The sequence below is a fragment of the Mesorhizobium sp. B264B1B genome, assembly GCF_020165765.1.
Classification (GTDB): Bacteria; Pseudomonadota; Alphaproteobacteria; order Rhizobiales; family Rhizobiaceae; genus Mesorhizobium.
Window position 1 is genome coordinate 169,065 of the sequence record NZ_JAIUIS010000012.1, and the last position, 48,694, is coordinate 217,758.

At 60.9% G+C, this 48,694-nt stretch carries 53 protein-coding genes and 4 pseudogenes (1 of these 57 running past the window's edge); 33 read left to right on the top strand and 24 right to left on the bottom strand.

Annotation, left to right across the window (positions count from 1 at the left end; translation table 11 throughout):
• Positions 1–803, bottom strand: the 5' portion of a protein-coding gene (gene chrA, locus LB547_RS23540; RefSeq protein WP_140555420.1) for a chromate efflux transporter. Its footprint begins 424 nt before the window's first position; 803 of the gene's 1,227 nt are visible here — the first part of the coding sequence; it begins with the start codon at positions 801–803; its stop codon lies beyond the left edge, outside the window.
• A gap of 52 nt (positions 804–855) precedes the next feature.
• Between chrA and LB547_RS23545 the strand changes: the two are divergent.
• Positions 856–1,232 (top strand): annotated as a pseudogene (locus LB547_RS23545) (VOC family protein).
• Positions 1,233–1,802: 570 nt separating this feature from the next.
• On the opposite strand, the gene LB547_RS32395 reads toward LB547_RS23545, so the two are convergent.
• The gene (locus LB547_RS32395; protein ID WP_246672802.1) at positions 1,803–2,123 is read right to left on the bottom strand and encodes a hypothetical protein; all 321 of its coding nucleotides are present in this window, start codon (positions 2,121–2,123) and stop codon (positions 1,803–1,805) included.
• Here LB547_RS32395 and LB547_RS32700 point away from each other — a divergent pair.
• Positions 2,034–2,444 carry a class I SAM-dependent methyltransferase gene (locus tag LB547_RS32700; protein ID WP_411908946.1) on the top strand — a complete coding sequence of 137 codons (411 nt, stop codon included), beginning with the start codon at positions 2,034–2,036 and terminating at the stop codon, positions 2,442–2,444. The genes LB547_RS32395 and LB547_RS32700 overlap by 90 nt on opposite strands.
• Positions 2,445–3,149: 705 nt before the next feature.
• Here the strand turns inward: LB547_RS32700 and LB547_RS23555 are convergent.
• From LB547_RS23555 to LB547_RS23580, 6 genes are all read right to left on the bottom strand, one after another.
• On the bottom strand, positions 3,150–4,325 hold the full coding sequence (locus LB547_RS23555; RefSeq protein WP_140565810.1) for a CynX/NimT family MFS transporter: 1,176 nt from the start codon (positions 4,323–4,325) through the stop codon (positions 3,150–3,152).
• Between the two features lie 68 nt (positions 4,326–4,393).
• Positions 4,394–5,008, bottom strand: coding sequence for a 2-hydroxychromene-2-carboxylate isomerase (locus LB547_RS23560; RefSeq protein WP_140523034.1), 615 nt, complete (start codon positions 5,006–5,008; stop codon positions 4,394–4,396).
• 60 nt (positions 5,009–5,068) lie between these two features.
• A complete protein-coding gene (locus tag LB547_RS23565) occupies positions 5,069–5,434 on the bottom strand; it encodes a YybH family protein (protein ID WP_140523036.1) in 366 nt (121 codons plus the stop codon).
• Between the two features lie 288 nt (positions 5,435–5,722).
• Positions 5,723–6,223: a DUF2285 domain-containing protein gene (locus tag LB547_RS23570; protein ID WP_140523038.1), complete on the bottom strand. Its 501-nt coding sequence runs from the start codon at positions 6,221–6,223 to the stop codon at positions 5,723–5,725.
• A gap of 55 nt (positions 6,224–6,278) precedes the next feature.
• Positions 6,279–6,473 carry a transcriptional regulator domain-containing protein gene (locus LB547_RS23575; protein WP_140523040.1) on the bottom strand — a complete coding sequence of 65 codons (195 nt, stop codon included), beginning with the start codon at positions 6,471–6,473 and terminating at the stop codon, positions 6,279–6,281.
• Positions 6,474–6,600: 127 nt separating this feature from the next.
• On the bottom strand, positions 6,601–7,281 hold the full coding sequence (locus LB547_RS23580) for a hypothetical protein (protein ID WP_224656331.1): 681 nt from the start codon (positions 7,279–7,281) through the stop codon (positions 6,601–6,603).
• Positions 7,282–7,376: 95 nt separating this feature from the next.
• On the opposite strand from LB547_RS23580, the gene LB547_RS23585 reads away from it, so the two are divergent.
• Positions 7,377–7,637 carry a helix-turn-helix transcriptional regulator gene (locus LB547_RS23585; protein WP_224656332.1) on the top strand — a complete coding sequence of 87 codons (261 nt, stop codon included), beginning with the start codon at positions 7,377–7,379 and terminating at the stop codon, positions 7,635–7,637.
• Between the two features lie 69 nt (positions 7,638–7,706).
• On the opposite strand, the gene LB547_RS23590 is transcribed toward LB547_RS23585, so the two are convergent.
• Positions 7,707–8,033 carry a DUF736 domain-containing protein gene (locus LB547_RS23590; RefSeq protein WP_042643545.1) on the bottom strand — a complete coding sequence of 109 codons (327 nt, stop codon included), beginning with the start codon at positions 8,031–8,033 and terminating at the stop codon, positions 7,707–7,709.
• A gap of 617 nt (positions 8,034–8,650) precedes the next feature.
• Here LB547_RS23590 and LB547_RS23595 point away from each other — a divergent pair.
• The 3 genes from LB547_RS23595 to LB547_RS23605 all read left to right on the top strand — a co-directional run bounded on the left by LB547_RS23595 (position 8,651) and on the right by LB547_RS23605 (position 12,601).
• Positions 8,651–8,836, top strand: coding sequence for a DUF3606 domain-containing protein (locus tag LB547_RS23595; protein WP_140523042.1), 186 nt, complete (start codon positions 8,651–8,653; stop codon positions 8,834–8,836).
• A 53-nt stretch (positions 8,837–8,889) separates the two neighbouring features.
• On the top strand, positions 8,890–10,791 hold the full coding sequence (gene ligD, locus LB547_RS23600; protein ID WP_224680367.1) for a DNA ligase D: 1,902 nt from the start codon (positions 8,890–8,892) through the stop codon (positions 10,789–10,791).
• A 103-nt stretch (positions 10,792–10,894) separates the two neighbouring features.
• Positions 10,895–12,601, top strand: a complete 1,707-nt coding sequence (locus tag LB547_RS23605; RefSeq protein ID WP_140523044.1) for a DNA polymerase/3'-5' exonuclease PolX — start codon at positions 10,895–10,897, stop codon at positions 12,599–12,601.
• Between the two features lie 29 nt (positions 12,602–12,630).
• Here the strand turns inward: LB547_RS23605 and LB547_RS23610 are convergent.
• Positions 12,631–12,817: pseudogene (locus tag LB547_RS23610) on the bottom strand (hypothetical protein); the annotation flags it as partial.
• Between the two features lie 48 nt (positions 12,818–12,865).
• Between LB547_RS23610 and dinB the strand changes: the two are divergent.
• Entirely contained in the window at positions 12,866–13,966 is a 1,101-nt protein-coding gene (dinB, locus tag LB547_RS23615; protein ID WP_140523046.1) for a DNA polymerase IV, read from the top strand.
• 549 nt (positions 13,967–14,515) lie between these two features.
• On the opposite strand, the gene LB547_RS23620 is transcribed toward dinB, so the two are convergent.
• From LB547_RS23620 to LB547_RS23635, 4 genes are all read right to left on the bottom strand, one after another.
• On the bottom strand, positions 14,516–15,445 hold the full coding sequence (locus LB547_RS23620) for a DUF2493 domain-containing protein (protein WP_140523050.1): 930 nt from the start codon (positions 15,443–15,445) through the stop codon (positions 14,516–14,518).
• 357 nt (positions 15,446–15,802) lie between these two features.
• Positions 15,803–16,858, bottom strand: coding sequence for a toprim domain-containing protein (locus LB547_RS23625; protein WP_140523052.1), 1,056 nt, complete (start codon positions 16,856–16,858; stop codon positions 15,803–15,805).
• A complete protein-coding gene (locus LB547_RS23630) occupies positions 16,858–17,115 on the bottom strand; it encodes a hypothetical protein (RefSeq protein WP_140523055.1) in 258 nt (85 codons plus the stop codon). Before LB547_RS23630 ends, LB547_RS23625 begins: the two co-directional genes overlap by 1 nt.
• A 254-nt stretch (positions 17,116–17,369) precedes the next feature.
• Positions 17,370–18,329 (bottom strand): ArdC family protein, encoded by a 960-nt coding sequence (locus tag LB547_RS23635; RefSeq protein ID WP_140555422.1) that lies wholly within the window; start codon positions 18,327–18,329, stop codon positions 17,370–17,372.
• Between the two features lie 561 nt (positions 18,330–18,890).
• Between LB547_RS23635 and LB547_RS23640 the strand changes: the two are divergent.
• The 3 genes and pseudogenes from LB547_RS23640 to LB547_RS23650 all read left to right on the top strand — a co-directional run.
• A pseudogene (locus LB547_RS23640) lies at positions 18,891–19,106 on the top strand (hypothetical protein); the annotation flags it as partial.
• A gap of 274 nt (positions 19,107–19,380) precedes the next feature.
• Positions 19,381–19,914, top strand: a complete 534-nt coding sequence (locus tag LB547_RS23645; RefSeq protein WP_140523057.1) for a MucR family transcriptional regulator — start codon at positions 19,381–19,383, stop codon at positions 19,912–19,914.
• A gap of 438 nt (positions 19,915–20,352) precedes the next feature.
• The gene (locus LB547_RS23650) at positions 20,353–20,844 is read left to right on the top strand and encodes a thermonuclease family protein (RefSeq protein WP_140523060.1); all 492 of its coding nucleotides are present in this window, start codon (positions 20,353–20,355) and stop codon (positions 20,842–20,844) included.
• A 28-nt stretch (positions 20,845–20,872) separates the two neighbouring features.
• Here the strand turns inward: LB547_RS23650 and LB547_RS23655 are convergent, their stop codons facing one another.
• Positions 20,873–21,334, bottom strand: a complete 462-nt coding sequence (locus LB547_RS23655) for a hypothetical protein (protein WP_140499776.1) — start codon at positions 21,332–21,334, stop codon at positions 20,873–20,875.
• Positions 21,331–21,543 carry a hypothetical protein gene (locus tag LB547_RS23660; RefSeq protein ID WP_140499774.1) on the bottom strand — a complete coding sequence of 71 codons (213 nt, stop codon included), beginning with the start codon at positions 21,541–21,543 and terminating at the stop codon, positions 21,331–21,333. The genes LB547_RS23655 and LB547_RS23660 overlap by 4 nt, the downstream gene beginning before the upstream one ends.
• 121 nt (positions 21,544–21,664) lie before the next feature.
• Here LB547_RS23660 and LB547_RS23665 point away from each other — a divergent pair, with 121 nt between their 5' ends.
• Both LB547_RS23665 and LB547_RS23670 read left to right on the top strand, forming a co-directional pair.
• Entirely contained in the window at positions 21,665–22,252 is a 588-nt protein-coding gene (locus LB547_RS23665; RefSeq protein WP_140499772.1) for a hypothetical protein, read from the top strand.
• Positions 22,253–22,267: 15 nt separating this feature from the next.
• Complete coding sequence (locus LB547_RS23670; protein WP_140523062.1) at positions 22,268–22,531, top strand: hypothetical protein; 264 nt, start codon at positions 22,268–22,270, stop codon at positions 22,529–22,531.
• A gap of 20 nt (positions 22,532–22,551) precedes the next feature.
• Here the strand turns inward: LB547_RS23670 and LB547_RS23675 are convergent, their stop codons facing one another.
• Positions 22,552–23,145: an SOS response-associated peptidase gene (locus LB547_RS23675; protein ID WP_140523065.1), complete on the bottom strand. Its 594-nt coding sequence runs from the start codon at positions 23,143–23,145 to the stop codon at positions 22,552–22,554.
• A 70-nt stretch (positions 23,146–23,215) separates the two neighbouring features.
• Complete coding sequence (locus LB547_RS32535) at positions 23,216–23,596, bottom strand: DUF982 domain-containing protein (protein WP_224656320.1); 381 nt, start codon at positions 23,594–23,596, stop codon at positions 23,216–23,218.
• Between the two features lie 271 nt (positions 23,597–23,867).
• Between LB547_RS32535 and LB547_RS23685 the strand changes: the two genes are divergently transcribed.
• Together LB547_RS23685 and LB547_RS23690 are read left to right on the top strand one after the other, a co-directional pair.
• A complete protein-coding gene (locus LB547_RS23685; protein ID WP_140523067.1) occupies positions 23,868–24,569 on the top strand; it encodes a response regulator transcription factor in 702 nt (233 codons plus the stop codon).
• A gap of 225 nt (positions 24,570–24,794) precedes the next feature.
• Positions 24,795–25,676 carry a GHMP kinase gene (locus LB547_RS23690; protein WP_140523070.1) on the top strand — a complete coding sequence of 294 codons (882 nt, stop codon included), beginning with the start codon at positions 24,795–24,797 and terminating at the stop codon, positions 25,674–25,676.
• Positions 25,677–25,846: 170 nt separating this feature from the next.
• Here the strand turns inward: LB547_RS23690 and LB547_RS23695 are convergent, their stop codons facing one another.
• Positions 25,847–26,113 carry a hypothetical protein gene (locus tag LB547_RS23695; protein ID WP_181166228.1) on the bottom strand — a complete coding sequence of 89 codons (267 nt, stop codon included), beginning with the start codon at positions 26,111–26,113 and terminating at the stop codon, positions 25,847–25,849.
• 262 nt (positions 26,114–26,375) lie between these two features.
• On the opposite strand from LB547_RS23695, the gene LB547_RS23700 reads away from it, so the two are divergent.
• The 4 genes and pseudogenes from LB547_RS23700 (at position 26,376) to LB547_RS23715 (ending at position 28,368) form a co-directional block, all read left to right on the top strand.
• Positions 26,376–26,597 (top strand): hypothetical protein, encoded by a 222-nt coding sequence (locus LB547_RS23700; protein WP_140499723.1) that lies wholly within the window; start codon positions 26,376–26,378, stop codon positions 26,595–26,597.
• Between the two features lie 633 nt (positions 26,598–27,230).
• Positions 27,231–27,677, top strand: a pseudogene (locus LB547_RS23705) (MucR family transcriptional regulator).
• Positions 27,678–27,738: 61 nt separating this feature from the next.
• Positions 27,739–28,029, top strand: coding sequence for a hypothetical protein (locus tag LB547_RS23710; RefSeq protein WP_140499721.1), 291 nt, complete (start codon positions 27,739–27,741; stop codon positions 28,027–28,029).
• Positions 28,030–28,164: 135 nt separating this feature from the next.
• Positions 28,165–28,368 carry a CsbD family protein gene (locus LB547_RS23715; RefSeq protein ID WP_140499719.1) on the top strand — a complete coding sequence of 68 codons (204 nt, stop codon included), beginning with the start codon at positions 28,165–28,167 and terminating at the stop codon, positions 28,366–28,368.
• Between the two features lie 463 nt (positions 28,369–28,831).
• On the opposite strand, the gene LB547_RS23720 is transcribed toward LB547_RS23715, so the two are convergent.
• From LB547_RS23720 to LB547_RS23730, 3 genes are all read right to left on the bottom strand, one after another.
• A complete protein-coding gene (locus tag LB547_RS23720) occupies positions 28,832–29,083 on the bottom strand; it encodes a helix-turn-helix domain-containing protein (protein ID WP_224646664.1) in 252 nt (83 codons plus the stop codon).
• 593 nt (positions 29,084–29,676) lie between these two features.
• Positions 29,677–31,077, bottom strand: coding sequence for a mercuric reductase (locus LB547_RS23725; RefSeq protein WP_140523077.1), 1,401 nt, complete (start codon positions 31,075–31,077; stop codon positions 29,677–29,679).
• Positions 31,078–31,165: 88 nt separating this feature from the next.
• Entirely contained in the window at positions 31,166–31,912 is a 747-nt protein-coding gene (locus tag LB547_RS23730) for an SDR family NAD(P)-dependent oxidoreductase (RefSeq protein WP_140499716.1), read from the bottom strand.
• A gap of 117 nt (positions 31,913–32,029) precedes the next feature.
• Between LB547_RS23730 and LB547_RS23735 the strand changes: the two genes are divergently transcribed.
• Positions 32,030–32,911: a LysR family transcriptional regulator gene (locus tag LB547_RS23735; RefSeq protein WP_140499714.1), complete on the top strand. Its 882-nt coding sequence runs from the start codon at positions 32,030–32,032 to the stop codon at positions 32,909–32,911.
• A gap of 490 nt (positions 32,912–33,401) precedes the next feature.
• On the opposite strand, the gene LB547_RS23740 is transcribed toward LB547_RS23735, so the two are convergent.
• Positions 33,402–34,031 (bottom strand): HipA domain-containing protein, encoded by a 630-nt coding sequence (locus LB547_RS23740; protein WP_210239470.1) that lies wholly within the window; start codon positions 34,029–34,031, stop codon positions 33,402–33,404.
• Positions 34,032–34,982: 951 nt separating this feature from the next.
• Between LB547_RS23740 and repA the strand changes: the two genes are divergently transcribed.
• The 5 genes from repA to LB547_RS23765 all read left to right on the top strand — a co-directional run bounded on the left by repA (position 34,983) and on the right by LB547_RS23765 (position 39,907).
• Entirely contained in the window at positions 34,983–36,185 is a 1,203-nt protein-coding gene (repA, locus tag LB547_RS23745) for a plasmid partitioning protein RepA (RefSeq protein WP_140499712.1), read from the top strand.
• 77 nt (positions 36,186–36,262) lie between these two features.
• Positions 36,263–37,228 carry a plasmid partitioning protein RepB gene (repB, locus tag LB547_RS23750; RefSeq protein WP_140499711.1) on the top strand — a complete coding sequence of 322 codons (966 nt, stop codon included), beginning with the start codon at positions 36,263–36,265 and terminating at the stop codon, positions 37,226–37,228.
• A gap of 155 nt (positions 37,229–37,383) precedes the next feature.
• On the top strand, positions 37,384–38,589 hold the full coding sequence (gene repC, locus LB547_RS23755; RefSeq protein ID WP_140523080.1) for a plasmid replication protein RepC: 1,206 nt from the start codon (positions 37,384–37,386) through the stop codon (positions 38,587–38,589).
• A 413-nt stretch (positions 38,590–39,002) separates the two neighbouring features.
• On the top strand, positions 39,003–39,392 hold the full coding sequence (locus LB547_RS23760) for an MbcA/ParS/Xre antitoxin family protein (protein ID WP_140523083.1): 390 nt from the start codon (positions 39,003–39,005) through the stop codon (positions 39,390–39,392).
• Positions 39,389–39,907 (top strand): RES family NAD+ phosphorylase, encoded by a 519-nt coding sequence (locus LB547_RS23765; protein ID WP_140523085.1) that lies wholly within the window; start codon positions 39,389–39,391, stop codon positions 39,905–39,907. The genes LB547_RS23760 and LB547_RS23765 overlap by 4 nt, the downstream gene beginning before the upstream one ends.
• A gap of 44 nt (positions 39,908–39,951) precedes the next feature.
• Here LB547_RS23765 and LB547_RS23770 read toward each other — a convergent pair whose 3' ends face one another.
• A complete protein-coding gene (locus LB547_RS23770) occupies positions 39,952–41,079 on the bottom strand; it encodes a site-specific integrase (protein WP_140523089.1) in 1,128 nt (375 codons plus the stop codon).
• Positions 41,080–41,325: 246 nt separating this feature from the next.
• Between LB547_RS23770 and LB547_RS23775 the strand changes: the two genes are divergently transcribed.
• The 9 genes from LB547_RS23775 (at position 41,326) to tnpC (ending at position 48,611) form a co-directional block, all read left to right on the top strand.
• Positions 41,326–41,622, top strand: coding sequence for a hypothetical protein (locus tag LB547_RS23775; protein ID WP_140523092.1), 297 nt, complete (start codon positions 41,326–41,328; stop codon positions 41,620–41,622).
• The gene (locus tag LB547_RS23780) at positions 41,612–42,205 is read left to right on the top strand and encodes a type II toxin-antitoxin system VapC family toxin (protein WP_140523095.1); all 594 of its coding nucleotides are present in this window, start codon (positions 41,612–41,614) and stop codon (positions 42,203–42,205) included. The genes LB547_RS23775 and LB547_RS23780 overlap by 11 nt, the downstream gene beginning before the upstream one ends.
• Before the next feature lie 246 nt (positions 42,206–42,451).
• Positions 42,452–43,471, top strand: a complete 1,020-nt coding sequence (locus tag LB547_RS23785) for a DUF1403 family protein (protein WP_140523097.1) — start codon at positions 42,452–42,454, stop codon at positions 43,469–43,471.
• A 5-nt stretch (positions 43,472–43,476) separates the two neighbouring features.
• Positions 43,477–44,181, top strand: coding sequence for an SMC-Scp complex subunit ScpB (gene scpB / locus LB547_RS23790; protein ID WP_181165401.1), 705 nt, complete (start codon positions 43,477–43,479; stop codon positions 44,179–44,181).
• 116 nt (positions 44,182–44,297) lie between these two features.
• Positions 44,298–45,074 (top strand): hypothetical protein, encoded by a 777-nt coding sequence (locus LB547_RS23795; RefSeq protein WP_140523100.1) that lies wholly within the window; start codon positions 44,298–44,300, stop codon positions 45,072–45,074.
• A gap of 479 nt (positions 45,075–45,553) precedes the next feature.
• Positions 45,554–46,177: a hypothetical protein gene (locus LB547_RS23800; protein ID WP_140763771.1), complete on the top strand. Its 624-nt coding sequence runs from the start codon at positions 45,554–45,556 to the stop codon at positions 46,175–46,177.
• A gap of 35 nt (positions 46,178–46,212) precedes the next feature.
• Positions 46,213–46,656, top strand: coding sequence for an IS66-like element accessory protein TnpA (tnpA, locus tag LB547_RS23805; protein WP_064993414.1), 444 nt, complete (start codon positions 46,213–46,215; stop codon positions 46,654–46,656).
• Positions 46,653–47,009 carry an IS66 family insertion sequence element accessory protein TnpB gene (gene tnpB, locus LB547_RS23810; protein WP_064993413.1) on the top strand — a complete coding sequence of 119 codons (357 nt, stop codon included), beginning with the start codon at positions 46,653–46,655 and terminating at the stop codon, positions 47,007–47,009. The genes tnpA and tnpB overlap by 4 nt, the downstream gene beginning before the upstream one ends.
• Positions 47,010–47,078: 69 nt before the next feature.
• Positions 47,079–48,611, top strand: a complete 1,533-nt coding sequence (gene tnpC / locus LB547_RS23815; protein ID WP_064993412.1) for an IS66 family transposase — start codon at positions 47,079–47,081, stop codon at positions 48,609–48,611.
• The last annotated feature ends 83 nt before the right edge of the window (positions 48,612–48,694 follow it).

A 48,694-nucleotide genomic window follows, 5' to 3' on the forward strand; every position in this document is an offset into this window, starting at 1 on the left:
ACCCAGCCCGTGTTGACGACCTCCGTTTGCAGCAGCGGCAGCACCACATGGCCTCCGCCGAATACCAAGGCCCCAGAGCGGTAGAAGGCGTCAAAGAATGCGATAGCGTGACTACCCGTGGCCCGTTCCGTCAGCGACGGAACGACAAGGAGGACAGCAAAGAGTGCTAGCGAAACAGCGCCGCCGCGAGCCGAAACGGGAAAACTCAAATGTCCAGGCACCTTGGTTTCCTCGCCAGGGCAAAGCCATAGCCCGGCGAGGGTTCCAAGGACGATCGAAGCTATTTGCGCGAACGACCCGCCGACGACGACGACAACCGCAATCGCGAGTATCGCAATGGCGGCGCGCTGCTTGTCGGGCGTTAGCGTTCGCGCCATGCCCCAGATTGCTTGTGCTACCACGGCAACAGCCACGAGCTTGAGCCCGTGAAATACGCCGTCCGCGACTGGGCCATGAAGCCCTGCCGCACCAAAAGCGAAGGCCACAATGATCAGTGCCGATGGCAGGGTGAAGGCGAGCCATGCTGTAAGGCCACCTGCCAGGCCACCACCTCTGAATACGCCGAGGGCGAAGGCCACCTGGCTGGACGCCGGACCAGGAAGAAACTGGCAAAGGGCGACGAGATCGCCATACGCTTGCTCATCGAGCCATTTGCGACGCAACACCAGTTCGTTGCGATAGTAACCGAGATGCGCGATGGGTCCGCCAAACGATGTGAGGCCAAGCCTCAGGAATACACGAAAGACTTCGCCTGCGGACCCGCGTATCGGCGCGCCTAGCTGTTGGTCCATTGCGTTGCCCATACGAAATCGCTTCTAATAAACTTGCCGGGGGTCGTTTGAAAGGTGATCCATAATGACGCCAGCCAGTGTTCGGTACATTGTCAACGATGTCGCAATCTCCGTCGCCTTCCACACGCAGCACCTTGGGTTCACCATCGAGCAGGACGCACGGCCAGCGTTTGCGTCGGTGACCCGTGGTCCCTTGCGGCTGATGTTGAGTGGCGCTGCAAGCTCCGGCGCACGGCCGATGCCGGACGGTCGCCGTCCAGTGCCCGGCGGGTGGAACCGCATCCTGCTGCTTGTCGAAGATCTGAAAGAGGAAGTCGAACGGCTGAAAGGCGCCGGGTTGCCATTTCGCAATGAGGTCATCAGTGGAGTCGGTGGCTCGCAAATCCTGCTCGAAGACCGTCGGGGAACGTGATCGAACTGTTCCAGCCCGCCGCTCACTGACAGGTTCTCAACCTTGCTTTTGGAACTGACCGAGGTTTGAAGCTCGTCGGAACGGCCGAATCGGTGCAAGCGGCCGTAGACATGGTCGGAGTTCTGACGGCGTGTATAGGCGCCGTCTTCCGACACGAGGCTTTCAGGGCCAGGCGGCGGGCCTAAATGCCGCCCATTCCTCAGGCTAACAGAATACGGCACCATCAAGCTGCGCATGGGGTTGAACGCGCATCGTCGGAAACTTGGAACCCCCGCTTAGTCACTCGGAGCCGCGTGCGCCGTGGCGGAAGAGCTGTACTTCTAACTCGCCTCCCTATTGACAGACGGGCTGCATGCCGGGCCGCTCCGGCGGGAGCGCAATGTAGCCTTACTCGGCGACGGCAATAAAACAAAGCAGGTGTGCGACATCCAAACATTTGGATTCAACGTCCGGCATAATATGGCTTGAACGAAGTGCAAATGCTATGACCGTCGGATCGACAGAGTTCGGAGACCCATTCGCGGACGCAAGCGGTCCGTAGGCGGAGATGATCCGGAGGCTGCACCAAAGGGGCGATGATGATGGAAGCAGCGCCGCATTCACAGATTGCTGACCACTACGCGCGAGGCAGCCTGGTCGCAGGTATTCGCGATGGTCTTGCCGCCATGGGGAAGACCGAAAGCACGGTCACCGCCGAGGACCTCTCGCCCGTAGACGAGTTTCACATTGGCGGCCGCGCCGCCACGGGAGAGTTGGCAGGGCAACTTGCGCTCACCGCTGCGGATCGAGTGCTCGACATCGGCTGCGGCCTCGGTGGACCAGCGCGACAGATCGCAGCGAAGTATGGCTGCCACCTCACCGGCATCGATCTCACTCGCGACTACGTCGAAGCCGGCAATGTCCTTTCCGGCTGGCTCCATCTAGGGGAGCGCGTCTCGTTGCAGCAGGGCGATGCTTTGCGGCTGCCCTTCCCAGATGGATCGTTTACTGCCGCATACATGTTGCATGTCGGAATGAATATCGCCGACAAGAGCGCACTATTTTTCGGACATTGCGCGGGTCCTATGCCCCGGGGCGCGTTTCGGTGTCTTCGACGTCATGCGCACTGGACCCGGCGAACTGTCTTATCCGCTGCCATGGGCGAGTACGGCAGATACGAACGCGATCGCCGCTCCAGAGCAGTACCGCGACACACTTTCCGCGGCAGGGTTCGAGATCTTGTCGGAACGCCAGCGGCGTGATGCTGCGCTCGAGTACTTCGCACGGCAGCGCGCCCAAGTGGCCATGGGGCGGGCAGTACTGGGCGTGCAAACTCTCATGGGAGCGCGGCGGCCCCAGATGGTCCGAAACATGAGCGAAAGTATTTCAGCCGGCCTGATTGGGCCGGTCGAGATTATTGCCCGAAGGCGGTAATATCTGTTGTCGATTTCAACTGATTCTGGCGGGAAACGCAATGTCTGCTTCGGGTCAGGAATTGAACTAACGCGCCCGCCCCGTGCAAGTCCGCTTTGGTGAGCAGCAGCGCTAACTTCAACGGCCGGAATTGGGCGCATTGCTGCCCATCATTTCGGCTGAAAGCGAAGAGACATGGTCGTCGCGCTGCATCGTGTCACGCGGGTTCTCGAATCGGACCCGAGGTCCGCATCCCGACTACCTTCTGGAATCACCTCTCCGAGACTCTCCGGCGCAAGCGGGGAATGCTTGTGGGGTTGGGACGGGTGACCCGCGGTCGCCTCATTCCAGCCGTATCGCCGAGGAGCGATCTGAGCCCAGGTCGAGTGTGGCCGACCGGACAACGTCCCGACGCTCGTCGAATGGCCCTCACTGACGAGAGAAGCAGCAGGACGATTGGCTTCGACACCCACGCCTAGAATAAAGCGTTGATGACTACCGTGCCACGCAACGACACCATGTCCCGGGGTATCACCAAGGTTTGCTTGCGCGTTCTACGTCGAGGGAAGCGCCAGCCGCTTCTGGCCAGCAACGATACGGCGGAAGAACCACAGAATGGCTGGGCAAACCAGGAGCACGACGGCCCCGAAGTCCAGCGCGGCGCTGGCGGAGCCGATCGAGGTGGAAAGCTTTCCGCCGATCGCCGCTCCAACCGGGCTCCCGGCATAGAAAGCCGTATAGAATATTCCCATTCCGATCGCCCGCGTTTTCCGCTCGAGCACACGTGCTGGAAGGCTCATGATCGCACCGGCGGGGAGGCCGCAGACGGCACCGACGGCAATGACGATGGGAAGCACGTGGCCGCTTCGCGACAGGAGAACCGTTAGCAGGGCAAAGGCGATGCTGCCTGCGACAATGATGGCTTCGCCGCGTTTGGTCTGATCAGCGAGGAAGCCACCAAAGGGAACCGAAATCGCCGCGAGCCAGAGGACGATGCTGATCGTCGATCCAGCCGCAGCCATGGACCATCCTCGCTCAACCAGCATCGATGGCCCGAAACTGAAGATCATCGACAAACCGAGATTGTAGAGACACCAGATTGAGCTAGCGGCAACGACTGCATAGACCGTTTCCGAGGTCAGACTGCCTCGTTCGCCTTCAAGAGAGACCGCCGCCTCCGGCGCGCGGTAGACGAAAGCCATGAGGCCGAAGCCGATCAGAATCCACCCCGCGACGGCAAGGTTGACGAGATGAAGCCCGAACCTCGCTCCGATCCATGGCAGGAGCATGAGCGAGATTGCGATGCCCACCGGCCACGAGTTGACGAAAATGGCCATCGCGGTTGCGATTTCGCGACCAGTGAACCAGTCGGCCACCATCTTGGTCATCAGGACGCTCAAGAGAATGCCGCCAGTGCCCGCAATCAGTCGGCCCGCGATCTGCACGCTCCATAATGCCGACGTAGTCATAAGCAATTCGCCGGCCAGCATCGCCAGGAGCCCCCCGAGGACGGTCGCCTTGTCGCCATAGCGGCGTCCGATCGTGCCACCGGGCAGAGCAAGCAGGACGCCGGGCGCAAAGTAAACTCCTATAAGGATACCGATGTCGGCCAGGCTCGCATCGACGCTTTGGCTAAGCTGTGGTGCGACGGCCCCTACGCTCCCGAACTGAAATGCGAAGGCGGTGCGAGCGACAAACAAGACAGCAAGAATGGTCCAGCGGCTTGGCACTTGAGTCCTCCCGTGGGACTGACAATCCGCGCATGGTTTTCACCAAATGCCTGGCGCACTCAGTCCTATCAATGATGTCTCAGCGCTTGCAGATCATGTCGGCCAGCGGCCCAGGCAAGCGCCTCTTCGAGCCTGTCGTCACCCCAAAACGTCTCGCCATCCACGACGAACGCTGGAGAGCCGAAAATGCCGTAGTTGCGGGCCGCGTCGGTTTCAGCCTTGAGACGCTCATGGGCACCGGGCTCATCGGCCCTTGCAATCGCACGACCGACATCTTGACCGAGGGGGGCTAGCACATGCTCCAGATGGGCACGGCTACCCAGATCCATGCCTTCTAGGTACCACGCCCTGAAGCTTGCGACGGTATAAGCCTCGCACCAGCCCTCTTCGGCCGCCACCATGGCGACTCGGTTGGCCACAAGGTCCGGATCGGTCGGCCAGATGGGTGGCCTGACATAAGGCACCCCGTGCGTCGCCGCGCGTCGCTCCACATCGCGCCACATGTACTTCACCTTTGCCGCCTGGGTGCGGAGGGCGATGTTGTTCTCGGCCATGACGGTGCGGACATTGAAGGGCCGCCATCGAACGGCAACACCCGACCGTTTTGACACCGCATCAACGCGCATCACGGACAGATACGAGTAGCCGCTTCCGAAGAAATAGAAGAAGTCGAGTTGCTGCATTCCCGTCGCCTCCCATCCATGGATGCCGACACTCAGCCAACTCGGCAACAAACCTATGCCTCAGTCGGTGCTGTTAAGGCTGCACATCCGTATCAGCCATGATCCGCCGGCCTGCTGCTCGAAGACGTTGACAGACGTACCGCTGCCAACCTCCAGGCCCTCGGTATACGTCGCCAGACACCAAGCCAGGTCACCAGATCTGCCCGCGTGTATCACTGTCATCTTCTTTTCAGGCGCCTCGTCGTGGCCGTGCGTCCAGGCTGTATGGAGAGCTTCGATAGCATCCCGGCCCCGAGCAGGAGGCGCGTAGGGCGAAAGTAATTCGGCATCGGCCGTAAACATGGCGCCGCATGTTTTGGCGTCGCCAGCACGATAGGCAGCCACATAGGAATTCCAGAAAACCTGCAGTTCCTCGTGAATCGACATCGGACGGCCCTCCGGAAGCCAGTTTGCTATATTAGCGGTTTCTTAGATGTACGACAATTCTCCAATGCTGGTCCGCCGCTGGCCATCTTCCCACCTAGCCGTTATCGCGGTGACCCCGGGGGGTCGGTCTCCGCTTCAGGTAGTATGCGATCTCACACCGCGCGCACGGGTGCGCTTATGGGATATCGCAAAGGCGGGCTCTACGTCGGAGTTGAAGGCGAAGAGCAGCCGTTCACTCCAGAATCTGCCGACAGCGCATAAGTGGACCAGGCGCCGGACGGACCCCCTTCAGGAGAGGCGCCTTCGTGCGCGCAGCAATTGGCGGTAGCCGCGCTCGACCATCTTCAGGCCGTCGCGCACGAGGCGATACGTCTGGTAGCGGAAAGGCGAGTCCTGCCAGTCAGTGGCACTGACCAACTTCCGACCAAACAAGGCCGTCGCGACTTCGAAATGAGATGCCTGCTCCTCACGGCCGTCAAGGCACTGCAGCATATGGCCAAGACGCCGCCGCTGGGCCGAGGTCAAGCGGGCATCGGGAAGGTGTTGCCTGTGGATCGAGCGGACGAATCTCTCGATCGCCTGTAGCCTGTCATGCGCCATGTCATCGAGTGGAATTATGGCAGCCAGCGGCTCGCCTGGTCGCGCGCCGCCGAGAAGCGCCAACTGCACGCCGGCCGGCGAAGATCGCACGTGAAGGCCGACTTCGTCACGCTTTCCCGCGGCCAACCGAACATCGCGGGCGCTGTCTTCCCGCGCGAGCATATCCGCCGGAACCTCGACCAGGTTCACGACCCCAGGGTCGATCTGAGGCGCCCAATAGACCGGCTGCTCGACCGCGGACTGATCAGGCCTGGCGGCGAAACTGCAAGCCCCAGCGCTTGCGCAGCGCACGCATCGCTTTAGCCGAGCGGGAGGCCGCGAAGTCCCGCTGATACTGGGGATTTCGTCGCAGGAACTCCCAGGCAATCTCATCGGCCGCGGCGCCTTTAACGAACGCGTATGCCTGTGGGTCACACCACTGCGATGTATCGGGCTTCATCCGTATCCTTCCCTTCTCATGGATTTGATACGGAGACGCAGCGTTGAGCGAAATCCTTGGATTCCGTCATTGACGAATGAACGAGAGAGATCTCGGCGCCGAGCATCAGGCCGAGACTTTGCGATGCCTACTGGCTGGCCCCTTCCAGTGTCTTGAATGTGTCCGTCCAGGCGCGATAGGCCTCCTCATCGCCCTGGCTCCACGCGCTGAAGGCGCGCCAGGCGGCGAAAGAGGATGCAGACTGCTCGAACAGCGCGCCGATCGACTGGTCGCCTGCAGGCCAGCCGGCAGGCTCGCTGTTTATCGCTTCAGGCGTGAGGCGCCGCAGATCGGCCAGGGCCGAGCGGATGTGGGGCAACGGAAATTCGCACAGGTCTGTGTTGTCAGCCGCTTCTCGAACGATGACTGCAAGCTTGGCGATAACGCCCGCCAGCGATTGGGCAGACGTCACTGCAATCTTATCCAACAAGGCATCGGCCTTTTCAGCCTCGCTCTGCTCCGCCGTCCGGGCATCGAGATAGCGGTCGGCGTCAGCGCCCTCCCCGCGCCCAGGGACTTCGCCGACGGAGAAGAGCGCGCCGCGCTCCAAGAGCCCCTCCTCGGCCTGCTGCTGCCTGACACAGGAGGCTAGCATTCCAACATGAGCGTCGATCCAGGCAAGGGACAGGACGAGTGCTGGATCGGCCGACGGCGGGTCTACGACCGCATGGTCGGCCGAACGCTTAGGGTGTTCTTTGGTGCATGGCGATTGCCTCTCCCGTCCCAGCGTGACGGGAGGCAAAGTCGTGGTATTGTCGGAATCAGCCATGATCCGAGCTCCACACAGCTTGGCTTTGGTCAGGTCGAAAAGGGTGTTCGCGCACCCTCTTCGACCGCAAGTTCGAGACAGGGGTAATATACAAATTGATTGAGGTCAATCATAATATTGGAGACAAGGCGGCGAATTTCAGCGCCGAGCAGTGCCGCGGCGCACGTGCAATGTTGGGTTGGAGCCAAGATGATCTGGCCCGCGCGGCCACCGTCGCACGGCAGACAATCGCTGATTTCGAACGCGGCGCGCGGACTCCGATTGCAAATAATATATTAGCGATCGTGAATGCGCTTGAAAGAGCAGGCATTGAAGTACTTCCCAACAATGGGATCCTCTTGCGTAAGAGCAGCTGATCGCGATTTCTGGACCACCGTCGAATGCGAAAGCCCGTCCGACCGGGGTCGAACGGGCTCGATTGAGAGTTACTCGCCGTTGCGGCGGTTGGGGCGGGACCAGATGAGGCTGTGGCCCTCGCCTTCCTCGTCGGCGAAGAGGTTGGCGTAGATCGGGGCGGTGAAGCTCGGATCGTCGAGCTTGAGCCCGAGATAGTCGCGGCCCTCGTTGGAGCGCTTGGACCAGGCGGCGCCGATTTCGGCCTTGCCGACCACCACGCGGTGGCTTGGAGCGTTCTCGCCGTTGGCCCGGGTGTCGGGGACGATGCGCACGCCCTTGGCCTGGACGCTGAGGGTGACGATCTCGCCGGTGAACTCGTTCGCATTGGTCTTCTTGAAAGTGCCGATGGTAGCCATTTTCAGTCTCCGTTTCTTCGTTTCCGAGCCCGCACCATGCGGCCTCGATGGCGATCGCGGGGCCGGAGGCGACCGCCGCCGCATCGCTTGCGACCGCAGCAAAAGCGGAGGATGGCGGAGGCGCGCGTTTCTTGGTTCCGCGAGGAATGGGCTTTGCCCAGGGGAAGAAACGCGCAACGCGCCCTTGCGGCATAGGCGGTCGAGGCTTCAGCCGTCCTTCGGCCAGATCAGCCGGCTCGAGAGGTCGTTGGTGCACTCTGTGAAATGAAGAGGGAGGAAATGGCGGCACATGCGATTAGAAGACCAAGCCACCGGGTCTCCAAGATGTCTCTCGATCGGCTTGGCATGGGCTGTATCAAGCCCTTATCACGTCGGCATGAGGCGACCGCCACCTCGTCCGCAGTGGCGGCTCGGGACCCGATCCGCGCGAACTGCCGCCCAAGGAACTGCGCAAGCCGCGACATCTACATCCCGGGTCTGCATATTGACAACATTAAGGTCAAGACGGCGGGAGTTCAGGTGAATCGAATTTCTTGCCCGGCTCAGGATCGCAAGACGACCCGAGGCGTTACACGTCGACACCGTGACTCCGCGCCCTGGCAAGAAGGAAGACGATAATGGCAGACAACAAGTCGAAGCGAGGCGCCGCCGACCGTCGGCAAGTCTCCGGCGGTGAAGGCTACGAGGTCAATTACTTTGCCCGCAAGCACGGCATCAGCAAAGAGCAGGCCGAGGCGCTGATAAAGCGGGTCGGCAACGACCGCGACAAGCTCAATGCCGCCGCGCAGAAACTAAAGAAATAGGCCGCGCGCCGGAATGGCGCGTCGGACAATTCGGTTTGGTGAGAGTAAATTCTGTGAGCAAGTCAGCGTCGCGTCGCCTCACAATCAGAGGATCTTCAACTCCCCCTACGAAGCCAGCCTCGCGACGCGCGGCCAAACTCGCGCCACCTGCCTTCCGGCCGGTCCAGCTCGCAAAACTGGTGGACACAGTTCCCCCCGGCGATCGCTGGATTCACGAGATGAAATACGATGGCTACCGCATCCTCGTCGCTGTGGGTGGCGGAGAGGCGCGCGCCTATACGCGCTCCGGTCTGGACTGGTCCGACCGTTTTCCCTCGATCCTGTCCGAGGCACGCAAGCTCAAGATTCGCTCGGCGCTCATCGATGGAGAGGCCGTCGTCACCGACACCGAGGGACGATCCAGTTTCCAGGCGCTTCAGAACGCATTGAAGGGTGCTCCGGCGAGCATTGACTATTTCGCCTTCGACCTGCTGCAGCTCGATGGCGAAGACCTGACCAGGCTTCCGCTCCTGGAGCGCAAGAAGAAACTGGAGGCAATTCTGCCGGCCAGGAACCCCATCTTTCGCTACTCCGATCATATCCAGGGCCGTGGAGAGGAATTGCTGAACCGCTTCTGCGACGCCGGCCTGGAAGGGGTAATCTCGAAGCTCGCGGATTCCGACTATGTCGGCGCCCGGGACGGCAGCTGGCTGAAGATCAAGTGCATCAAACGTCAGGAATTCGTGCTCGTCGGCTGGACGCCGTCAGACAAGGATCGCGCGTTTCGATCGCTGATTCTTGTTTTCAATGATGGCGGAAAGCTGCGCTATGCCGGCAAGGTCGGGACCGGTTTCGATACCGCCGAGATGGCCCGGCTGATGAAGATCATGGCGCCGCTCGAGCAGAAAGCCGCCACGGTCGAGGCGCCGCGCGCGGAGGTTCGCGGCGCCCACTGGCTGCGTCCCAAACTTGTAGCCGAGATCGCCTTTACCGAGATGACCAACGAAGGAACGCTGCGTCATCCAAGCTATCTTGGCCTGCGCGAGGACAAGAAGCCGGAGGCCGTCGTGCTCGAGACGGAACACCGCACAGCAACCCTGCCGTCACCGGCAATCAGCACGATTGCGATCAGCAATCGCGGCCGCGTCATCTACCCGGAATCCAACATCACCAAGGGACAGCTAGCCGATCATTACGCCGAGGTCGCCGACATCATGCTTCCGTGGGTCGGCAACAGGCCGATCAGTCTGGTCCGCTGCCCGCAGGGCCGCGCGAAGAAGTGCTTTTTCCAAAAACACGACGCCGGCAGCTTTGGCGACAAGGTCCATCACGTCGGGATCACCGAGAAGGACGGACACGAGGAGCCTTACCTCTATGTGGACGATGCCGACGGGCTGATGACCTGCGTCCAGATGGGAACGATTGAGCTGCATGGATGGGGAGCCCGCATCGAGGACGTCGAAAAGGCCGACCGGTTGGTGTTCGATCTGGACCCGGACGAGGGCTTGGATTTTGAAGCCGTCCGCGCGGCTGCCTTTCAATTCCGCGACATCCTCAAATCGTTGGGACTGACGACTTTCCCGATGCTGACGGGCGGCAAGGGGGTGCATGTGATCGCTCCGCTGACCCCACAGGCAGAATGGCCGGAGGTAAAGGATTTCGCGTCCCGCCTGGCTCAGGCGGTCGCCCAGAGCGATCCGGCCCATTTTACCGCCGCGTTGTCGAAGGCCCGCCGCAAGGGTCGCATATTCGTAGACTATCTGCGCAACCAGCGCGGAGCGACCGCGATCATGCCGTACAGCGCGAGAACCCGGCCGAGTGCTCCGGTGGCGGCGCCGATCACCTGGGCGGAGATGAAGACCATCAATGCACCCTCGCATTTCCATGTCGGCGACGCTCCCGAATTGAAGAAACGAGCGGCTTCCAAGGCTCTGGCGGGCTGGGGGCGCGCTGATCAATCCCTGCCACATCTGTAGCGCCAGCGGGCAGAGGAGAAGCCACGCCGTTTTTCCAACCCGGCGCCATGGCCCGCCAGGATTCTTTGGAACCTGCCAAGACCGGCCTCGTTTGCCTGAAGCCATGGCAAAAACCGACACGAGGACCATCGCCAATCTTCTGAGGGAATACGCGCATAGGACATCCCTGCGCGGCGGTAATCCCTATCGCGCAAAGGCGTATCTACGTGCCGCTGACAGCCTGGCGGCACTCTCCCAACCACTTGATCGCATCATCGCCGCCGGCGCCCTCACCAGTATCCCGGGGATCGGGGACGCCATCGCGGACATCGTGACGAAGCTCCATCAGACCGGCACGCACCCAAGCCTCGACAAACTGCGGGAAGAGGTGCCGGCAGGCGTGATGGAGCTGTTTGCAATCCCTGGTCTTCGGCCCGACAAGATATTGAAGCTTCACCAGGCGCTCGGCGTGAGTTCGCTGGCGGAGCTCAAAACCGCGGCGAAGGAAGATCGCATCAGGCCGGTCAAGGGGCTTGGTGCCGCGCTTCAGACGAAGATCCTGGAGAACCTGGCTATCGCGCGAAGCGGTCAGATGCAGCTTCATCTCCACAAGGCTGCTGCTCTCCTGGAGCATGCAATGGCATCGTTGCAGCAAGAACATCCGGAGTTCTCCCGCGTCGAGATCGCCGGTGACTTCCGGCGCGGGTGCGAGCTCGTTTCCGCTTTCGCGCTGGTAGCGCAAGGCACGGAGCAGGCCGAGCTCGCGGATGCGACCCTGCGGGTTGTCATCACCGACAAGAAGCACTTTGGCGCCAGGCTCCTCGACGCGACCGGTTCGGCAGATCACCTCAAGCAGCTGAAGACGCTCGCGGCCGTCAAGGGATTTGTCCTGAAGGGTGACGGGCTCTATCGCGGCCGAAAGCTGGTCGCCTCAGCGACAGAAGAGGATATCTACGAGACCATAGGCCTGCAGTTCGTCGAGCCCGAACTGCGCGAAGGCAGGGATGAGATCAGACGGGCGGCCAGCCACGAGCTGCCCGCACTTGTTCGAGACCAAGATCTGTGTGGCATCCTGCACTCCCATACGACAGCGTCCGACGGCACCGAGACGCTCGAGACGATGGCCGAAGCCACGCGCAAGCGCGGGTTCGAATATTATGGTGTCGCCGATCATTCGCAGTCCGCTCACTATGCGGGTGGCCTTTCGCTGCAGGAGATAACTGAACAGCATCGCGAGGCCGACCGGTTGAACCGGCGGTATGGTGGGAGATTCCGTATCCTGAAAGGCATTGAGGCTGACATTCTGGCGGACGGCTCGCTCGACTATCCGGATCATGTCCTGGAGCAGTTCGACTTCGTCGTCGCCAGCGTGCACAGCCGCTTCAAACTGCCCAGGAAGGAGCAGACTGAGCGCATCATCGAGGCGATCGGCAACCCCCGGACGACGATCATCGGCCACATGACAGGCCGCCAGCTGTTGCGGCGCCCGGGCTACGATCTCGACATCGCCAAAGTTCTTCGGGCCTGCGCCAAATTTGGCGTCGCCGTCGAAGTCAACGCACATCCATGGCGTCTCGATCTCGACTGGCGCTGGCATCAGGAGGCACTCGAATACGGCTGCATCTTCAGTGTCAATCCGGATGCTCATTCAATTCGCGAGCTCGATCACATGCACTGGGGCGTTGAGATGTCGCGCAAGGGCGGCGTCCCTGCGCAGCGAGTCCTCAATGCGATGCGCCTGCCGGCTCTGCTTTCCTATCTGGAAAAGCGCAAGCGCGCATCCAAGAGGATCGGTCGACCACGCCTGATGGCGAGGGACGCTATGCTGTAATTCAATTGGCTGGTCTGGTGCGGCCTCCTTCAACAGGTGCACGCTGCGTATATGATATTGGAATCGAGCCAACGGTCCAGCTGACCGAGCTGTTCGACCGACAATGTCCCTGCCGGCAACGGTCTGGTCAATGATTTGGCGGAGACCGACGGATCGAGCCACGCGGCCCAATCCTTGAATGACGATTTGACGGTCATGATAAGGGGCGATGTCCGGAACTGAAGATTGTAGGATCCGGCAGCACGAAGCTTATATCCTGGCGGAATGACATTGCAGGCAAATGGCCCCTGCCGCGGCGCTGACCCGCGCAAGATAATCCATGTCGACATGGATGCGTTCTACGCGTCGGTCGAACAGCGCGACAATCCAGAACTCCGCGGCAAGCCGCTTGCCGTCGGTGGAGCGGCCGCCCGCGGCGTGGTGGCTGCCGCAAGCTACGAGGCCCGCGCCTTCGGCGTTCGCTCCGCCATGCCTTCGGTCACGGCAAAGCGCAAATGCCCCCAACTCATCTTTGTGCCGCCTCGTTTTGACGTCTACCGGGCAGTCTCGGCTCAGATCCGCGAGGTGTTCGCCGAACATACCGATCTCATCGAACCGCTCTCGCTCGACGAGGCTTATCTCGACGTGACGCAGAACCGGCTCAATATTTCGTCGGCCACGACGATCGCCGAGACGATCAGGACAAAGATCCTGATGGTGACCGGTCTCACCGCTTCCGCCGGAATCTCGTACAACAAATTTCTCGCCAAGATGGCGTCCGACCAGAACAAACCGAACGGCCAGTTCGTCATCACGCCACGCCATGGGCCGGCGTTTGTCGAGGGTTTGCCGGTCAAGAAATTTCATGGTGTCGGTCCTGCGACCGCCGCGAAGATGGAGGCGCTCGGAATTGAGACCGGCGCCGATCTCAAGGGCAAGTCGCTCCCTTTCCTGCAGCAGCATTTCGGAAAGGCGGGGCTCTGGTACTATCAAATCGCGCGCGCCATCGACGAACGCAAGGTCGAACCAGATCGGCCGCGCAAATCAATCGGCGCCGAGGACACGTTCGCAGTCGACATATTCGACCTCAATGCATCAATCGCCGAACTCAAGCCGCTGGTCGCCAAGGTCCGGGGCTACTGTGAGGGCAAAGGCGTTCGGGGCCGGACCGTCACGCTGAAGATCAAGTTCGCCGACTTCCAGCAGATCACGCGCAGCCGCACGGTGGCGGTGCCGATCGAACTTCCGGATTTCGAACATCTCGCAGCCGATCTCCTTCAATCGGTGTTTCCGGTGCGGAAGGGAATCCGCCTGTTGGGCGTCACGCTTTCCTCCCTAGGCGATGTGTTGCCGCCGGATCAACGTCAACTGCGCTTCGAGCTTTAGCACTGCCCTGGGGCCAGGACGGAAAGGACGTCCGGCCGCATCTTGTCCGGATCATCGCTCGGGTGGATCGATCGTCGCGGACGATCTGGGAAACCTCTCCTTCATATTCGTCGGCCGCACGACCGTGAGTGTACCGTCGCCGGCGCCTGGTGGCGAGGCTGAAGGCGAAGGCGTTGGCTTCGACGAGGGACATTTTCCCGGCTCCTGTTCTGGAAGCGGGGAGCGATCCCCGCGTGACAGACGCCCGATGTATCCGGCCGAGGGCCGCAATCACCGTGAAGGCAAAGCCGAAACGGCGGCACGCTTTGCGTAGTCCGACCCTTTATGGATTGATGGCATCAGGCCCTCGGACCGGACCAAGGAATTGCGCCGACAAACGCGGGGATAGGGTCCCTGTTCTCCATTCCAGGACGGGATGGGATGTGAACCTCATGGTTCGCCACTTCGCATTCACCGCCGCCAAATCGGCAGGAGCGATCGTTCGATCAACGCGCCGGGAGCGACGAAAAACAAAGCGAATGACTGGAGGCGACTGGCCTTGTGGCGCCGTCATGTGGCGCCGAACCTCATCACCGGAATGCCGAGCCTGCGGGCCTTGTCGGCGAGGTTGTCCTGAATGCCTGAGCCGGGGAAATGAATGACGCCAATCGGCAAGGTGTCGAGCATGGCGTCGTTGCGCTTGAAGGGCGCGGCCTTGCCATGTTTGGTCCAGTCCGGCTTGAAGGCAATCTGTGGCACCTTGCGGCTGTGAGCCCATTTGGCCGCGATCAACTCGGCACCTTTGGGTGACCCGCCGTGCAGCAGGACCATGTCCGGATGCTTGCCATGGACCTGGTCGAGCTTGGCCCAGATCAGCCAATGATCGTTGAAATCGAGCCCGCCGGTGAAGGCGACTTTCGGGCCCGGAGGCAACAGCACCTGACTGTCTGTATGCTTCCTCGCGGCAACGAAGTCCCGGCTGTCGATCAGAGCCGCGGTCAGGTTGCGATGGTTGACGACAGAGCCCGAACGCGGGCGCCAGATCGAGTGTGTGTGGCGCTCGTAATGCTCGGCGGCCTGATCGCGCATCAATTCGAAGGCGTTGCGGCGTTCGAGCAGCGTCTGACCTTGGGCGATGAGGCGCTCGAGCTCGACCGACTTGACCTCGGATCCGTCTTGTTCGCGCTGTAGCCGTTGCTGGCCAAGCTCGTTTTCATCGAGCTCGCGTTCGATCCGCTTGGTCGCGCGATGGAACAGATTGACCGTCCCCCACAGCAACTCCTCGAGGTCGGGCTCAAGGCGTGTGTCGGCCATCGCCACCAGGAGAGCGTCGAAGATGTCGGCGATGCTGGCGGCTATGACCCGGCCTTCGGGAAGCGGGCGCGGATCGGGTTCATCGTCGAAGGGACGGTAGCCGTAGAGCTGAAGCTCGTGCAGGATGTGGTCGATGGATGATGATGCGGGTTGCGGCTCGAAGTCGGTATCGTGCTCGGTGCTCATGGCGGCTTGCCTTCGTGGGACCGGCCGCGCCCATCGCGGCCTTCATGGCGACGAAGGCGATGGACGATCCGGACTTGCACCCGAAGCGCCAGCGCAGGGCCGGAACGGGAGTGAAGGATGGCGAAGCCCGGCTATTTTGGTTCGCGATGGAAAGGCCCGAAGACGAGGTCCCGGGCGGCTCGCCGCACGGGGTGGCAAGGGCCGCCGGAAAATAACGGGGCGCAGCCATTGCCTGTCCGGACCGGCTGGTGCCCGATCGCCCTCTGGAAGGCCGGTGGGCCGGCCCTCGCCTCAGCGAAGGCCCCCCTGCGCACCGAGGTACGCCTAGCAAATGCCACCCCTCCCTTCCCCTTCCGGTCAGGCCGCCAGCTTCACGAAGCGCTCGACATCCTGTGGCGCGATCTGAACCCGCAGGATCCCCCTCAGCGCATTGACGCCGAGTAGACGCAGATCCTCGTTGAGGTCGCCAAGTTTCGGCGTCAGAACCATGGCCTCGATACCGGCCGCGCTGGTGCGTTCAATCAGGGTTGCCACTGCTGCGTCGCCTGCCGGATCATTGTCACGGGCGATGTAGAGGCGCCGCAATGTGTCAGGAAACAGGATTGCGGACAGATGCGCCGCCGACAAGGCTGCGAGTGCCGGCATGGCGGGCAGGACAGTGCGTTGCGACAGCATGGTCTCGATGCCCTCACCGGCGGCCATGACATCGCAGCAGCAGCCGAAGCGGACAGCGTGTCCGAGCAGTTCGCCCATGGCCCGTCTCGGTGTCTCGAGCGGAGCGCGGCCGAGATGGGCTTCGCTAAATCCGCCCGGATCGAGCCAGGTGCGGTGGGCCCCGGTAAGCTTGCCTTTGAGGTCGGTGACCGCCGCGACCATTGCCGGCCAGGTTTCAGTCCGGCCGCGGTCTGAACGGTAGTAGCAGCGAGGATGAAACCGTAGGCTCCCAGTCTCATGCACGGCTGTAATCGCGCGTGCGCGCAAATACGTCTCCACAAGAGTTCCCCGTATCGGCTGCGACATGGAGACCAGCCGCCGCGCCGCTTCAGGGGAACCGCCGGCAGCGGGAACGGCTTGCTCCCACTGGCCCTTTGGTTCGTTCGTGGGCGGCATGGACAGAAAGCTGCGCGCCTCGCCGGACACATCCTTGAAGTCCGTCAGGCCAAGCGATTCACGGATGACGTCCAGAAGGTCGCCGTGCTCGCCGGTGGCGGCGTCGGTCCATTTCCCGGCGGCACCCTTGCCGCAATCCGGTCCCTTGAGACGCACAAACATCGAGCGCCCCGGCGCATTGCGGGCGTCGCCAACCAGCCAGTAGCGGCCCTCACGGCGACCGTTGGAAAGGTAACGGCGGCAAACAGCCTCAGCCTGCCGAGCAAGATGGCTTGCCAGTTCGGATGCATCGCGAGGCAGCATCAGCGGGCCTCCCTCTCACTGATGCGCTGCACTGGCCAACACTCGATAACCTTGGCCGGCACCGCAGGCCCGCTGGCGTCCGCCGGCACAAACATGCGCAGCTTCCAGGATATGATTTCATGGAAGAGTCCGTAGGCGGTGAGCCGCTCGCGCATGGTATCGGTGATGCGACGCACATTGGACTGGCCGAGCACCAGCTTGTTGAAAGGGATATCGCGCGAGGACGACAGCGTGATCTTTTGAACGGCAGTGGTCATTTGAAGGTCTCCGCGACGGGCCGCCGAGAGCCTCTCTCTCAGCCTTGAACCCGTCACAAGATCCCTCCAACCCTCTCCCTCTCCTGCCTGCACAATCCGGCACACCGTTGCTCGACTGCCGAGCGCGCACGCATGTCGGCCTGTACGTTGTCTCCGCGTGAGCCGATGGTTGGAGCGGACAGACGAAGTGCGGCTGGCACTTGATACCTATGCCGATCGGCGGAACGGTGCATGCGCTGTTCGGGTCAGCGAAATTATGCCGCCCATTTGTCGTTGCCTGCGCTCAGCCCGATGGATGCTTCGGCCTCCACCGGCACGTGGCCAAGAAGCCAATCGGCCGCCTTGCTGGCCAGGCTGGCGGCGCGAACGATGGCGCGATTGTCCTCGCGCAAAACCTCCAGCCATGAGCCGATGTAGTCGGCATGCCGAACCGTGGGCACTATGCCCAAGGCGGCGCAGCAGAAGGCCGCGTTGATTTCTGCCACGAGTTCCTCGAACGCATACTTCCTGGAGGCGGTAGAGCCGGATAATTTGCGATCGAGACGTGAACTGTGGCCGGTGGCATGACCGAGCTCATGCAAGGCTGTCCGATGCCAATTGATCGGCTCGAAGTAGGCTTGGGGCGGAGGCACCTGTATATAATCGTGGGCCGGCACGTAAAACGCCCTATCGCCGCCGATACGAAAGTCGATGCCGGTGGCCTTGATCAGCGCCTCGACACGCGGTTCGATCGGGCTAGCCACCGGCAGTACAGCCGAAGCTGCGATTTCGTCAGGTAGCCCTTTACATTGTTCAATGTTGAAAACGGTGAAGCGCTTGAGGAACGGGATGGCTTGAGCATCCTCACCCGTCTCGCGAGCGCGCTTCTTCTCGTGATCCGGGACAAAACGATCGGCATAAACGACCGTTGTCCCGCGCTCGCCTCTACGGACATTCCCGCCGAGCGCGAAAGCCTGTCGATAAGTTATCCAACTCTGCGTTGGGAACCCGCATTCAACGACCGCGCCCCAGAGAATAAGCACGTTGATCCCGCTATACGCGCGATGCGTCCTGGCATTCTTCGGCAGGGAAAGCGACGCGTTTGCGGCGGAAGTTCCCCATGGCTGAACCCAGGGAAAACGACCCCCTTCCAGCTCGGCAATTATCTTGCCGGTGATCTCGTCGTAGAGGTTCGACCGGTCGGCGGCGTGGGTTCGTTTGGTCCGGACATACATCGCGGTTCTCCGCGACGGGCGCCGAAGGCCTCTCCTTCCGCTTTCAACCCGTCGCGAAAAACCCCTCCCATCCTCTAACTCTCCGTCGGGAGAGCTCTGCTTTCCCGACCAAATGAAAAACGGCGTACAAGGCGGAGGCACCGAAATGTCCGTCATTGCGACCAAGTCAGTTCGGTGCTGGAGCAAGTTCGTGGCCCTGAGACCGGTTCAACAGAGGCGGCCGAAGGAGCATCAGCATAGCGCCGCCGCCAGGCGGGATGCGGGACCGACCGCCCCCGGCGAAGGGCGCCGGATCAAAAACGATTGGTGCCATGCCTGCGTAAAATAAGACACTCTTCGAAGAAGGGGGCACCGTTTTTACCGGTCGTCGCGTGATTCCGACGGTCTATTTCCAGTACACCAACTCGGCGCTCAACCAGCAAACCATCCTATTTACACGCCCTGACCGCAATTCACCGCACCGTTTGATCGGATCCCTTCCGGCAGTGGCTATACAATCCAGATCTTGATCCATGAATGGGAAGCCCACGCACAAGGGCGGACACATACCGGGGCGAGGTTATGAAAAGCGACTCCCTTTCCTATCCTTCTCGGGGTCTCTCACGCGAAGAAGCTGCCCGATATGTTGGCGCGGCCATGACAAAATTCGACCAGATGGTTGCTGACCGGCGCATGCCGAAGCCGAAGAAAGTTGACGGCCGCGTGATTTGGGATCGCCTTAAACTCGAAGCGGCGTTTACCGAACTACCTGGAGACGATGACGAGAATATCGTCGACTTCCTGTTTGCAAGGGAATCACCGCAGGGAATAGATTCATTCCGCCATGATCGACAAATGTCCCGGCCTCTCCTCTTACACCGACCTCTCGGCGTTTCGTTCATGGCAGCCTTGCCGGCTCTGCTTGGCTAGGTTGACTCGCCTAGGTGTAGTATTTTCGGCATGTTTTGGGAAAAAACATGTGGCTTGTAGAGGGAAATAAACTATTTGTCTCGCTGGCGGTATGGCAAATCAAAGCTCGATCAATTCGTCCGATACGGTAAGAGGAAACTATATGACCACTGCTCTCGAACATGACGGCCAACTGGATACTGTGTCGATAGCGGCCGACATCGTCGCCGCGTATGTCTCGAACAATCCGCTGCCGGTTGGCGAGTTGCCGAAGCTGATTGGCGATATTCATGCCGCTCTGAAAGGCATCGGCACGACGGCGATAGAGCCTGTGGTCAAGCAGGAACCGGCAATATCGATCAGAAAGTCGGTGACGCCAGACTTTATTATCTGCCTTGAGAATGGGAAGAAGTTCAAATCGCTCAAGCGCCATATCCGAGTTCACTACAATCTGAGCCCTAATGAGTATCGCCTGAAGTGGAACCTTCCAGTCGACTATCCTATGGTCGCGCCGAACTATACGGCCACGCGCTCGGCATTGGCGAAATCAGCAGGCCTTGGACGAAAGGCGGTGGTGCCCGCACCAACCGCGAACGAGAAAACAAAAAAACCAGCGCGCTTAGCAGCCGCAAGAACACCTGCGGCGTCAATCAAGTCACCGCTGAAGAAGACGCGCAAGGCATCCGTCAAAGCCTGAGGGACTGCCCTGGCAAGGTGCCAGGCTGTAGCGGCCTGACCTTGATGAAGCCCCGCCGCGTGGCGGGGCTCAGTTGCATGTCGGTTCAGTCTGCGGCACAGCGGAACCGGATGAGGGAAGAACTGCCCCGACCAAGAAGGTAAAGAAGAGAACTAAGGACCTGGGTCTTGGATCACCGAGGTCGCTGGCACGGAGCCGGGGTGTCGTAGGGAGGCGCAGTTATGTTTCGGATTATCGCCGCATTGGCGATCGGCGGCGTTTTCATGCCGGTGGATCCTGCGTCGGTCGTGCGGCGCCCACAGGCGCCGGTGCCCTGGTCGACGGTTTATGTCGAGGGATGTTGCAAGACTTGTTCGGCCGGTCAGGCATGTGGCGATAGCTGCATCTCGCGAGAGAAGCGATGCCACAAAGCGCCCGGCTGCGCGTGCGATGGCTGAGATGCCGCGATTTCCCGCCCTTGGCGTCTGCCGCTTGTCGGCCGCCTTGCTCTGCCTCACCTTGCCTTCCGTGGCCGAACCACTGGTGGGCATTCCATCAGTCGTGGACGGCGACACGATCGAAATTCATGGACAGCGGATTCGCCTCAATGGCATGGACGCGCCGGAGAGTGCTCAGATCTGCGCCATCGCCTCTGGCAAGAAGTACCGTTGCGGCCAGCAGGCGTCTCTGGTGTTGGCGGATTTCCTCGATGCGCATCGCCCAACATCGTGCATTGGAGTCGACCGCGATCGCTACAGGCGCATGGTCGCTGTCTGCACCGCCGCAGGCGTCGATATCGGCGAATGGATGGTCAGGCAGGGCTATGCGCTTGATTGGCCGAAATACAGTGCCGGCTTCTACGTTGGAGCCGAGCAGGAAGCCAGGACCGCAAAGCGCGGCCTGTGGGCCGGCTCATTCGACAAGCCCTGGAATTGGCGCAGGCAACACTAGGACCTTCGCCGTTCCCTCAGGAGCCGGTTCAATTCCGCGGCAGCTTGTGAATCTCCAGTCTCACCGGACCGCCTCGATCGCAGCTCGTGCAGACAAGCGCCCTCTCAACGGAGCTGAACAGCGCGTCCTTGCCGTATCGCCGAATAAGCGCGGCTGGCTTCACCTCGGCATAGTGCGAGCAGCGTTTGCACCAAGCTCGCAACGTGTGCCATTCGCGCAGATCGCCAAGTGAAACGTCCAACCCGGCATGAATGCTGCCGTTGATGACAGTCTGCGGTGGAACCTTCACCTCGCCCGGAGTGATAATCTTCTCCATGACATGGCGGCTGTTGTAGTGAATCAGCAGCATTCCGGGCCGACGCCGAATGGCCGCCTGCCAAGCTGCCTGGCTGACCACCGCGTCCGGAGATCGGCATATGGTTTCTAGATGGGTTTTCTCCTCTCGATCCCAGACTTCGATCCGGAAATTGTCTTCCGCCGTCTCGGTCATTGAACCCGCGCCTTATGCCAGCCGCGAGAATAGCCGTTCGAGACTGCGGCCCGCGACAAGCCCAGTTCCCGTTCAAGGTCGTTGTTCCTGGCAAGGACATTCAGCAACGCGACCAAGACATCGCCGCCGGCTGCGGCTATGGCCTGCTCAGCCACCTCTTCCAGTTCGGACATAGCTTCGCCGGCCGGCGCGTTCTGGCGCGTTCCCATGCCTCTTTCCTGCTCAGATGTCATTCAGGAATAAGGAACATATTCCTTCCTCGTCAAGAGCAGTCTTGACTCAATGTTCTCTTTTCGTTCACTGTAGCTAAAATAGTTACCGGAGACAGACATGGACCTGGTTTTGACCGTCCCAGGCGCATCGCCTGAGGAGATTTCGCGCGGCATCGCGGCCGCCGAGACGGCTTTGGAGCGCGCCGGTTTCACAGCCGAGGAAGCGGCACAAGGCGCCTTTGCACTCGAAGGCTGGGATATAAACGGCTTTCCGGAAGATGGATTGGACGGTCGAGCCGGCGCCTGCGCACAAGCCTGGGGCCAAGCCCATACCGCCGCCCTGGAGGCGTGCTGTGCCGGCTGGCCTGAAGAACGCAAGCCTCTAAGCGTGGATCTGGAGCTACTGATCGATCCGGAAACCCAACTCGTCGACCGCGTCACCGCGTTGGCGATGCTTCGTGCAGATGTTGAGCGAGGCGGCAAAGACACGCTTAGCGGAAGGGATTCCATCTTGGCCTGGCGCATTGCGGCCGATGTCGAAGATCGGTTCAAAATGCGAGACCTCATCGGCGACCTAACCGTCGTCTTCACCACTCTTTCGCTTTCTCATTTCCACCCTGACGAGCCGGTCGAACCCAAGCGCCAAGCCGTCTGTGATGCAATAAACGCGCTTGAAGCGGCGACGGAAAAGCAGGCCTCGCGCTGATGCGAAGGAGAGATGATGTCCGACCATGTCCTGCCTGGCCAGAAGAAGCCAAAGCTGATCGTCGTCATTGCCTTTGATCGCGGCAACGAGGGCGATCTGTTTGCCGCCTACGGCCCGGCGGATCAGCAAAGCGAGGAAAGGGCAGTTCGCATAGCCAAGGCGCTGGCTACCAGGCATGTCGGCGTCATCGCATGGAGCCGCGATGCCGATCCAGCGCTTGGGGACTACGGCCCGCCTACAACGCTTTTCGTCAGCGGTGACGTACCCGACATGGAATGATCGTCAGGATCGGCCTCGTGTTACGCGCTTTGCGGGCGCACCGTTTCCACTCTAAGCGACCCCGCCGGAAGCGGCCGCAAGAGTTCAGATTCGGGCTTCGTCAGGTTGATCCAGGCAGCCCAATTCTGCGGCTGAAGAACAACGACCTGCCGATTATGAAATGGTGCGACATCGGGCCCGGGATCAGTCGTCAGCATGGTGAAGGTAGGCGGCTTGTTGCCGGCGGCCTCACGCCAAAGCCCTGCGATGGCCATAAATGGAGAGCCGTTGAGCGTAAAGCGATGTTTCGCCTTCGGATATTTCGCACCAGTGAACTCGAAGAACCCGGAGGCCGGAATGAGGCATCGATTGCTGTTTGCGAATTGCCTCCCTTCGGAGCGAAAGTTGAACACCGGTCCCCCCTTTGGGCCCGCCGGCGGAAATCCGAACGTCATCGATGCCAATTCAATCGCATCGCCGGCGCCGCGCATTATTGGCGCCGGGTCATTAATGCGGATGTCATCCGCCTGCGGCAAATCGAGTTCGGTTTGGTGCGCCGGGATTTTGAGCGCCAGCGACGCCATCATCCGACAGTATTCACCCCACAGGACATGCTGTTCATAATCGTTGCACATGGAAGGCTCCGGGCGACCTTCTTAGAGTAAGCCTATCTGGCTCTCGATGAAAAGGCGGCTGCCGCTCAACTCAGCGGGCCCCATTTAGCCAGAATATCCCCTTCGTCGCGGCCTCAATGAATAGCCTGCGGGCGTGATGGGCCTCTTTCAGCCCTTCGAGAACACGCGGTAAGGCTTTCCGGGCCGCAACATCTTTCGAACTGGTCATCGCCGGCCATCGGGCTCCCCCTGGGAGTAGATTAATGATCAGGCGATAGGTTCCGGTTCGCCGGCGAGATCCGTTGCGGCGGGATGCCGATGACAGATACCACGGCCTACCTCGACCATCGTGCAGTGTGCGGACCGCCTTGGCGGGGACAGTCAGTCCCGCGTCCAGGCTTTCAGCCGTCGCTATGCTGACGCTCCTTAGGCTGTCCCGTTCACCACCGCGGCCGAGGCGGAATTCCTCCATCCCACGCGCGAGGCTTGTCCGCCGTTGCGGACGCGCGCGGGATTTCGGTTTATACGCCCTTTGTCTTTTTTGGCGGCGGCCGCCGCTGGACTCGAATTTGCCGTAGAGGGAAGCACGGACCGGCCGCCGGCATGTTTGCTGCGACGCCAAGCTCGTTTTTGGGCTTTGTTGTTTTGGGTGGCTTGTTCTGGCATGCTGGCCTTTGGGAATGCGGGATTCGAATATAGCCAGCCCGTCTTGATGGCAGCTGAAAGATCCTAACGCTGCGCATATGAAGCCATTGATAGTGATCTGCTCGAAGGACGCGGAATTTTATCTGCTCCTCAGCCACATTCTCGAGGTCGACGGCTTCGCCAGTACGCTGGCCGGTTCCATCGATGAAGTGCTGGAGCTTGCAGCGGGCATGCCGGTTCGGGCCGTGGTGCTGGATTGTCGACCGGACAACCAGCTGGGGGCCAAAAGTGCCGGGCTCAAGCAGGATGCTCGCACAGGCGCCCTCCCCTGTGTCGCTCTGGTGTCGCCCGGCGCGGAAGCTCAGCACATTCAGCTGCTGAGGTCTGGCATTGACGAATGCTTTGTCCGGCCGTTTGCCCCGGCCAAGCTGCTCGAATACCTGCGGGCCAGGCTGGCGGTGGGCCAAGCATCGGAACAGGGATCCCGGCGTGGCAAGTCGCTGGCATATAGCGATATCGAGATGCAGCTTGATACCCATCGCGTGCGCTGCGCCGGCAAGGAGATATCGCTCGGGCCAATCGAGTTCAAGTTGCTGCGCCACATGCTGGAAAATCCGGAAAAGGTGCTCAGCCGCGATGAGCTGATCGCCGTGGCCTGGACAAATAGCGCCAGTGTAAGCACGCGCGTGGTCGATGTTCACATGAGCCAGTTGCGAAAGTTACTCAGGCGGTCATCACGAAGCGTTGCCATTCGCACTGTAAGGCTCGCCGGATACGCGCTCGAAGACCAGTCGGCCTGATCATTCCCGCAGCACATATCGAGGAACGCCGGCAGCCGCCCCTGCCCGCCTGGTCGGGCTCTACATTTGTGACCAATATGTAAGAGGAAATAAATGCGCGTCATGTACTCGCAACGTTTTGGAATACAAAAGATTATCAACTTGGTTGTTGCTGTAGACGATCCGGCCTGCGAAAGTATTCACCGAGTAACTTAAGTGGTTGCTAAAGTATATGGAGGAATGCCCATGTCTGAGGGCTCGGGATACGCTGAAGCCATTGGCCATCACGGGGAACTGGTTCAAGGCGTTTTCGAGGATGAGGGCGCGCGGTTGCGACGCGCGCTGGTCTCGCTGCCCTGTCGTCATCTGAGGTCCAAAGCCAGGTTCAGCGCAAACGATAGCGATCACGTGACTGTCTGGCCAGCCTCGCGGGAGAAGGCTCGACGCGCGGCCGAGTTGACCATCAATGCATTCGGCCGGCCCGGCAGCGGCGGCCATCTCTCGATGGATAGCAACATCCCCATTGGCCGTGGCATGGGCTCCTCCACCGCCGACGTTCTGGCAAGCATCCTGGCGGTATTGAATTGGTTGGAGATCGATGCGGCGTCGGATGAGGTCATGCAGCTCGCGGTCAGCGCGGAAACGGCCTGTGACTCCACTTTGTTCAGGCAGCAAGCGGTGCTGTTTGCGCACCGGGACGGCATCGTGATGGAGGCATTCCGCAAGCCGCTGCCGCCGATCGACTTCATCAGCATCGATACCACCCCCCAGCTCACGGTCGATACGCTTGAATTCGAGCCGGCGCGTTACGGTCACCTGGAGATCGAGACCTTTCGGCCGCTTCGAAGCCTGTTGCGAACAGCCATCAAGAATGCGGACGCCCGCATGCTGGGCAGGGTTGCGACGGCGAGCGCGCGGATCAACGAGCGGTTTCTTGCCAAACCACGGCTGAGAGAGATCGAAACCGTCGGTGACCGCTTCGGCGCCATTGGCGTTCAGGTCGCTCACAGCGGCACGGTCGTCGGACTGATGTTCGACGCTAGAGACCAGAATGCATCCGTAAACATCGATCGCGCGGCAGGCGCTCTGCGTCAGTCCAATTTCGAGCCGACGATCTTTCGCCATTGAACGCCTGGCACGCAGGAGTAACCCATGTCGACCCGTGCGCTGATGCGAAAGCTGGAAGATTTCGAGGGCCCGCGCCTTGTGGCGCTCGGCGGAGCTCTTTTCGGCGCCAGCTTCTTCCTGATGAAGCTGCTGCCAGCCCGGTTCATGCTCGAGCGGGCTGTGGAACGCGATCAGTTGAAGCCTGAAGCCACGATCTGCGAATCCTCGTCGGGAACGGCGGCAACGGCGGCAACAACGTCGGCTGCTGCTCGACGCAAACGATCCCGGTGCTCGGCGGTCATGGCGGCAATGGAAGCGCCGGCGTTTCGCTTGTCTCCGGAGCCACATTCACTAACCTCGGGACGATCACCGGCGGCAATGGCGGCAGCGGTGGCAACGACAATGCGGCTCCCACCACGGGCGGCAATGGCGGCAATGGCGGGATAGGCGTCACGCACAGTCAGCGGATGTTAAAAAGCCCGCCACTGCGGAAACAGTGACGGGCTTCATCGGAGCCGGCCAGCGGAGGACGATGCTGGCCAAGGGTAGCAACGCTCCCCAAACCATCAGTTGCATCTAAGCGAACAAGGCCGCCCATCTTTCGAATAGCCGCCTTCGTGCACCAGCACCTTAGCAAGCAATTCCTGTTCACCAGCAACAGCCACGACAGTTCCGTTCGAATTCGGACTTGGCTAGGATCGCCTCGGAGAGATCGGGCCGATGGCAAGTTTCAAAGTTGAGGCGATGAACGGCACGAAGGTGATCAGCACCACCTCAGTGGAAGCCCACAGCCATGTTCATGCCGTTGTGAAGGTCGTCCAGCGACCACTGAAGCCCGGGCGAACATCCGGCAAACCCTGGGTGCGCGTCACCGATCTCGGCACGCGCAAGATCAGTGAGTTCGAATTCGCAAGTTACCGGAACCTCAAGTCTCCAGAATAATTTGCAGCACTAGAGGCCGAGCACTGGATCCAGAAAACCGCGGGATACGGCTGACGCGCTGGGCGGGCTTTCAGGAGCCATCGATGGCCGAATTTGTCGTGGAGGAGTTGACAAGATTGGGGCGCCAAGCGCCATTCAGGCGGCGTCCTCATCGAAGGGTCGACGGTGACGACCGGACGCCAACCCGGTATGATGTCGATACGCGTCACACACGACCAAGGTCAGGTCAGCGACTTTCGCTGATGACCGAATATGATGAAACAGCACGGCAACCGGGCTGCGCCGCTCCTGCCGCGAAATGCGGACCGGCGGTTCGCCGCCGTCAGCATCGTGGAGCGCGCGACGGACATCCGCGTCGCCAGCGTTCGAGATGCGGCCCCTGAACGTCGATTGAAGTGCAGGACTGCCTGCACCGCGACGTGAAGCCGAATTAGGCCGCAATTTCGAGGCTTTGGCGCGATCTTCTGGTCGCCTGGCTTTGCATCATCTTGAGAGTATGAAACACCGGGACACCCGCCAGCGCGGTCGTATACGATCGCGCCAATCTACAACCGCAGAACGTTTTGCTCTTTCGCGAATTGCGAAGAGGCAAATCCCAAGTAGAAGGTGCCGAAGCAATAGGAGTTCCAATAATTGCCGGAGCGGACCAATAGTGTCACTGAGATTGTCGAGCTAACCGCGGGTGTTGTCGCCGCATATGTCAGCAACAACCCCGTGCCGGCCGGCGAACTGCCAAACCTCATTGCGTCTCTACACGCTTCCCTGCCTGGTCTGAGCAAGCCTGCCGCGCCGGCAGTTGAGATGCAGGTCCCCGCGGTCAATCCAAAGAAGTCGGTTACTGCGGACTTCATCATCTGTCTTGACGACGGCAAGAAGTTCAAATCGCTGAAACGCCACCTTCGTTACCTTGGCATGACGGCCGATGAATACCGTGCCAAGTGAAAATTGCCAGCCGACTACCCGATGGTGGCGCCGAACTATGCGGAACAGCGGTCCGCTTTGGCAAAGGCGTCGGGTCTGGGGCGGAAGCCGGTCCCTCGGAAGAAACCTCCTGCCAAACCCACGGCCAAAGTCGCCTGACGCGAACTAAATCCTGCCCTTGTACTGGGCAGGCCACCGCCGGTGTGGCAAAAATGGAGCCATGACCCGCGCATCCATTGCCGAAGAGCTTGAGCGTGCCGCCGACCGCATCGCGGACATGCCGCGGCCGGATCTTCAAGTTATCCTTCGCCGCGCCGCCTTGATGCTGCGAAACGTCGCTGGCGTTCCCCTGGAGCCGGCAACAGAAGACGCGCTGAACTCGATCGCCGGAGAGATGAAGATCGGCCGGTCAGATCTCATTCAGATTGTGTTGCGCGAGTGGCTGGAAACCAACGCCTACCTGCCGGTGCGCCAAATCGATGAGGATAGCGAAACGGATGGGAGCGCTTAGAAACTTCCGCAATGATCATCGCGCCGATCAAACCAACGTGCGCCACCATCTTCCCAGCCCGCCTCTCCCGATTATAGCGGAACTCGAGGGCGATTTGTCCGTTCTTCCGATGTGTGATTCGAAGGAGAAGCCACGATGGATTGGAACCGCGTCGAAGGAAATTGGAAGCAGGTCAAAGGTAAAGTCAAGGAACAGTGGGGCAAGCTCACTGATGATGATATCGACCGCATTGGCGGCAAACGCGATCAGCTCGAGGGCCTGATCCAGGAACGCTACGGCATCGAGAAGGATCGCGTACGCCGAGATGTCGATGACTGGTATGGTCGGCAGGGCTGGTAGATACCAGGTTATGGAATTAGGTTCCGCTTGTCTCAATCGATCTAGATGGACTTCCGGGATCGAACCAGGGAGACTGGCCTGCGCTTCGCCGCATGCCGCTGCTGGCCCTGTACGGTGCGTCGAGCCGCGCACCACGTCGACCCTTTGCCTCCGCCGAAGCTGAAGCTCTGGAGATCCCAATGGGTTGGTTCTTCCTGCGCCCCTGCCAAGCTTGCGGCGCGCCTTGCGGCGGTAAAGGCCAACCAAATTTCAGCCAGCCAGCGGAAGCCCGCATCCAGTCACGCATCGAGCGACGTGCAATGGCCCGACGCTTATGTTAACGCTCGACACGCCGTCCTCCATCTCCTCGCGCCCAGCCGCCTTCCAGCATGCAGCCTAAGCTTCGCGTATAACCTTGCCCACCCGCGCCTGCGCCGGCGTTAGATGCCGGCATTTCTTCATGACGGTCGTAAAGTGGCTTTGGCTAGAGAACCCCGCTCACATGGGCGATCTCCGCAATGGCCATGCGCTTGTCGGCAAGCAGTCTCTCCGCCAAGTCGAGCCGCAGATTGAGAACGTAGTGATGCGGCGGCGCCCCGACTGTCCTGGAGAAAGCCCGCACAAAATGAGAGGATGAAAGCCCGCAAACCGCGGCCATATCGGCAAGCGCTAATTTGCGCGAGAAGTTCGCGCTCAGGAATTCCTGCACCCCGGGCATTGCGGGCAGAAAGCCCACCTTTTTCGTTCATCTGTGGATGCGGCGCTGCATCAGTTACGGAAATCCATTCCGGAAAATCATCATTGCGCCGCATCTTCGACCTTGTTACCTCCCGGTGGGAACACCCTGTGGCGCCTCTCAGCTCCCTCACGAAAAACAATTCGTTATTGTTCGATAGTCCGCGCATAGCATACGCACATTGGCGATCCAGAGAACCCCGCGCGGTAGCCTTCTCGAAATCAGGTCGAAGAGATATCGACCGCCTCACATCCAAGATCCAGATGCTTGCAACGGTACCTCGGCCGTTACGATAGGCGATCTTTCCCTCTGCGTTGTTGTCGCTATGGCCCTCCGACGTTTCTTTGCAGGAAAAGTCTCGTGGCCGGGCTGCTTCTGATTACAGAACCGTTCAAGGACCGCACCGGAGAACGAACCCGCAGCTTCGAAATACAGATCAGTCCGGGGAGAACGTTGAGGTGCCCGGTTGCATAGTCGGGACCGATCCGATGCAGACCGTTGGCTGCGTCGCTCGAGCGTCAATTTTTAATGTGCAGGTCAGACGCAGGCAGATCCCGTCATATCAACTGGACCTGCCTGTGATGTTTTCATCGCTATTGATTCGACCTAGGCGGCACGTTGGAGAAGAGAGCTCCTAGTCCCTCTGCGATCGTCAGGTGCGTGATGACGGCATCGCGAAGCTTCGGGTACGGCAGCTTCGCCAGCATGGCAGTCTGGATGGCAGCCAAGACCTCGCCGGCTTCGGAACCGATCATCGTGAACCCTAGGATACGGTCATCATCCCCGCCCACGACAGCCTTCATGAACCCCTGGGTTTCCTCAGTTGCTTCGGTGCGCAAGACGCTGCTCATCGGCAACTTTGCGACGCGCACGCTGACATCCTGGCGTTGTGCTTCGCCTTCGCTTAGCCCGACACGGGCAAGCGGCGGGTCGGTGAACATCGTGTAGGGCACCAGCCGATCGCGCGTGCTGCGGTTGCCGCCTGCCAGATTGTCCCTGACGATGCGGAAGTCGTCGACGGAGACATGCGTGAACTGCGGGCTGCCGGCGCATTCGCCTAGCGCCAGAACATCAGGCGCGCTCGTCTCCAGCCGCTCGTTGACCCGAATGTAGCCGCGTCCGTCGATTTCGACGCCAAGTTTTTCGAGACCAATTCCGGCAGTGTTCGGCACGCGCCCCGCCGCAACAAGGAGATGGCTGCCCTCCAACGTCGGCTCGCCTGATGAGGTGCGCACGGCCACGCTGATGCCTTCGCCAGAGCGGCCATGCACATTGAGAGGCTCCGCCCCTATAAGGAACTCGATACCTTCGCCAGCAAGAAGCCGACGCATCTCATCGGCGGCGTCAGGATCTTCGCGGCCGACGAGTTGAGGACCGGCTTCTATTACGGTCACGCGGCTGCCGAAACGGCGGTAGGCCTGCGCCAGCTCAAGGCCGACATAGCCGCCGCCGAGCACGATCAGATGCGGTGGCAAGACATCGAGCTCCAGGGCTTCGATGTGTGTAAGCGGTCGTGCCGCCTCAAGGCCGGGAATGCTCGGAATGGCCGCATGCGTCCCGACATTGATTGCGACTTTATCACCAACGAGCAGTCGCGTGCCGCCGCCGTTCAAAGCCACTTCGAGCGTCTTTGGCGCCACAAAACGGCCGCTCCCCATGATTAGCTCCGCGCCGCTGGTTTCGTAGGCGTTGAGATGGAAGGCGACCTCCCGGTCGATCATGTCCTGCTTGCGGCGGCGGACCTGCGCCATGTCGGTCACAGCGGGTCCGATGACCGTTCCGAACTCCGCGGCGTGACGGGTGAGGTGTGCGACCCGCGCGCTCCAGAGTTCATTCTTACTCGGCAGGCAAGCGACGGCTGGACAGGAGCCGCCGATCCATCGGCGTTCCACGACCGCAACCTTCTTTCCCGCGCGGGCCAGGTGCCATGCGAGCAGCTTGCCGCCTTGGCCGCTGCCGAGGATCACCACGTCATATTGTTCGGGCTCAGACATGAGTTCTCTCCGTCAGTTCTGGATGAAGGATATGAGGGAGGCCGACTCCAAGACGCTCCCGCAGTGCCGTCGAAGAAAGGCCGGCCGCCTAACGCTGGCCGCCGGAGGCCGTGATGCGTTCGCCTGTCAGCCAGGCGGATTGGTCCGAAGCGAGGAAGATTGCGACGCGCGCAATGTCATCGGGCCGTCCCAGTCGGCCCATCGGCAAGGTTGCTCCGATATTTCTGGCAGTCTCACCTTCGATGCCTGCCACCGCCAGACCCTCGGTCTCGGTCATGCCGGGTGCGATCGCGTTGACGCGGATATTGCGGCCCACGAGCTCGTTGGCGAGCGCCTTGGTGATTGTATCCACCGCGCTCTTCGAGGCGGAATAGATGACCGAATTCGGCACAGGATTGGTGCTCGAAATCGTACTAAGATTGATTACGCTGCCGCCGGCAGGGCCAAAGGCGTTTACGGCTTCCTGCGTCGTTAGGAGGATGCTCAGCACGTTGGTGTCGAACTGGCGATGGAATTCTGCTTCCGTCACCTCCTCCAAAGGGGCGAAGCGGTACACGCCCGCATTGTTGACGAGGATACTGGGCCTTCCGAACGCGGTCTTCGTTTCGGCGAACAGCCGCTTAACGTCGGCGCTCTTGCTTACGTCCGCCTGGATCGCAACGGCCTTGCCGTGGCCGCCCAGGATCTCGCCCACCACCTTGTCGGCATCGCTCTTGTTCGACGCGTAGTTGACGACAACGGCCGCGCCCGCCTCGGCGAACTGCCGGGCGATTTCCGCGCCTATGCCCTTCGATGCGCCGGTCACTATTGCTACTTTGCCCCTGAGATTGTCCATGGTCTTACTCCTTTCAGCTTTGTGAACCGCCGTTGAGTGGCGTGTTGCTCAGGAGTTAAATCATGCGCAAATCGGCGAGTAGCGCTGCCGATCTCATATAATGTATACGTATTCCGTATGAATGATCGGCTCCAGCAACTCGCGATGTTCGTTCGCACGGTGGAAACCGGCAGCTTCTCGAAAGTGGCCCGAGAGTTCGGATTGTCGCAACCCTCCGTCTCGCGGACGGTCGCGGCGCTGGAAGAACGGCTGGGCGTCAAGCTACTCACGCGTACGACCCGCGAACTTTCGCTAACTGATGCCGGCGAGGCGCTGCTTTCCCGGGCGCGCGAGGCACTTGCTGGGATCGAAGAGGCGGAGAGCGCAGCGCGTGGGGCGGATCAGTTGTCGGGGATATTGCGGGTGGCTCTGCCGGCGACTTATGGGGTGCGGCAGATCGTACCGCTGCTGCATGGTTTCTTGGAGCGGCATCCTTTGCTCAAGGTCGATCTCATGATGTCCGACCGCTACGAGAATCTCGTCGCAGAAGGCGCAGACATGGCGCTCCGCCTGGGCAACCAGCCGGACTCCAGTTTCGTGGCGCGTAAACTTGCCGCTAGCCGCCGTTTGTTCGTGGCCGCGTCTACCTATCTCGCACGACGCGGCACACCGACAAAACTCGCCGAGCTTAGTCAGCACCATCTCATTGGCGGTCCCAGTGATACGGGCGATCAGAATTGGACCGCCCATCGCGAAGGCGTTACCGAGGTTCAGCCCGTCAGCCCGCGCGTGCGAACCCGCTCTGCCGCAGGTGCTATCGCTTGTGCGAGCGCCGGCCTCGGTATTGCGATCGCATCGAGGTGGATGTGCGCGGACGAGCTTGTCTCGGGAGCTCTGGTTGAAATCCTTCCTGACTACAGCCTCGAGCCGGTGACCGCCTTTGTCGTGTTCCCCGCCGGGCGACGCCCTTCGCAGAAAGCCCGCGCCTTCAGCGACTATCTGGAGCAGGCACTGCGCTAAAAGGCAGAGTGCAGCCGCTACGCTGAGATCGACTGTTCGCCTGGCACTTTGCCGCCATTGAGAGCCGCTTCTGGCGCGCGTTCAGCACGCGCTGGAGCCTAGGAGCAGATCCGGCGCCTTCATGATAAATCGAGGTCAACCGGCCGAAACGCTGAACTCCTCTTGGCGGCACTTCACGGCCGCTACTGACCCAGCGAGACCTCCTCGCCGGCCTGCATAGGAACCGGTGAACAGGCCGGCCTTCAAGAAGGCCAGAAGCTCGCCCTGCGGTGTCTCGACGAAGATCGGCAAGCTCCGCACGGTCCTTCAGTTTTTTGGACATTCAGCGCTTTCTGAGGACGTCGCGCTCCATCGCGCTGACGCAATGTGGGCGAGCCACTCCTCCGGCAAGAGCGACACGATGAACGGTGGCAAGTTGCCTGGGATCGTCTCGCGAATGAGCAGCGTGCCGCCTGTTCGGTGAGCAGGCTTCCACCGCCTCTCGAAACCGTCATGGATCAGCTGTCCAAGCGAGATCCCGTGCCAGGCAACGAGAAACTCCAATGCGGACTTGTTGCCGGCGATTTGCCGGCGTCGGCCCGCGCCGAAAGATAGCGTTCTGCCCCTGCCCTTCCCGACACCAGCTGTTCTCACGGGCGAGCGCCCAAACCGCGTCCGCGGCTGCTTGCGGCGATCCAAACTCACCGATGAGACGCACAGCAAGTTGTGCCCGCATCTGCCCGGGTATCGCACTCGCATGGTCGCCGCGCAGCCGGAACGCTTCCAAAAACCCCTGTCGTGGGGACGAAGCATCGGTGCGCAACTCCCCCATGTCATCTCCAACAACAACGCCCATCGTCGACGGGTGGGCTGGCGCCTCATTTTGAATAATCTCGAGGGTGCGTAGGCGGGTGCGCTGGTTGCGTCGCCCGCTGATAAAAAGCCGCCCGTCCGGCGTAGGTCCGAGCAGAATCGCACTTGCCGATGACAGATACGCCGTTGGATAGAGATAACGTGCGATCCGAACGGCATGGTTCAGGATCGTGGTCTCGATGTCATCGGCAGCATCGACATAGATACCGCGAACGAGCTGAACCAATTCGCCTGCTTGCGAGCGCAGATGGGCATCGTGCGACTTCACGAGGCCTTCAGAAACTTGGCTCCTCTGACGTACAGCTGTGGCATGGGCCGTTTCAATTGGTCGTGCGCGCATTCGAAAACGCCGAGGCATGTTTGCAAGGCGGGCGGCGGTGCCCGATCCGTGGTCCAGCCCTGACTTGGCTTCTCGTACCGATCCAGCGCAGTCTCGGCAGGCAGACGCAGAGTGCTCCACCGGCGGGGCAACCCCACCTCGCTATCCTCTGCCAATTCGAGAGCCATTCATATCGGCACGTCTAGAGTGCAGGCTGCTCAACGCAGCCGTTCAACTCCTTCTCTCAACGCAACACCGGTCGCGCCGCGATCGACGATTGCGGCCTCTTGAAGTTGCTTGTCACGGCGCCCTTGCGCCTGCGTCGCCATCCGGGTTTGCGGTCGGCAATGGCAGGCAGACTCGACCGGCATCGCTGAAGTCGCAAGGGCAGCCGCCCTGCCCTACCAGGATCGCTGCAATGTGAGCTGCCCAATGATCTCAGTGGCTCGATTTCCGACAGAGCCCTTTACGACATGTAAAACTGGATTCCCGTGGATCGATCGCAATCGGGCGCGCCAATGAGGATCAAAAATTGCAGCGCCCCTGTGCGGTTTGAGCAGCGCTTGGCGGATGGCGTCCGTCAGCGCTGGGCGGGTTGGAACCGCCCTGCCAGGCACCGGTCCGCTTGTGCCACCCTCGACCTTTGACTGGCGCGATCTTTACTGCGGTAAAAACTTGCCCTTGTCGCAGAGAAAACATGCATTTAGCCACGCAGCGGCAGAGTCCTGGGTTCAGACGACAAGCAGCCGCTATGATCTCGCTATTCGGCAGTAAGACGCCTGCTGGTGGCGTTAACCTTCTGTTAACCCAAAACTTCTTGCCGGGCTGTCCGAATCGGAGCTTAATGGCGCTTGTTGAATAGTTTCTTCGCAAAAAGCGCCAATTCAGGTTTCGACAAGAATGAATATCGCCATGCGGCTACCACGCTTCGAGTTCGATGACAAAATCCTCGAGCAGGGTGCTGAGATATCGCGACGCCTCAATCAGTTGCGCATGGAGAAATTTCCACCCAACGCGACCAAGACGCTGCGTTCATTTTCGATGGCAGAAGTCGCCCACTATCTCGGTGTGTCGCAAAACAATCTGAAGCGGCTACACCTTGAGCGCAAGGGTCCTTTGCCGGAACAGATGCCTTCCGGGCGCCGCTCCTACACGGCCGCGCAGATACTCGAACTTCGCCATTTTCTGGACCAGCATGGCAGGACCGAGGTCAAGAAGTATGTCCCGCACCGCAAACCCGGCGACAAGCTCCAGGTCGTTGCGGTCGTCAATTTCAAAGGGGGCAGCGGCAAGACAACGACTGCCGCCCACCTTGCCCAGCACTTGGCTCTGACAGGTCACCGGGTCCTCGCGATCGATCTCGACCCGCAAGCCTCGCTGTCTGCTCTGCATGGATTTCAACCGGAACTCGACCGCAACCTCTCGCTCTATGAGGCGATCCGTTACGATGACGAGCGCCGGCCGATCTCCGATGTGATCGTGCCGACGAATTTTCCTGGCCTGGATATCATTCCGGCCAATCTCGAGCTGCAAGAGTACGAGTATGACACGCCGCTCGCTATGCAGGACAAATCCTCCGCTGCCGGCCGGCAGTTCTTCGTCAGGATTGCAAACGCCTTGTCCGAGGTGGACGACCGCTATGACGTGGTCGTCGTCGACTGTCCTCCGCAACTTGGCTATCTGACTCTAACGGCCATGTCGGCGGCGACGTCCGTTCTGATCACCGTTCATCCCCAAATGCTCGACCTGATGTCGATGAGCCAGTTCCTTTTGATGCTCGGCGGCATCTTGAAGACCATCAAAGCCGCTGGCGCGGCGATCGAACTCGATTGGTTCCGCTATCTGATCACGCGGTACGAACCGACAGACATTCCGCAAGCCCAGATGGTCGGCTTCATGCAGTCCATGCTTGCTGGCCAGATCCTCGAAAATCCCATGCTCAAATCGACAGCGATCTCGGATGCGGGCCTGACGAAACAGACGCTCTATGAGGTGGAGAAGTCGTCTTTTACCCGCTCAACCTATGACCGGGCGATTGAATCGCTCGACGCGGTGAATTCGGAGATCACGACACTTATTCACCGCGCCTGGGGACGGACATGACGACGCGGTTTACGGCAGTAAATAGTGGCAATTTTTGCCGTGAATTCAGTCCATTAGCCGCGAATCGGAGCGATTGAATGGCACGCAAGGACATTTTCGGAAGTGTCATGGGTCCCGCATCGGCAGTCGCCGATGCCCAGGACGTCTCGAGCTACGCCGTTCGTGGTGCATCACGGTCGATCATACAGTCGTTCCAGGAGCTCTCGAAGGGCTCAGTCGTCGATCTCGATCCGGATTTGGTCGACACCTCATTCGTGTCGGACCGTATCGACGATGACGATGAAGCGTTTCAGGAGCTGCTGGTTGCAATTCGGGAACGTGGCCAGGATTCTCCTGTGCTGGTCAGGCCCCACCCTGACATTTCGGGACGTTTTCAAACTGTCTTTGGCCACAGGCGCGTCAGGGTTGCCCGGCAGCTGGAACGGCCTGTGCGCGCCGTCGTCAAGAAGATGGACGATAGGGACCATGTCATCGCCCAAGGCCAGGAGAACGCCGCCAGAGCTGATCTGTCCTTCATCGAACGGACGCTTTTTGCCGACCGCATCCTCAAGCGGGGCCATTCGCCTGATACGGTGAAGTCGGCCCTCGCGCTCGACGATACGACCTTCTCGAAGATGCGCTCCGTGACCAGCACCATTCCAGAACAGGTCATTTTGGCGGTAGGGGCTGCCAAAGGCGTTGGCCGAGACCGCTGGTGGCAGCTTGCCAAGCTTATGGAACATCCTGGTGCGGCGGCGAAGGCCATGGAGTGCGTGAGCCGCGCCGATTTCGCGCAGCAAGGCAGTGAGGCCCGTTTTGCCCGTCTGTTCGACCTTGTGAGCGCCTTAGAAAAGCGCCCACGCGCAGCAGCGAAGCCCAAGGAGCGGGCGTGGATGCCCCAGGACAAATCCGTTCAGGCCAAGATCACCGACACGGGAAAAGTGTTTACGCTTGCCTTTAAGTCCAAGGAAGCATTGCCCTTCGGTACATTCATTGCCGGCAAACTCGATGAGCTTTTCGAGGCATTTCGGGAGTCGGAAATGGCGAAGAAAACAGGAGACTAAGACCGCAAAAGAAAAAGGCCCCCGAACGTCACCGTCGCGGAAGCCCTTCTCACGTCTGTAGCAAGCTGAGAATCGCATTTCCCCGAATCACTGTCAAGAGTCGTGGCGCCGTTTCGGCGAGCAGATTTCTTTTGCCTGATTGAAAGGTGAGGGAAATGGAGAGTGGGTACGCGACGACGCCCTTTGGGCGGCGGCCGATGACGCTTGCGCTGGTGCAGGCGAATGCGGCATCACGGGAGATCCCGCAAGGATCTGCTGTCGAAAAATGGCAAGTCTACCGTTGGCTATGTGAAGGTAAGTCCATCATCGGCGTGGGTGACCGCGCCCTGGCAGTGCTGAACGGGCTGTTGTCCTTCTACCCGGATGACCAGGTCAGTGAAGAAAACGGCTTGATGGTTTTTCCGTCGAACGCACAGTTGTCGCTGCGCGCGCACGGCATGGCCGAGTCCACGCTTCGGAGGAATCTGGCCGAGCTGGTGAGTTGCGGGCTGATTGTCCGCCGCGACAGTCCGAACGGCAAAAGGTTTGCTCGCAAGGGGCATGGCGGGAATATTGCGGAGGCATTTGGGTTCTCGCTGGCGCCGCTGCTGACACGGGCAGCGGAATTCCAGCGAGCGGCGGAGCAGGTCCGGTCCGACGCTCTGGCGCTCAAGTTGATGCGCGAACGGATCACGCTCCATCGACGCGATATTCAAAAGCTTGTCGAGGCCGCGATCGAGGAGGGCGCCGCGGGCGATTGGGGGGCGGTCTGGAGACGGTTTAGGGCTATCGTGGAGGCAATACCGCGCAGGGCCGGCCTGTCCGATCTGGAGAGCATCGTTGCAGATCTCGCCGAGCTCCACGATGAAGTGGATAGGATGTTGGAAAGCTTTATGAATTCCACGAATCCTAGCGCCAATGAATCCCATAATGAGCGGCAGCAATCTGATTCAAACACAGACTCTACTTTTGTATTTGAACCAGCTTTCGAAAAAAGCAGGGCGGCGGCCGAGCCAGCATCTCCTCCGGCTGAGAAGCCGAAAGGCTACCCAATTGGACTGGTGCTGCGCGCTTGTCCCGAAATTGCGGACTATGCCGTTAACGGGATCGGAAACTGGCGCGATCTGATGATGACTGCCGCCCAGGTGCGGGGATACCTTGGCGTTTCGCCCTCAGCTTACGAGGAGGCCTGCCATGTGATGGGCCAGGAGGTTGCCGCGATCGTGATTGCGTGCATCCTGCAAAGGGCGCAGCACATCAATTCGGCCGGCGGCTACTTGCGTGTGCTGACCGACAAGGCGAGGGCGGGAGAGTTTTCGGTCGGACCGATGCTCATGGCAGCCCTGAAGGCCAATGGGGCAACAGCAAGAATGACCGGATGATGATGAGCACCACAATTTGTGCGGGCGCTCGACCAAACGACCGCTCTGCCTGTAGATGCTTAGCCGACTTTGTCGTGTGAGACCTTGCCCCCTGCATGTCATCGCACGACCGGGCAACATTCTGATCAACCCAGCTTATGCCGTTTTTTACTGGGCCGCGGCTGTTTGGCTCCTGATCAGGGCAGGGGAGGGGCGTTACAGTCCTGAAGCCACCGGGCTCAAAAATGCTCCAGCCGGCGGCAGAGGCGCGACGGGTGTTTGCCGAACTCGCTACCTCGACATGCTCGCGCGCACGGTCGGCTCGATCGGCGTCCGTACTCGGGCGGTGGCAGCAGCCCGGGCTTGAAAGCTGCCGAGAACTGCCATATCTTTTGCACAAGAAATATGCCTCTCAATATGGTAGGACGAATTCTGTGGCCCCTGCATTCAAGATCCTCGAGCAGAATGGACCTCTCATCTTGTCCTATATGGACCGGAACGGGAAGATTGCGATCGAGCAGGTCGCGGACGGTTTTGGCATGTCCAAGGGCCAGTTGGCCCAGACCGCCGGTCTTGCGCGCGAGACCCTTTATCGCTCAGAGCGCAGCGCTGCGGTAAAGACACAGGGGCGTCTGCGGGAAATGCTCGAGATCATCAGTCGCGTGACGGATTGGGCGGGTGGCAAGGAGCAGGCGATGGCTTGGTATCGGGCTCAGCCGCTTCCAGCATTTGGCGGACGCACCGCTGAGGCGCTGGTGAAGGATGGCAAGGCCGCAGCGGTCCGTGATTATCTCGATCATATGGCCGTCGGTGGTTTCGCTTGAGGTTCGTTGGAACCTGCTACCGGGCACACGATCCACGTTGGGCATTCAAGCCGACTTCCGGCGAAGGGGCGGCGATCAGAGGTGCGCGATTAAATCCCAAAGGCGTGCCGGCGCTCTATTTGGCGCTGACCATCATGACAGCGGTCAAGGAAGCCAACCAGGGGTTCGCGCACCGGATCGATCCTTGCGTGCTGTGTTCCTATGAGATCGACTTCGATGACATCGTGGATTTGACAACGGACGAGGCGAGGGGAGAATTTTCTATCGCGCTCGAGGACATGGCCTGCGCCTGGGCGACGGCGCTTAGCGACGGAGAGCGCCCGGCGTCCTGGTCCGTCTACGACAGGCTGCGGCCTCGGAATATTGCCGGCATTGTGGTCCCAAGTTTCGCGCCGAGCGCCGAGAAGGAGGATCGTAACCTGGTCCTTTGGGACTGGGGTCCGGGTCTGCCGCACAAGGTAGCCGTATTCGACCCAAGCGGCCGGTTGCCGAAGGACCAGCTGTCCTGGAGATAACGCACTTTTCCGCATCCGAAGGGCAGGGGAGGGGCGAGCCCGGCCTATAGTCCGCTCGCCTTTGTGAGGTTGACACGGAAGCGATCGCGTCGGCGCTGATAGCGGCGAGTCATTTCAGCCGAGGCATGGCCGAGCTGCTTTTGCACATAGCGCTCATCGACTTCGGCCGAGGAGGCGAGGCCAGCGCGTAGCGAATGTCCGGCAAAGAGCTTTGCTCGTTCACCTTCCGACAGATCGCCGCGCACGCCGGCCGCCAGCGCAGTGCGCTTGACCAGGCGCGCGACCTCCTGATCGTTGAGCCGATCGGCGCCGACCGCCTTGCCCTGCTTGGTGACGCGCCTGAAGAGGGGACCGTGCGCGATACGGGCGAGCTTGAGCCAGGTCTGCACCGCGACAACCGGGCAGGTGGCATCGGACGACCCGCGCCCGACTTCAACCTCCCGCCAGCCGGTCTTGCCGCGAAGCGAAACCAGCATGCCCTTGTCGAGGATATCGATCCAGCCGCGGCCGTCCTCAGTCTGGTCGCGGCCGACGTCCAAAGCCACGATCTCGGAGCGCCGCAGGCCGCCGGCGAAACCCAAGAGCAGCATGGCGCGGTCGCGCAGGCCGCGCAAGGTTCCGCGGTCGAGTGTTTCTAGCATAGCGGTCAGATCCTCGGGAAGGATCGCCTCCTTCTGCCGGGGCGGGGCGGCGTGCTTGTTGCGGATGCCGGCCATCACGGTGGCGATGTGCCGATCCTTGCGGTCCAGCGGCTGGCCGCGCTGCGTGTAGTTCCAGGTCAGGGATGACAGGCGGCGCTCGATCGTCGCTACCGCCTTTTTGTCCCTTCCAGTGCCCGAAGCCTGCGCGGTGATATAGAGGCCGACGGTCTGCGGGTCCGGCCGCGATGGATCAAAAGACTGGCGCCGGCACCAGGCGCAAAAATGCTTCCAGTCGGCTGCGTAGGCGCGACGGGTGTTCGCCGAACTTGCTGCCTCGACATAATCGCGCGCACGGTCGGCGAGCTTTTCGAGATGCGTAGGCAACGATGTCTGTCGCGGGTCAAGGACCGACGGGAGAGGGGAGGGGCCTTCATCCGACCGCCCCATCTCCATGACGACGTCGACAATGTCCGGCAGGTCATCGGCGTCGATTGCGTCGGTGGACACCATCAAATTACGGGCTTTGCCCATCCAGCCTCGTCCATTCTAATGTCGCAGCAATGCGATTCTTGCGAGCGAAGGTGCGGCCAAAGTCCGGAATTGTCCACCGCGAGCTGTGTGACGGAATAGCTGAGGGAATTGTGTCCGCTCCGGTCTTGGTATCGCATCAGCGGGAGCGCAACGGGCCTGTCCGATCCAGGGATGGCCTCTCAAGGGTGGTCTCTCCTTGTTTTCATGTTCAACATCCTATTCCGTTCAACAGATGGAGATCCCAAGATGACCATACGTGGCGCAGCGACAGCCGCAAGCGAGGAGCGGATCGCCCACACCCGCAACCGTCTGGTGCTTGAGCAGGCGAGGGCGGTCGGCCTGCTTGGCGCGGCCAAGAACACCCGCCTTTCCGGCAGGGTGTCGTCGGAATTGATCGAGGCGGCAGAGAAGCGCGCCCATGTGAGCTCAGACACCGAACTGCTTGAGCTCGCCTTGTCGCGGCTGGCGCTCGAGGATGATTTCGGCGCCCGGCTCGTCGGCCGCAAGGGCAGCATCTCCGCGGACATCGATCTTGGCATTTGATCTAGGCGGCGCACTGCGGTCCCTAAAACCTCAGCGGCGCAGCGCTGGGCTGGAACGGCGACCGGATTCCGCCCTGTCCTGGGCAGGTGACCAGTCGCCCGTCGGCGGCGTATTGCTCCTCGACACCAGCGTCTATCTGGATGTCCTGCAGGGACGCACGCCCGAAGCGGTCGATAACCTTCTGACCTATCGGCTCTGTCACCACTCGGCCGTCTGCCTTGCCGAGCTCAGCCATGTGTTCGGCCGGCTCGATCCGGCGCACCCGACGACAAAGTCGGTCCCGGGAGCCGTTGCAGATACGATTGAGGATATTCCGGCGCACCGGCTGCATGCACCCGACGCCAACGCTTGGGAACGCGCCGGCATGCTGGCCGGCCTGTTGTTCCGGCTGAACCATCTGCCGAAAGGGGAGGGGCATGAGCGCCGCTTCCTCAACGATGCGCTGATCTTTCACCAGGCCGGTATGCTTGGGGCGACGGTCCTGACCGGCAATGTTGGCGATTTCGATTACCTCAGCCAGCTTGTTCCGTCGGTGCGGGTGATCTTCTACCGGGCAGCGCCAGGTTTGCGCCCGCAGGCGTAAAAGCGTCAGTGGGATGCACCAGCGCTATCGTTAGCCGTTCCAGGAAAGACCGTCGCGCTGTGGGATGGTCCGGAGGGTCGCTGGGCGTGAATTTTGGGCTTCTGCTCGACGAAAACGGCCATTCGTCCTTGTAGCCCACTAACGAACGATAATGCAACATTATCATTCGTTTGATATGTGCGACAAGTGCGGCGGTTATGTGCAAATAGATTGCTAAAAGCGCCGCCGTGATTCATCGTGCTTGCGATGATTCTGCGACCCAAACCCTCTCTGTCTCGCCATGGCGTGCTCGGCGGCGCCCCTTCGATCGCACCGATGGCAACGGTGCCGGCTTGGTTGCGCCGGGCCATCCCCGATGCGCAAAGCGGTGCAGGAAAAGATATTGAGGACGTGGCGCTCGTTGCCGGCGCCGCCATCGGCGCACTCGATGCGGTGGTTCGGCGGCAGGAGCGGTGGGCCGGCGCCTGGCGGCAGCGGCTGGCAATTTCGGCGGCCGCGGCAACGGCAAAGCAGGCCGGCCGCGTCGAGGACGAAGCGGCCTTGCGCGATGCCGTATTGCTCACAAGACCGGGCGACAACGTCGGTCCCGCCGGCCTTTTCCTTCTTGCTTGGCGGCGGCTGGCATCTCGGCCAGCGCACGATCTGCTGACGGAGAAAAATGTCGAGGCGGTGCTGGAAGATCTAGGTCTCACGCTCAACGATGAGGCGGTCAGCGACCTGACGGACGATCTGCGACAGCTTGCCGCCAACACCGGCACGGTCGAAACGCTGGTCGGAGTCTTCGCGGTCGCGGAGCGTTACGGCTTCCGGCGCGTTCTCGGAGCCTGGCTTGCCGATGTCTTGCTCGCGCAGCGGCTAGGCTGGACACATGCAATCCCTTTGTTGGGCGCCGAAGTGACCTTAGTTGTGGGTACGGGCCGGGCGCGTCGACCAGTGACTGCCGCTCTGGCTGCCGGCGCCGAAACGGAAGCCGATTGGGCCAAAAGCCTGCTGGCCGCGCAGGCGCGCGCTGCGCTGCGCGCCATTGATCTTTTCGCCGAACTCGAGCGCCGCGCGGAACGGCTGCTTGCGGTTGCGCCGAAACTCAGGGCCAAGGCGGCGGACGTCGTCGTGGAAAAGCTGCTCTCTGACGACTCGATCGTCGCCTCGGAACAAATCGCCGGCATGAGCGATCGCGGCCTGCGCCGCCTGTTTGACCGGCTGGTCGAGCTCGGTGCCGTGCGTGAATTGTCCGGCCGCGCCACCTTCCGCATCTACGGGCTGTGAAGACAATGGCGGAGAGTGCACGTAGGCGAGGAGGGAGCCGGCTAGATGACCGTCGATCAGCTGACCAGCTGTTTGACCGGGAGCTGGATCACCTGCCGCCGGAAGCGCGCTGGCGCGAATGGATGAACCGCGTCGAGGCCACGATCTTTGCGGCCAGCGAGCCAGTCGACCGCGAAATGCTCGCCCGCATCGTCGGGAAAAGCTGCAGCATTGATCTTCTCATCGACGACATCCGCGAGGAGCTGCGCGGCCGCCCTTACGATCTGGTTTCGGTCGCCGGCGGCTGGAAACATTTGACCCGGCCTGCCTATGCAGACGCCATCCGCGCTGCTGTAGGTGGAAGTGGGAAGACGGCCGACCTTACGCAGTCGGAGGTTTTGGTGCTGATGTGCATCGGCTACTTCCAGCCGATTACCCGCGCCGAACTGTCGTCGTTCTTCGGCAAGGAGATCAGTCGCGATTTTATTGGTCATCTGCGCGGTGCCGGCCTGATCGCTTCCGGTCCGCGCAGCCCAACGCCGGGCGCGCCCTACACCTACGTGACGACAAAAGAATTCCTGCTGGAGTTCGGGCTCGACACGCTGCGCGACCTGCCGGATTTCGAAGCCCTCGAAGACGCGGGGCTGTTGTCGAAGGAGAAGCTGCTGGCGGGCGACATCATGCCGGAATTTTCAATCCAGCAAAACTCCAACGGCGAGATCGAAGATTAAATGCCCGCTAGCTATTAGCATCCACGCAGATGGTGGATGGTGCTCGCTCCAAGCGTGAGAAATCGTTGACGGGCGAAAGCGGTTAGGAGTTGGATAGCTGCGCAGGGGGAAGAGCCATGCCGCTCAATCTACGTATCGGGATACTTGTCGTCGGATCGCTCGATTGGGAGAGCAAAAGCTACGGCGGGCATTTTGTCGGAAAGCCGGATCAAGTTCGCATGAAGTGGCGGGAGACACGCCTAAAAGCAGACAAGCGGTCGATCCAATACGTTCGTGTCCCGATCCGGTATGGCCGGCGGTCCTCTAGTCGTGGCAACACCTATACGATGGTTTTCTCGCCTGAGCTTGGTCCACGACTTGGTATTGGCAAAATCTTCCGCTGTCGCAATCCTGCCAACGGCATCGACGATTTGGTGCAGGAGGCCAAAGAACTCTGGAGAGCGGAGCAGCCAAATGGCAACGACGTAATCTCCGCAGGCTGGGGATGTGTCGCGATCCTGACGTCGCCCGGCTTTCTCGACCACGAGGACGCTGCGGATCGAACGAAGCTGCTGGAAGATTGGGCTGCCTTTACGGAAAAGCAAAGCCGTTACGCTGATTTCGCATTTTCCGCCGCCGACCGCGCCGCCGCCGGGGATAGGCCTGTGATTGAAAATGGCCGCCTCAACATCCCTTGGCCGAACTTCAGAAACAACTGGCCGCTCTCGCTGGACGTGGTTCTGCTGACAGCGACCAAACCGAAAATTATGCTGAAGGGAGCATACTGCACCGCGCAAGAGATCGCCGACGCTTGGAAAAAGAACAAGAAGGAAGATTACTATTTTCGCAACAATTTGCTTGCCGGAATTCGAACGGCAGACGATGAGGAAATCAAAACGTATCTAGACGGCTGAAGTGTTGCCGTAGTGCCTTAGGGTCGCATCGCGTCATAGGTTTTGCCAAGGTGCCTTGCGCTGCTGGCTGGACCAACCCAAGCGCCCCATCGTGAGAGAAGGGAGACGCAGTCAGCAAGCATGATCGGAAGAGCTTGCTTGGTCCCGACATGAGGATCGCATCCTCGATGCCGGGTGCTCCTTTTCGAAGTGAGCCTAGTGCACCGTCGAGCCAATCAGGTCCCATGCCGCGGCCAAGGTGATAATTTCGCGATCCAGTGCTGAATAGATTTTGCTTGCACAACCTGATCGTAAGCGAGCTGCAAAGCCGCCAATCGCCTTCGGGGAGTTCGCTTTAGCTCTCAGCTTCCCCGATGTGACTAACGCCGCGGCTAGGCCACGTCGGACGGGGGGACACCCGCCATCAGATCTCTCAAAAGGGGAGCAAGGGTTGGGAGGGGACAACCAAAGATAATACGGCGGCTAGGAAGCCAGGCGCTTTGCAGAGCGACAACCCAGTAGCGAACCCTCTTTTCGCCCTCGATGCGAAACCCAAATATCGGCCCGCCGCTCATGCCAACGACACTGGAGATCTGCAAGCCGTCATCGATCTCTCCAACAAATCGCGGGTAGGTGGTCTGGCGCGTGCCAGGCGGGAGCGTCTCATGTCGCAACACGCGAAACATGGTAGGCGAGACTGCGCCGTTTCCCGAAGCGTCAATCGCGGGCGATGTGAATTCCTGAGGCAGACCCAGCATCGCGTAGCCATCAAAGCAAACTCGGTGCTGGTGAATCCACCGCTCCTCATCGAGTGCTACTGTTCCGTTCTTCGCCAGAAGGTTGGTATAGTAGGGACGCAGAGGAATGGCACCAAAATCGAGCCCCTGTTCATCGTCATCGACGATGTAGAATGGCTCGTTTCTCACATCGAACGGAATTGGATTGTCTGTGACACGGCCTTGAGCGAACGTGTCAGCCAGAACGACATCGATGACTTCGATCCTGTCATCGGCGAGTTTATCCTTGAGATCGGCCAGAACGTGTCCTGCGGTGACGAAGCAGGTGGAGCCTGCGATGTCGATCGTAAGCGCTGTTCTGGTGGCACCTTTCGCGCGTGGTCGTGAGGAACGATGTTCGGAGCCTTTGAGGGCTTCGACACATGACGATTTCAGAGCTTACGCTTAAATCCAGCAATCTTGAGCCCGCGCGCCGTTTCGAGGTGTTCACGGGTTCCGGTCGGCGGCGCGAATGGCTGCCGGAAGAGAAAGCCCGGATCGTGGCTGAAAGTTACGATGCCGGCGAGACCGTGAGTGCCGTGGCCCGGCGGTATGCATTGTCCCCGCAGCAGTTGTTCGCCTGGCGTCGGGCTGCTCGTGTGCCGTTGGCGGAAGCGCTGGCACCGGAACCGTTGTTCGTGCCGGCAGTGGTGCCGGCTCCGAAGCCGGAACCGACGGGGAAACAACAGCCACAACGCAAACGGAAAGCTGCCCGCGACGCCGGCGTTATCGAGTTGGAGATCGACGGCGTCGCCATGCGGGTCGGCCGTGGCGCCGACGCCAAGACGGTGGCGGCGGTGATCCGCGCGCTGAAGGCGACGTCGTGATCGGGCCGACGGGTGCGGTCAAGGTCATGGTGGCGACGAAGCCGGTCGACTTCCGCAAGGGTGCGGAGGGATTGGCGGCGCTGGTGCGAGAGACGATGGGGGCCGATCCGTTCAGCGGGGCCGTTTACGTCTTCCGGGCGAAGCGGACTGACCGGATCAAGCTGATCTTCTGGGACGGCACCGGCGTCTGCCTCTATGCCAAGCGCTTGGAGGACGGGGAGTTCCGCTGGCCAAAGGTTCAGGATGGCGTGATGCAGCTGACGGCGGCGCAGTTCTCGGCGCTGCTCGAAGGACTCGACTGGCGGCGCGTCCACGAGGCGCGCCGGACCCGTGTTCCAGCCCAGGCGGGCTGACCCGCGACCAAGTGAATCAGCCTGGATTCCGCTGTCGCGGGCTGTCGACGAATATGGTCTGATCCACTCATGGCGATGACGGCGGACCAGCTTCCCGACGATCCGGATGCGCTGAAGGCGATGGTGCTGGCGCGCGACGTCGAGAACGCCCGGTTGATCCAGATCATCAAGGAATTGCAGCGCCACCGCTTCGGCCGTCGTGCTGAGACGCTGCCGGAAGACCAGCTGCTGCTGGGACTTGAAGAAGCCGAGCAGATCGAGGCGGCCGGCGAGGAGGAGAACGAACAGGCTGCTCCCATGGAGCGTCAGGCGCGTGTCACCAAGCGTCGGGCGAACCGCGGTGCGTTGCCACCCCATCTGCCACGCACGGATATGGTGGTCGACATCGAGGACCATGCCTGCCCGTGCTGCCGCAATGACTTGCATCGGATCGGCGAGGACGTAAGCGAGCGGCTCGACATCGTTCCGGCGCAGCTGCGTGTGATCGTCGTGCGCCGACCCAAATATGCCTGCCGAGCCTGCGAAGACGTGATCGTTCAGGCTCCCGCGCCCGCCCGGCTGATCGAAGGCGGCCTGCCGACCGAGGCGACGGTTGCCCAGGTTCTGGTCTCCAAATATGCCGACCACCTGCCGCTGTATCGCCAGGCGCAGATCTACGCCCGGCAGGGCATCAATCTCGACCGCTCGACACTCGCCGACTGGGTTGGCCGTGCCGCCTGGCACCTGCGTCCGGTTCACGAACGGCTGCTGGCGAAGCTGAAGTCCTCGCCAAAGCTCTTCGCCGACGAGACCACGGCGCCGGTGCTCGATCCCGGTCGCGGCAAAACGAAGACCGGCCAGCTCTGGGCCTATGCCCGCGATGATCGGCCATGGGACGGAGCCGATCCGCGCGGCGTCGCCTATGTCTACGCGCCCGACCGCAAAGCTGAGCGTCCGATCGCTCATCTCGCGGGCTTCACAGGAATCCTGCAGGTGGACGGCTATGGCGGCTATCGCGTGCTCGCCGACAAGAGCGGCGTGACGCTCGCCTTCTGCTGGGCGCACGTGCGCCGGCGCTTCTACGAACTCGCCGCGGCCGGTCCCGCGCCAATCGCCTGCGAGGCGCTGAGACAGATCGCCGAACTTTATCGCATCGAAGACGACATCCGTGGACGATCGGCGGAGCAGCGTCGTGCCGTGCGCCAGGAAAAGAGCCTGCCGATCACCGTCGCTCTCGAGCCCTGGCTGCGCGAGAAGCTCGGGCTGATCAGCCAGAAGACCAAGCTCGCCGAGGCAATCCGCTACACGCTGTCGCGTTGGGAAGGCCTCTCGCGCTTCCTCGATGATGGCCGCATCGAGATCGATAGCAACACTGTTGAACGCTCGATCCGTCCTATCGCGCTAAACCGCAAGAATGCACTCTTTGCCGGATCGGACGGCGGCGCCGAGCACTGGGCCGTCGTCGCTTCGCTAATCGAAACCTGCAAACTCAACGGCGTCGAGCCCCTCGGCTATCTCGCCGATGTCCTCACCAGGATCGTCAATGGCCACCCGAACAGCCAGATCGACGACCTCTTGCCATGGGCCTACATCCAGGCTCACGAACTCAGCGCAGTGGCCTGAGAACATCGCTCTGATGTCCGCTGTCAAGGTTTGGAACGCAGAAGGTCGCCCGATCCGAGGAACGGCTGCTCATTCTGATGAGC

Bases quoted from the DNA above. Each gene is read 5' to 3' on its own strand.
- tnpC (WP_064993412.1), top strand. From the start codon at position 47,079: ATGGCGATGACGGCGGACCAGCTTCCCGACGATCCGGATGCGCTGAAG.
- LB547_RS23575 (WP_140523040.1), bottom strand. From the start codon at position 6,473: ATGAAGCCCGATACATCGCAGTGGTGTGACCCACAGGCATACGCGTTC.
- LB547_RS23580 (WP_224656331.1), bottom strand. From the start codon at position 7,281: ATGGCTGATTCCGACAATACCACGACTTTGCCTCCCGTCACGCTGGGA.
- LB547_RS23665 (WP_140499772.1), top strand. From the start codon at position 21,665: ATGGACCTGGTTTTGACCGTCCCAGGCGCATCGCCTGAGGAGATTTCG.
- LB547_RS23730 (WP_140499716.1), bottom strand. From the start codon at position 31,912: ATGGACAATCTCAGGGGCAAAGTAGCAATAGTGACCGGCGCATCGAAG.
- LB547_RS23630 (WP_140523055.1), bottom strand. From the start codon at position 17,115: ATGACCACTGCCGTTCAAAAGATCACGCTGTCGTCCTCGCGCGATATC.
- LB547_RS23655 (WP_140499776.1), bottom strand. From the start codon at position 21,334: ATGACCGAGACGGCGGAAGACAATTTCCGGATCGAAGTCTGGGATCGA.
- LB547_RS23675 (WP_140523065.1), bottom strand. From the start codon at position 23,145: ATGTGCAACGATTATGAACAGCATGTCCTGTGGGGTGAATACTGTCGG.
- tnpA (WP_064993414.1), top strand. From the start codon at position 46,213: ATGACGATTTCAGAGCTTACGCTTAAATCCAGCAATCTTGAGCCCGCG.
- dinB (WP_140523046.1), top strand. From the start codon at position 12,866: ATGACATTGCAGGCAAATGGCCCCTGCCGCGGCGCTGACCCGCGCAAG.
- LB547_RS23735 (WP_140499714.1), top strand. From the start codon at position 32,030: ATGAATGATCGGCTCCAGCAACTCGCGATGTTCGTTCGCACGGTGGAA.
- LB547_RS23700 (WP_140499723.1), top strand. From the start codon at position 26,376: ATGGCAAGTTTCAAAGTTGAGGCGATGAACGGCACGAAGGTGATCAGC.
- LB547_RS23795 (WP_140523100.1), top strand. From the start codon at position 44,298: ATGCCGCTCAATCTACGTATCGGGATACTTGTCGTCGGATCGCTCGAT.
- LB547_RS23690 (WP_140523070.1), top strand. From the start codon at position 24,795: ATGTCTGAGGGCTCGGGATACGCTGAAGCCATTGGCCATCACGGGGAA.
- LB547_RS23775 (WP_140523092.1), top strand. From the start codon at position 41,326: ATGACCATACGTGGCGCAGCGACAGCCGCAAGCGAGGAGCGGATCGCC.
- LB547_RS23650 (WP_140523060.1), top strand. From the start codon at position 20,353: ATGCCGCGATTTCCCGCCCTTGGCGTCTGCCGCTTGTCGGCCGCCTTG.
- LB547_RS23715 (WP_140499719.1), top strand. From the start codon at position 28,165: ATGGATTGGAACCGCGTCGAAGGAAATTGGAAGCAGGTCAAAGGTAAA.
- LB547_RS23785 (WP_140523097.1), top strand. From the start codon at position 42,452: ATGATTCTGCGACCCAAACCCTCTCTGTCTCGCCATGGCGTGCTCGGC.
- LB547_RS23710 (WP_140499721.1), top strand. From the start codon at position 27,739: ATGACCCGCGCATCCATTGCCGAAGAGCTTGAGCGTGCCGCCGACCGC.
- scpB (WP_181165401.1), top strand. From the start codon at position 43,477: ATGGCGGAGAGTGCACGTAGGCGAGGAGGGAGCCGGCTAGATGACCGT.
- LB547_RS23605 (WP_140523044.1), top strand. From the start codon at position 10,895: ATGGCAAAAACCGACACGAGGACCATCGCCAATCTTCTGAGGGAATAC.
- LB547_RS23660 (WP_140499774.1), bottom strand. From the start codon at position 21,543: ATGGGAACGCGCCAGAACGCGCCGGCCGGCGAAGCTATGTCCGAACTG.
- repC (WP_140523080.1), top strand. From the start codon at position 37,384: ATGGAGAGTGGGTACGCGACGACGCCCTTTGGGCGGCGGCCGATGACG.
- LB547_RS23595 (WP_140523042.1), top strand. From the start codon at position 8,651: ATGGCAGACAACAAGTCGAAGCGAGGCGCCGCCGACCGTCGGCAAGTC.
- LB547_RS32535 (WP_224656320.1), bottom strand. From the start codon at position 23,596: ATGGAGGAATTCCGCCTCGGCCGCGGTGGTGAACGGGACAGCCTAAGG.
- repB (WP_140499711.1), top strand. From the start codon at position 36,263: ATGGCACGCAAGGACATTTTCGGAAGTGTCATGGGTCCCGCATCGGCA.
- LB547_RS23565 (WP_140523036.1), bottom strand. From the start codon at position 5,434: ATGTCGATTCACGAGGAACTGCAGGTTTTCTGGAATTCCTATGTGGCT.
- LB547_RS23645 (WP_140523057.1), top strand. From the start codon at position 19,381: ATGACCACTGCTCTCGAACATGACGGCCAACTGGATACTGTGTCGATA.
- LB547_RS23770 (WP_140523089.1), bottom strand. From the start codon at position 41,079: ATGGGCAAAGCCCGTAATTTGATGGTGTCCACCGACGCAATCGACGCC.
- LB547_RS23590 (WP_042643545.1), bottom strand. From the start codon at position 8,033: ATGGCTACCATCGGCACTTTCAAGAAGACCAATGCGAACGAGTTCACC.
- LB547_RS23670 (WP_140523062.1), top strand. From the start codon at position 22,268: ATGTCCGACCATGTCCTGCCTGGCCAGAAGAAGCCAAAGCTGATCGTC.
- LB547_RS23620 (WP_140523050.1), bottom strand. From the start codon at position 15,445: ATGAGCACCGAGCACGATACCGACTTCGAGCCGCAACCCGCATCATCA.
- LB547_RS23560 (WP_140523034.1), bottom strand. From the start codon at position 5,008: ATGCAGCAACTCGACTTCTTCTATTTCTTCGGAAGCGGCTACTCGTAT.
- repA (WP_140499712.1), top strand. From the start codon at position 34,983: ATGAATATCGCCATGCGGCTACCACGCTTCGAGTTCGATGACAAAATC.
- LB547_RS23685 (WP_140523067.1), top strand. From the start codon at position 23,868: ATGAAGCCATTGATAGTGATCTGCTCGAAGGACGCGGAATTTTATCTG.
- LB547_RS23625 (WP_140523052.1), bottom strand. From the start codon at position 16,858: ATGCTGCCTCGCGATGCATCCGAACTGGCAAGCCATCTTGCTCGGCAG.
- LB547_RS23725 (WP_140523077.1), bottom strand. From the start codon at position 31,077: ATGTCTGAGCCCGAACAATATGACGTGGTGATCCTCGGCAGCGGCCAA.
- LB547_RS32395 (WP_246672802.1), bottom strand. From the start codon at position 2,123: ATGGAGCCAGCCGGAAAGGACATTGCCGGCTTCGACGTAGTCGCGAGT.
- LB547_RS23635 (WP_140555422.1), bottom strand. From the start codon at position 18,329: ATGTATGTCCGGACCAAACGAACCCACGCCGCCGACCGGTCGAACCTC.